Raw genomic sequence first — 56,642 nt, forward strand, 5'->3', positions numbered from 1 at the left:
AATCCACCCCGAAGGGCTTCATCGTTCGACTTGCATGTGTTAAGCACGCCGCCAGCGTTCGTCCTGAGCCAGGATCAAACTCTCCGTGAATGTTTTCCCGACTGCGTCTAATTAAAGACTGCGGGTGAAACACATCGGAAGAGCGGAACAGCCACCATCGGAATAAGACGGTGTGTTCCTGCGTCCTCGCTAGTGTTGCCTACCCGCCGCATGGGCCAGTAGGACTTCAAAGGAACCACCAACCACCGAAGTGGCCGGGGTATCAACATATTTGGCGTTGACTTTTGGCACGCTGTTGAGTTCTCAAGGAACGGACGCTTCCTTTGTACTCACCCTCGCGGGCTTTCCTCCGGACGTTTTCGTTCGGTGTTTCTGTTGTTCTTGCGTTTCCGACTCTATCAGACCGTTTCCGTTCCGATTCCCAGTCGAACCTGGGTTGTCTTTCCGGCCGTTGGGCCGTTCCGACGAGTGAGACATTAGCGGATTCCTGCGCCCCGAACCAAATCGGGGTTTCGGCTTCCTCATTCACAAAAAGTGCACGCAAAAGGAAAGCGACAGATGTCGCTCGTCAGTCTTGTGTCTTGATTGTTGAATGGTTGTCCTGGGCCAGCCGTAACCGGTGCTCACATCGGACAACCCGAAGAACTATACGCACCCCCGCAGCCAGCGTCAAACATCCCTCCCCCTCCCCCGCCATGGCGCCCCAGCGAATGAACTTGCATGGTCTGCATCTTTGCGTAGTCTGCAAGATGTGAAGAGCAAAGAGGGCGTTCCCGGGCTCCGTGAGCGCAAGAAGCAGGCCACCCGGGCCGCGCTGGCGGATGCCGCCGTGCGGCTGGCCGCCGAGCACGGGGCGGAGAACGTCACCGTGGAGGCCATCAGCAGTGCCGCGGGCGTCTCGCCCCGCACGTTCTTCAACTACTTCGACAGCCACGACGACGCCTTCCTCATGATCGACGCGGAGGTCGGCCAGCGCATTCGGCGTGCGGTGCGCGAGGCGCCGGCCGAGCACTCCGTACTCGACGTACTGCGCGATGCGTTCTCGGCAGAGCTGGTCGACGTGGCGGAGCGCCACGAGGTCTGGAGCCTGCGGGCCAAGGTCTTCCAGCGTTCCCCGCATCTCCTCGTCCGCGGCCTGGGGGCGCACATGGCCGAGGAGCTGGAGCTCGCGGAGGCAGTCGCGGAACGGCTGGGGGGTGTCGCGGGCGAGCCGGTCGGGCTCTACCCGCGGCTGGCCGCCGCCGTCGCCACGACCGCCATCCGCGTCTCGATCGAGGACTGGTGCAGGCAGGCGCAGGACGTCTCCTTCACCGATGTGTTCCGGCGCGCCTTCGACCATCTGGCCTCCGGGCTGACTGACCCCGGCGCGGCCCCCGGGCCGCCGCGTACCTGAGTTTTTCCTGCCCGATCTCCGGATCGACTTCTAAGAAGGACACCTTGACCGCAATCGAGGCGCCCGACCAGGCGCCCACCTCCATGAACCACAAGCAGATACTCCAGGCGATGTCCGGGCTGATGGCCGGAATGTTCGTCGCCATCCTGGCGGGCACGGTCGTGGCCAACGCCCTCCCCCGGATCATCGCCGACCTCGGTGCGAGCCAGTCCGCGTACACCTGGGTCGTCACCTCCGAGCTGCTCGCCATGACGGCGACCGTCCCGCTGTGGGGCAAGCTCTCGGACCTCTACAACAAGAAGCTGCTGCTTCAGCTCTCCCTCGGGATGTTCGTGGTCGGCTCGCTGCTGGCCGGGTTCTCGCACGAAGTCGGGCTGCTGATCTTCAGTCGTGTCGTGCAGGGCATCGGCGCCGGTGGTCTCACCGCGCTCGCGCAGGTCGTGATGGCCGCCATCATCCCGCCCCGTCAGCTCGGCAAGTACGCCGGTATCTTCGGCGCCGTCTTCGCCGTCGGCACGGTGGCCGGGCCGCTCATCGGCGGTGTGCTGGTGGACACCTCGTGGCTGGGCTGGCGCTGGTGCTTCTTCATCGGTGTCCCGTTCGCACTGCTCGGGATCGTGCTGTTGCAGCGCACGCTGAAGCTGCCGACCGTACGCCGTGATGTGAAGATCGACTTCCTGGGTGCGTTCCTGATCGTGGCGGGCGTCTGCTCGCTGCTGATCTGGACGTCGCTGGCAGGCCACCAGTTCGACTGGGCCTCGTGGCAGACAGCCGCGCTGACCGGTGGCGGTGTGCTGCTGCTCGTCGCGGCGGTGTTCGTCGAGGCGCGGGTGCCGGAGCCGATCATTCCGCTCACCATCTTCCGCAACCGGACCGTCACGCTGACGACCGTTGCGAGCCTGCTGGTGGGTGTGGCCATGTTCGGCGGCACCGTGTTCCTGTCGCAGTACTTCCAGATCGCACTCGGCAAGTCGCCGACGACAGCGGGGCTGATGAGCCTCCCGATGATCCTGGGTCTGCTGGTGTCGTCGACCGTCGCCGGCCAGATCATCAGCAAGACCGGCAAGTGGAAGGCGTACCTGGTCGCGGGCGCGGTCATCATGACCGCGGGCCTCGGTCTGCTGGCGACCATCGACGCGGACACCCACTTCGGGCTGCTCAGCCTGTACATGGCGATCCTCGGCATCGGCGTCGGCATGCTGATGCAGAACCTGGTGCTGGCCGCGCAGAACGACGTCCCCGCCACCGAGCTGGGAGCCGCCACCTCGGTGCTGTCCTTCTTCCGCAGCATGGGCGGCACGATCGGCACCAGCGCGCTGGGCGCGGTCCTGGCCAACCGGGTCGCGACCGAGATGACCAAGGGCATGAACTCCGCGGGCATTCCGGTTCCGCCGGGCGACAGCGGAGAGACCTCCGTGCCGGACATGACCAAGCTGCCCGCGCCGATCCGCGAGATCGTGGAGAACGCGTACGGTCTGGCCACCGCCGACCTCTTCCTGCTGGCGGCTCCGTTCGCGGCGCTGGCGCTGGTGGCGGTGGTCTTCATCAAGGAGAAGCCGCTGAAGACCACGAGCGGCATGGAGCGGCTCGCGGAGGAGAGTGCGGCTCAGGCGGACAGCGACGGAGGCAGCAAGGCTCCCTCGCCGACGTCCGTCGGCTGAATCGCGTGATTCGCCGAGTGGGTGAGTGACTGAGTGAGTGAGCGGCTCCGGTTGTCCCGTGTGGGGTGGCCGGAGCCGTTCGCATGTCCGGCGCCCGCTGCGGGGTTACGGAGTGCCGTGCGGTGGGCGGACCTCGACGAACCAGCGGCGGCGCGGGCCCCGGTAGAGCAGTGCGTCCCAGCCGAGTGCGGTCAGCACTTCGGCGCAGCGGGCGAGCCGGCTGCGTTCCTCGGCGGCGGCTCCGCTGCCGGGCGGGCCGAGCCAGTCGACGGCCGCGGTGTGCGGTTCCTCGCCTGGGCGCACCCGGTAGCCGGTGGCCGTGCGGTGGCCTTTGGTGTCGGTCGCCGAGGGGGTGAGGGGTGCGGCCTCCAGGGGGAGAGCGACCGCGTTGAGGAGTTGGCGGAGTTCCCAGGGGGCCGGCGCCGCTTCGGACCCCTGGGTGATACGGCGGATCTGCAGCAGGCCGTCGAACGCGGTGCGGACCGCGGCGGCGCGTTGCTCCGAGGGTTCCCCGTGCGGGGGGCCGTCGCCGGTCGCGGGCGCGAAGGGTTCCCGGGAGGACGGGGACGGGGACGGGGACGGGGACGGGGATGAGGATGAGGGCGGGTGGGCGGCCATGGGGCGAGTCTCCCCTTCTCCTGTCACCGGGTCTTCCCGTTCACGCGAACTCCCCCGGCGAGACGAGCCCCGTCTCGTACGCGAGGACAACCGCCTGAGCCCGGTCGCGCAGGGAGAGCTTTGCGAAGATCCGGGCGACGTGAGTCTTCACGGTCGCCTCGCTGAGGGTCAGTTCGCGTGCCAGCTCGGCGTTGGAGAACCCCCGGCCCATCAGGGCGAGCACTTCGCGCTCGCGCGGGGTGAGTGCGGCCAGATCCCTGTGGGGTGCGGGTTTCGAGTCGGTCGTGACGAGCTCGGGCCGGTCGGCGAAGCGTTCCACCAGGCGCCGCGTGATCGACGGCGCGAGCAGTGCGTCGCCGGTGCCGACCAGGCGGATCGCGGCTGCCAGGTGCGCGGAGGTGACGTCCTTGAGGAGGAAGCCGCTGGCACCGGCGGCGAGGGCCGCGTAGACGTAGTGGTCGAGGTCGAAAGTGGTCAGCATGATCACCCGGCAGCCCGAGGTTCCGGAGTGCGGGCTGCCGCCGCCGGCGTGCGTGCTGACGGCGTGCGGGCCGCTGGAGTCCGGGGTTCCGGCGAGGATGCGGCGGGTGGCCTCCAGCCCGTCCATGCCCGGCATCCGTATGTCCATCAGGATCACGTCGGGGTTCAGCTCGCGGGCCTTCTGCACCGCTTCGGCGCCGTCCGCCGCCTCTCCCACGACGTCGAGGCCACGGGCGGTGAGGATCATCCGGAAGCCGGTGCGGACCAGTTCCTGGTCGTCGGCGATCAGGACGCGGGGCGCGGGTTCGGTGGCCGGTGCGGGTACGGCAGGGGGCATTGAGGTCTCCGGTGTCGTCATGACGGGTCTGCGGCCGGCCGGTCCAGCGGGATGCGGGCCCGGACCCGGAAGCCGCCGCCGAGCCGTCGGCGGGCGTCGAGGTCGCCGCCGTACACAGCGACACGTTCGCGCAGTCCGAGCAGCCCGTGTCCGGCGCCGTCCGCCCGGCCGTCCCGGGTCCCGGAGCGCGACTCCTGCTGCGTGCCCGCGAGCACGCTGGGTCCGCTGTTGAGTACCTCCACCCGTACGAAACGGTCGGCGTACCGCACCGTCACCTCCGCCGCTGACCCCGGTGCGTGCTTGAGCGCGTTGGTCAGGGCCTCCTGGACGATCCGGTACGCGGTGACGTCGATCCCGGCGGGCAGCGGGCGCGGCTCGCCGGAGATCCGTACCTCCACGGGCAGTCCGGCGAAGGCGATCCGGTCGATCAGCGGGCTCAGTCTGCTCAGGCTGGGCTGCGGGGCCAGTTCCGGGGCGCGGTCCGCGGGGTCGTCGCCGTTCGGGGAAGGTGCCAGCAGGCCGAGCAGGTGGCGGAGTTCGGTCATCGCGTGACGGCCGGCCGTCTCGACGGCGGCCATCGCGGTGGCCGCCTCGTCGGGCATCGTGGCGAGCACTTCGCGTGCGGCGCCGGCCTGGACGACCATCAGGCTCACGTTGTGGCTGACGATGTCGTGCAACTCGCCCGCGATCCTTGCCCGTTCGGCGTCGACCGCGGCCCCGGCGGCGCTCTCCCGCTCGCGTTCGAGGAGCCAGCCGCGTTCCTCGACGTGTCGTCGGAGCGTCCTTCGCGCCCGTACGAGCGCCACTGACAGCACACCGACGGCGCCGCACGCCACAGCCAGCGCGGCCCCCCACCAACCCACCCCTGAATTCCACACGCCATGATCATCGCAGCCGGTGCGGTGCCCCGCGTCGTCCCCGGGGTGCAGCTCCGTACATCCCCGGGATGACGGGGCGGGGCGGATACCTCCGGGGTGGGATGCCGGGCCCGTGGCCCCGCTTCTAGGTTCATGCCATGACTCAAGATCACAACGATGCACGGCAGGTCGTCGTACGGCTCGACGACGTGCACAAGGAGTACGGCGACTCGAAGGCCCTGGACGGGCTGTCGCTGGAGGTACGGGCCGGGGACGCGGTCGCCGTGATGGGGCCTTCCGGCTGTGGGAAGTCGACGCTGCTCAACATGATCGCCGGTCTCGACCGGCCGACGTCGGGCGGAGTGCTGGTGCAGGGGCAGAACCTGTCCGAGCTCAGCGAGACGGGGCTGGCGCTGTTCCGGCGGCGGCACGTCGGGATGATCTTCCAGTTCTTCAACCTGATCGACGATCTGCCCGCGCTGGACAATGTGGCGTTGGCCGCCCAGTTGACGGGTACGTCGGCGAAGCAGGCGCGGCGGCGGGCGCTGGAGCTGCTCGAAGAGCTCGGCATCGCGGGCCGGCGGAACATCTATCCGGCCGCGCTCAGTGGCGGTGAGCGTCAACGGGTCGCGGTGGCCAGGGCGTTGATGAACCGGCCGGCGCTGCTACTGGCGGACGAGCCGACCGGCGCGCTGGACAGCAAGGCGGGCGAGCAGGTGATGGACCTGCTCATCGATCTGAATCAGATCGGGCAGACGCTGGTGATCGTGACGCACGACCCGGAGCTGGCGACCCGGTGCGCGAGCCGGCTGGTGCAGGTCGCGGACGGGCGGGTTTCCCGTACGAGCGCGCTGGAGGCAGGCGTATGAGCGCCGTGTGGCGGGCTTCGCGTGCGGCGGTGAAACGGCGCAGGCTGCAGACGGTCGTGATCGGCCTTGTGGTGTTCTGCTCCACCATGACGGTGATGCTGGCGCTGGGGCTGCTGCTCGCCACCGAGGGCCCCTTCGAGAAGTCCTTCGAGAAGCAGCGGGGGGCCCATGCGGTGACCACGCTCGACCGGTCGAAGGTGACGGACGCACAGGCCGCCGCATCGGGCCGGCGGCCGGGCGTGGCAGCCTCGGCCGGGCCGTTCGGGCTGGCCGTCCTGGACGTGCCGACGGATCTGGCGGGCAGCCCTCCGGGGCCGCTGGCGGTGGTGGGCCGGGCCGATCCGGCTGGTCCCGTGGACCGGGTCGAACTGCTCGTGGGCCGCTGGGCGACCCGGCCCGGGGAGATCGTCCTCGGTTCCGCGCACGGCGGCTACGACGACGGCTCGCTCGGGCTCAAGGTCGAAGCGCGCGGGGCGCCGCCGCTCACCGTCGTCGGTTTCGCCACCAGCATGAGCAAGTCGGCGGCCGCCTGGGTGGCGCCCGCGCAGATGGCGGCGCTGCACCCGAAGGCCGTGCAGATGCTCTACCGGTTCGACGTGGCCGACACCTCTGAGGACTTCGCCTCGTCGCTGGCCGGTGCCACGGCGGAGCTGCCCAGGGGTGCCGTGACGTCGTCCCAGTCGTACTTCACTCTCAAGCGGGCCTTCTCGTCGCTGGCCGACGCCTATCTCCCGTTCATGACGGTCTTCGGTGTGCTGGGGCTGCTGGTGTCGGTGCTGATCGTGGGGAACGTGGTCAGCGGGGCGGTGGTGTCCGGGTACCGGCACATCGGGGTGCTCAAGGCGTTGGGCTTCACGCCGAACCAGGTGGTCGCGGTCTATCTGGTGATGATCTCCGTGCCTGCGGTGGTGGGCTGTGCGCTCGGCACGCTGGCCGGTGGCCTGCTGACGGAGCCGGTGCTGAAGATCGCGTTCGGCGGGATCCAGACGGGAACCGCCGCCATCGGGCTCAGCCCCTGGGTCGTGGTGCTCTGCCTGCTGGGGATGCCCGCCCTGGTCGCCGTCACCGCGCTGGTTCCGGCGCTGCGGGCGCATCGGCTGTCGGCTGCCCGTGCGATCACCGCGGGCAGTTCCCCGCGGACCGGGCGGGGGCTGCGCGTACAGCGGGCGCTGGCCGGGACCCGGCTGCCGAGGGCGGTGAGTCTGGGACTCGGACAGCCGTTCACCCGGCCGGGCCGGGCCGGGCTGACCATGGCGGCGATCGTCCTCGGAGTCGTCACGGTGACCGTCACGGTCGGGCTGACCAGCACGATGCTCGCGTTCGGCAACGCGGGGAGAGGGGACGGGAAGGCGCGGGTCGCCGTGCAGGTGGGCCGTGCGGACCAGCAGCAGACCGCGCCGAAGCTGAACGACGCGGCGATCGAGAAGCTGCTGCGCACACTGCCAGGGGCGTCCGAGGTCACGGCTCGCGGGCTGCTCCAGGTGCGGCTGAGCGGGTACGCGCAGAACCGGTTCGGGAACTTCTACCGGGGGGATCCCGCGGTCGATGCCTCGTTGCTGGTGGCGGGGCGTCTGCCGAAGGGGCCCGGCGAGGTCCTGGCGTCGCCGGAGTTCCTGGCGCAGCACGGGCTGGCGCTCGGTGACCGGGTCACCCTGGAGGCGGGGGGACGCAAGGTCGCCGGGGCGATCGTGGGCAAGACCATGGAGGGCAATCCCCTCGCACTGGACACCAGTTGGGAGACCCTGGAGCGGCTCTCACCCGGCACGGAGGCCATCGAGTACGGGGTCCGACTGGCCCCCGGTGCGGACGCGCAGGCGTACGTCGACGCGGTCCAGGCGGCTGATCCGGGCCTCTACGCGACGGTGGCAAGCTCGGGCAACAACGTCACCACGACGGTGGTCGGCTTCTCCTCGGTGTTCACGATTCTACTGAGCACGGTCGCGGCGCTGGGCGTCTTCAACACCGTGCTGCTCAACGTACGGGAGCGGCGCCGTGACTTGGGGATGCTCAAGTCGATCGGAATGACGCCTCGTCAGGTCGTGGTGATGACGGTGACGTCGGTGGCCGGACTCGGCTTTGTCGGGGGGCTGTTGGGGATTCCGCTGGGAGTGGCGGGGCACCGGTGGATCGTGGACCACGTGGGGATCGTCGAGTTCCCCGCGGCGATGAAGGACGTGTGGGCCGCACCGCAGCTCCTGGGTCTTGGGCTGGCGGGCGTGGCGATCGCGGCGCTGGGGGCGGCGGTTCCGGCACGGTCGGCGGGGCGGATGAGGATCGCGAAGGTGCTGCACAACGAGTAGGGCGGGGTGGGACACGGGGAGGGGTGCAGAGAGGGGGTGCGGGGAGGGGCGTGCGCTGAGGCACGTCCCTCCCCGCACCTCTCAGGCTCCGCCGAGTTTGCGGAGCGGAGTGCCGTCGAGGTAGGCGCGGATGTCCTCGACCGCGTGGCCGTAGTACGTCGCGTAGTTGGCACGCGACACGTAGCCGAGGTGCGGGGTGGCGAGAAGGCGCGGGGCGGTGCGCATCGGGTGGTCGGCAGGGAGGGGTTCGGTGTCGAAGACGTCGACGGCCGCTCCGGCGATGCTGCCGGAGTGCAGGGCGGCGAGGAGGGCGTCCTGGTCGACGATCGCGGCCCGGGAGGTGTTCACCAGGTGGGCGGTGGGCCGCATGAGGGCGAGTTCGGGGGCGCCGAGCAGGCCGCGCGTACGGTCGGACAGGGCGAGGTGCACGGAGACGAAGTCGCTGGTGGCGAGGAGTTCTTCCTTGGAGGCGGCGAGGGTGGCGCCGACCTCGTCGGCGCGTTCCTTCGTGAGGTTCTGGCTCCAGGCGCTCACGTCCATGCCGAACGCGAGGCCGACCGCCGCGACCCTGCTGCCGATCTTGCCGAGGCCGAGCAGTCCGAGTCGGCGGCCGTGCAGGTCGGCGCCGACGGTGGACTGCCAAGGACCGCCTTCCCGAAGGGAGTTGGCCTCGGTGACCAGGCCGCGAGCGAGGCCGAGGAGCAGTGCCCAGGTGAGTTCGACGGGCGGCGTGGAGGAACTGGCGGTGCCGCAGACGGTGACTCCGTGCCGTTCGGCGGCGGCGTAGTCGATGACCGAGTTGCGCATCCCGGAGGCGATCAGAAGGCGCAGCCGGGGCAGCCGGGCGAGCAGGGTGGCGGGGAAGGGGACGCGTTCGCGGAGGGTGACGACGAGGTCGAAGTCGGCGAGGGCGACGGCGAGTTCGTCCTCGGAGGCGAAGTGCTCCGGGAAGGAGACCACTTCGACCTCGTCGGCGACGGGTGTCCAGTCGGCGGCGGCGGTCGCGGCGGACTGGAAGTCGTCGAGCACGGCACAGCGGAGCTTCATCTCGCGGTTCTCTCCCTGGTTCCCGAAGGGGTGCGGCAACATCGCCCTCACCCTAGAACGGGACTTCCGCAGAAGGCAGCGGACCCCCGTCGGTTCTCCCCCGGCGGCGGGCGGGTGCGGGCGTACTGGTGGCTGGAACGGGAAGCTCCCGCCCCCTCCCTCGCACCCGCCTTCGTCATGGACAGCGGGAGTGGCAGTGAGGCGCTGATGGCGTTCCCGCCGCGCGACGAACCATCCGCTTCGCGCGTCACGCACCCCGACGGTCCCGGCAGTGGCGGGGCCGTCCGGGCCCCGCTCGGCCGCCCGTACCCCGGCATGTGCCACCCTCGGCTCTTCGCAGACCGAAGAGGGGCGCACGCGCATGCTGCTGACACTGACGGGTGGTTCGGGGGCGGGGAAGACCACCCTCGCCGCCGCGCTGGCGGGCGGAGCCCCTGTGTCTCCCGTGCGGGTCCTGCACGGCGACGACTACTACTTCGATTCTCCGGAGCGCGGGGTGTGGGCGCCCGACGAGTCGGGCACGCTGCGGCTCAACGTCGGTGATCCCCGGTCGGTGGACCTGGGCCGGCTCGGCCGGGACGCCGAGAAGGCGTTGGCCTCGTCGGCGACCGTCGTCGTCGAGGGGCTGTTCGCGCGCGGGGTCGCGACGGTCGACCCGTACCCCCGCTTCGACGTCTTCGTCGACCTCGCGGCCGATCTCCGGCTGGCCCGGAAGATCCGCCGCAAGTGCCTGCGCGACGGCTTCCCCCTCGACGTGCTGCTGCAGAACTACCTGCTGCACCGGCGCGACGCCCACGAACGGCACGTCGAACCGGTGCGGCACGACTGTGACCTGGTCGTCGACGGGGGTACGGAGCCGGAGGCGCTGGCCGGACGGGTGTGGGCGGCGATCGCCGGGAGAGCGGTCGCGGCCGGTTCATGACGTACCGGCTCAGCGACGGGCACGGGTGCGTCGTACGAGGTCGGATGCCGCGTCCGGCCACTCGGCGTACTCGAAGGCGAAGCCCTCGTCGAGGAGCCGGCCGGGGACGACCCGGCGGCTCTTGAGGAGCAGTTCGGTGTCCGTGCGGAGCGCGAGCGCGCCGAGTTCGGCCATCCACTTCGTGGCGGGCAGCCCGACCGGGACGCCCGCCGCAGCCCGCAGTTCCCGCATGAACGCGCGGTGCGGGAGCGGGCCGGGGGCGGCCAGGTTCACCGCGCCCTCGATGTCGTCGCGGGCGATCAGGAACTCCACGGCGCGCACGAAGTCCTGGTCGTGGATCCAGGACAGGTACTGGGCGCCGCCCGCGACCGGTCCGCCGAGGCCGAATCTGACCATCCGCAGCAGGACGTCGAAGACGCCGCCCCGGTCGGGGCTCATCACCATGGCGGCGCGCAGGGCGACCTTCCGGGTGTGCGGGGTGGCGGCGTCCTGCTGGGCGCGCTCCCAGTTCTTGGCGATCTTGACGCTGTACTCCCAGTAGTCCGGAACATCTGGTTCCGTACCCCCGAAGACACCGGTGGCCTCGTCGTGGGGTGCGTCGTAGCGGTGTGCGTAGATCGTGGCGGTGCTCATCTGGAGCCAGAGGGCCGGGGGCCTCGCGGCGGCGGCGATCGCTTCGCCGACGGCCTCGGCGGAGTGGACCCGGGAGTCCATCATGGCGCGCAGGTTGGCGTCGGTGTAGCGGCAGCTCACACTGCGCCCGGCGAGGTTGACCACGACGTCGCTGCCGTCGATCTCGGCGGTCCAGGGGCCCGGTGTCCGTGCGTCCCAGGCGACCTGGCGCTCGCGCACCGGGTTGCGGGTCAGAACGACGACGTCGTGCCCGGCGGCGGTCATCGCACGGTCCAGGACGGCGCCGACCTGCCCGGTGCCTCCTGCCAGCACAATCTTCATCGGGGTTCCCCCTGCTCGTTGGGGACGAGAGTAGACCCGCCCCCACCAGCAGTTTCACCCGGCCTCCCGAAGCGTGCCCGCCGAACCTGCCGGGCGGGTGGCTGGCGCCCGGACGCGGCCGGCCGGCTCGTCCTGCACGGCGTGCGCTGGGCGACCCACGTCGCGTGCCACGGGGAGGCGCAGTTCGAGGGGCACGGGAATCTCACGCCGAGGGAGTGGCCGACGGGGGCGGAGGCGCATCTCGACGGTTCGGTGTACCGGCCGGTGGTCCTCACCGCCAGGACGGTGATGCCGGACGACGGGCGGTGGGCCCGGGTCTGGGACGCGATGCGTGAACTCGCCGTCCGCTACGGGGCGCAGAGTGTGCGTCTGGTCTGCTGGTTCGGCTGGGCCGACGCCGTTTCGGATGCGGCGGGCCTGGGGCACGAATGGATGTTCCTGCCGTAATTGTCGTCAGGGACCCGGGCCGGTGCTCGCGCGTCGTGTTCCGTGGCTAGCATGGCCACGTTCGAGGTAGCGGAAGGTGACACTCAACTTCCGCTCCTCGGCCCACTCTTCGTCCGGCGCGGGACGGGTTCCAGCCCCTTCCCGACACCGCACACACGCTTGAGGATCCGCGCTATGACATCGTCTGCCGCCCACCGTCCGCGCCCCGGACCGAGGAGGCGCCCGCCCTGGGTGGCGCCTGTGGTGAGCCTGGTCGTCGTCGCGGCGGCCGGGGGCGGTGCGGTCGCCGCGGCTCCGGAGGCCGCCCGGTCGTGGGTGCTGGGGGCGGCCGTCGTCGCCGGGATGTCCGTACTGGTGGCCGTCGTCGCGGCCGGGATGCTCACCCGCAGGTACGCGCGCGCCGCCGAACGGGCCCGGGGCGAGAGCGAACTGCTGCGCCAGGAATCCGTCCGGCGTGCGGGCGACACCGCACATCTGCTCAACGTGTCACTGCCCGAGGTCGCCAAGCGGCTGCACGACGGGGCGGGCGCGGACGGTGCGCTGCAGAGCGTGCAGCGGCCCGCGGAGCCGCAGTTGGCGCAGCTGCTGCACGCCGTGACCGCCCGGCTGGCAGACCTCCGGGATCGGGCCGCCGCCGCGGAAGCGGGGCGGATACGGGCCGAACGCACGGTCGGCGACATGGAGCAGCTCGCCGCCGGCGTGCTGCCGGACGCGGTCGCCCGACTGCGGGCCGGCTCCTCGGCGGACACCGTGCTGGCCGGCCTGGAGCTGCCCGCCGACCCCCGGCTGCGGGCCCTGCTGGAGCGGACGGTACGGGACTTCGCCGAGAGCGAGCGACGCGCGGTCGCCGCCCGCGCGGCCAGCGCCACGGGCCTGGGCCGGGTGCAGGCCAAGACCCTGCGGATACTCGCCGATCTGCGCGGCATGCAGGACAAGTACGGTGGCGAGGTCTTCGGCGACCTCCTCCAACTCGACCACACCACCTCACAGTTGGGCCTCCTGACGGACCGTCTGGCGCTCCTGATGGGCGGCCGGTCCAGCCGTGCGTGGAACAAGCCGATCGTGATGGAGTCCGTCCTGCGCGGCGCCGTGGGCCGGATCAGCGACTACCGGCGGGTGCGCCTGCACTCCACGTCCACCGCCGCGATCGCCGGATTCGCCGCCGAGGGCGTGATGCACCTGCTGGCCGAGCTGATGGACAACGCGACGAACTTCTCGCCGCCCGTCAACGAGGTCCATGTGTACGTCGAGGAAGGCACCTCGGGGCTCGTGGTGACCGTCGAGGACAGCGGGCTGTGCATGGCCCCGGCCGCGATGCGCCGTGCGGTCGCCTCGGTGTCCGGGCAGTCGACGGACCTGGCGTCCCTGCAGGGGACGCGGCTCGGGCTGGCTGTGGTGGGCGTGCTGGCGGCCAAGTACGGGATCTCGGTGAACTACCGGCCGTCCTCGCGCGGCGGCACCGGCGTCGTCGTACTTCTGCCGCCCCAGCTGCTGGCCCAGCAGCGGAACGCTGCCGCGGTGGCGCCCGGGGCGTGGGTCGCTCCGGCGGACGAAGCACCGGTGGGCAAGGCACCGGCAGTCACGACGGCCGCACCCACCGCGGCTTCCGCACCCGCCACGGCTTCCGTACCCACCGCAGCTTCCGCACCCGCCACGGCTGTTGACGGGCCGCGCGTCCCGGAGGCGCGGGATGCCGATTCCCCCGTGCCCGCCGCCAGTGACAGTTCCACCCTCAACGGTCTTCCGGTACGTCCTCGTGGCCGCACCATGGCAGCCGCCGACCAGAAACGGTTCGCCTCCGACGGCACCCCGGCGGCGGAACCGGCAGGACCCGCGCCGGACAGGCCCGCACCGGACGGACCCGCTCCGGCTCCGCGGAGCCCCCACAGGCCCGGCCGCCCCGACGCCGGAGCCCGCTTCGGTTCCTTCCACCGGTCCCAGCAGCGGCGCCAGGGCCGCGCCGGACAGGGCGACACCGACACCCCGTCCGCCTGACCTCTCGCGCCTGACCCCTCGCGCACTCCCCCGTGCGCACCTCTCCCCCCGCAACTCCTGATCCCCGGATTGGAGGCACGGGCCTCCCCGGCGCGGCAGCGCCCCGCCGGACGGCCCCTGACCACCGTGCAGACCACTGACAACAGCCTCACCTGGCTCCTGGACAACCTCCTGGAGCGCACCCCCGGCTCCCGGCACGCCCTCGTCCTCTCCCGCGACGGCCTGAAGCTCTGCCGCAGCAGCCACCTCACCCTCGATCAGGCGGACCAGCTGTCGGCCATCGCGTCCGGAATGCAGTCCCTCGCGCACGGTGCGTCGGTCGAGTTCGGCGACGGCAGCGGCGGCGTGATGCACCTGATGACGGAGTTCCCCGGCGGACTGCTGCTCATTGTCGAGGCGGGGCAGGGCGCCCATCTCGCGGTGGTGGCGGCAGCCGGTGCGGACCCCGGCATGATCGGGCACCACATGAGCGAACTGGTCGAGCAGATCGGCGACCACCTGCGGGCCGACCCGCGCGCATCGTCCCCTGACGGCAGCCTGTCATGACCCGCCGGCCCGTCGACACGGGCTCCCCGGACCGCCTCTACACCGTGACAGGCGGCCGTTCGGAGGCCGACGGCTTGGTCTTCGACCTGGTCACCCTCGTGGTCAGTGAGCGCGAGCCGGCGCCCGGCATGCCGTCGGAGCACGTCCGCATCCTCGAACTCTGCCGTCACCCCGCCGCCGTCGTCGAGATCGCCGCCCACTTAGGGCTGCCGATCACCGTCGTACGCATCCTGCTGGAGGATCTCCTGTCCGCCGGGTCGATCACCGCCCGCCGCCCCCGCGCGGCCGCCGCTGTTGCCGAACTGCCCGAGTCCGAGCTGTTGTTGGGGGTGCTCCATGGACTCCGTAACATCTGAAACCACGGAGGGCACTGCACCCCTTGAGGACCCTGCAACCCTTGAGGGCACTGCAACCTCTGAGGACACAGCGGCCCCGCCGGAGCGCACCCCGCTCGGCGACGCCGCCGACACCGGTCTGAAGATCGTCGTCGTCGGCGGGTTCGGCGTCGGCAAGACCACCCTGGTCAAGGCGGTCAGCGAGATCCGGCCGCTGAACACCGAGGAGCACATGACGCAGGCGGGGGTCGGCGTCGACGACCTCTCGCGCAACGCGGACAAGACCACCACCACGGTCGCCTTCGACTTCGGCCGGATCACCCTCAACGAGCAGATGGTGCTGTACCTGTTCGGGGCGCCGGGCCAGGAGCGGTTCTGGTTCCTGTGGGACCGGCTGTTCTCCGGAACGCTGGGGGCGGTCGTGCTGGTGGACACCCGGCGGATGGCGGACTCCTGGTACGCCATCGACCGCCTCGAACACCACCGGACGCCGTTCATCGTGGCGGTGAACCGGTTCGACGACGGCGCGCACTTCTCCCTCGACGAGATACGGCAGGCGCTCGCCCTGAACGAGAACGTGCCGATGATCTCCTGCGACGCGCGGGTACGGTCCTCGGGCAAGGCCGTCCTGACCACCCTCGTCGACCATCTCTACCGCCTCGCCCTGGCTCGGGAGCAGACCTGATGACCATCGACCACCCCTACGGCCCGGACACCGAGGTGCCGCCTCCCGGCTGTCCCGCGCATGCACAGGGCGTACGGCTGAGCGGGCTCGAGTACCAGCAGACCCCGGCCGAGATGTACCGGGATCTGCGCAGGGAGCACGGGGCGGTGGCTCCGGTGCTCCTGGACGGGGACGTTCCGGCGTGGCTGGTCCTCGGGTATCCGGAGGTCGGTTACGTCACCAGCCACGACGAGCTGTTCGCCCGGGACTCCCGGCGGTGGAACCAGTGGGGGAACATCCCGGCGGACTGGCCGCTGCTGCCGTTCGTCGGCTATCAGCCGTCGGTGCTGTTCACCGAGGGCGCCGAGCACGAGCGGCGGGCCGGGGTGATCAGTGAGGCGCTGGAGGCGGTGGACCAGTTCGAGCTGGGGCACGAGTGCAGGCGGCTCGCGGACGAGCTGATCGACGGCTTCGAGGGCAGCGGGCAGGCCGAGCTGATGAGCGCGTACGCGCACGCGCTGCCGATGCGGGCGGCGGTCCAGATGTGCGGGATGCCGGCCGGGGCCGCCGACACGGAGGATCTCGTACACGATCTGCGGGTGTCCCTGGACGCGGCGGAGGGCGACGATCCGGTGGCCGCGTACGTACGGGTGCAGGAGCGCATCCAGCAGTTGGTGAAGGACAAGCGGGCTGCCCCCGGTCCTGACGTGACGTCGCGGATGCTGCACCATCCGGCGGGGCTCGCGGACGAGGAGGTCGTACAGGACCTGATCTCGGTGATCGCGGCGGCGCAGCAGCCGACGGCGAACTGGATCTGCAACACGCTGCGGCTGCTGCTCACCGACGACCGGTTCGCGCTGAACGTGTCGGGCGGGCGCCTGAGCGTCGGCGAGGCGCTGACGGAGATCCTGTGGCGGGACACCCCGACGCAGAACTTCATCGGCCGGTGGGCGGTGCGCGACACCCAACTCGGCGGGCGGCGGATCCGGGCGGGCGACTGTCTGGTGCTCGGTCTCGCCGCGGCCAACACCGACCCGCAGATCTGGCCGCAGGGGTACGTGGGTGCCGAGGGCAACTCGGCGCACCTGTCCTTCAGCAACGGCGAGCACCGGTGCCCTTATCCGGCACCGCAGTTGGCGGACGTGATGGCGCGCACCGCGATCGAGACGCTCCTTGAGCGGCTGCCCGACGTGCTGCTGTCGGTGCCGGCCGAGTCGCTGACCTGGCGTCCGTCGATCTGGATGCGGGGGCTGACGGCGCTGCCGGTGTCGTTCACGCCGGTGGCGCGCTAGTCGCAGGCGCCGGTCGTACGTACTGTGCCCGGGGGCCCTCGCGGCTCCCGGGCACAGTGCTGTCAGGCGACCGGCGTGAAGACCACCGGGACGGAGTCCGGGCCGCGGGTGAACACGCCCTGCTCGCCGACGGTCGCGCCGTCCTTGAGACGGACGTCGGGCATGGCGTCCAGGAGCTGGCCCACCCCGATCTGGACCTCGGCGCGGGCCAGGAGCGCGCCGACGCAGAAGTGCCTGCCGAGCGCGAACGCCAGGTGGTCGGCGGCGGCGGAGAACGCGTTGGTGGCGGTGAGGTCCTCGCGGAAGATGTTGAAGGTGTCGGGGTCGGCGTACCGCTGTTCGTCGCGGTTGGCCGAGCCGATCAGACAGGTGACGGTGGCTCCGGCCGGGATGGTGCCGCCGCTGACCGTCACGTCGGCCGCCGTCTGACGCATGATCATGTGGACCGGCGGGGTGTACCTGAGGGTCTCGGCGAAGGCCCGGTCGATGAGGGTGCGGTCCTTCTGTACGGCCGCCAGCTGCTCGGGGTGGGCGAGGAGGTTGGCGAACAGGGCGGCTATCGCCTTGTCGGTGGTCTCGCCGCCCGCCGCGAGGAGCAGGCTGCAGAACGCCTTGATGTCCTCGTCGCTCATCCGCACGCCGTCGACCTCGGCCGCACACAGCGAGGACAGCAGGTCGTCGCCCGGGGCCAGGCGGCGCTCCTGGATGACCGGAAGCATGTACTCGGCGAACTCGACACGGGTGCGCTCGCCGGCCGCGGCGATGTCGGGGTCGCCCGCCAGGTTGCCGAGGAAGGCGATGACGGTGGTGTACCAGCCGTGGAACTTGGCGTGGTCGCTCTTGTCGAGGCCCAGCATGTCGGCGATGACGTTCACGGGGAAGCGGGTCGCGAAGGCGTCCACCAGGTCGACCTCGCCCGTTCCCCGGAACGTGTCGATGAGTTCACGGGCGTTGCGTTCGATGACCGGGACGAAGGTCTCCTGGAGCTCCTTGCCGCGGAAGGCGGGGGCGACCAGGGCGCGGCGCACCGAGTGCTCACGGCCGCTGAGCTGGAGGATCGTCTTTCCGTGTACGGGCTCGATCTGCCAGTCGTAGTTGTCGGTGGTGAACTCGGAGGCCTTGTCCTTGAAGACGCGCTCGACGTCCTCGTAGCGGGAGATGATCCAGCTGCGGGTCGCTTCGTGCCGGATCAGCGGGGCGTTCTCGCGCATCATCCGGTAGGCGGAGTAGGGGTCGGCGGCGAACTCGGGCGAGAGGATGTCGGGGACCTCGTCGACAGCGGACATGGTGACGCTCCTTCGGCGGCGCGGCAGCCGTACGGATTGATACAGCGGCACAACGGGCAGGTGGCCCAAGGTTATTGATCATCCAACAGAACCGGAAGCCCCCGTTCACCGCCCCCTTGACCCGTTCTTCACCCTTTCCCCTTCCCTTTTCCTGATCGCTCTTGCAACATTCCGTTTGCTTCTGTCCCCCACCAGTAGAGGTATTTCACCCATGCCTGATGTGCCCTCCTCCCCCGCGGTGAACCGCCGCCGCTTCCTTCAGATCGCCGGTGCCACCGCCGGATTCGCCGCCCTGTCGGGATCCATCGACCGGGCCGCCGCGATCCCCGCCGCCCGGCGCACCGGCAGCATGGAGGACATCGAGCACATCGTCGTGCTGATGCAGGAGAACCGGTCGTTCGACCACTACTTCGGTGCGATGAAGGGGGTACGGGGCTTCGGCGACCCGCGGCCCGTGGTGCCGCACGGGCTGAAGTCGGTCTTCCACCAGCCGGACGGCGCGAAGGAGGTGCTGCCGTACCACCCGGACGCGGACGACCTCGGCATGCAGTTCATCGCGGGCCTCAACCACGACTGGGCGGGCGGCCACCGGGCCTTCAACAACGGGTCGTACGACAAGTGGATCCCCGCGAAGTCGGCCGGCACGATGGCCCATCTGAACCGCGGGGACATCCCGTTCCACTACGCGCTCGCCGACGCGTTCACCGTGTGCGACGCCTACCACTGCTCGTTCATCGGGGCCACCGACCCCAACCGCTACTACATGTTCTCCGGGCACACCGGCAACGACGGCAAGGGCGGCGGCCCGGTCCTCGGCAACGAGGAGGCGGGCTACGACTGGACGACGTACCCGGAGCGGCTGGAGAAGGCCGGGGTGTCCTGGAAGGTCTACCAGGACATCGGCGACGGCCTCGACGCAGGCGGCCACTGGGGCTGGATCGAAGACGCCTACCGGGGCAACTACGGCGACAATTCGCTGCTGTACTTCAACGCCTACCGCAATGCCAAGCCAGGCGACCCGCTCTACGAGAAGGCGCGCACCGGCACCAACGCGAAGAAGGGCGACGGCTTCTTCGATCTCCTGACCGCCGACGTGAAGTCCGGGAGACTGCCGAAGATATCCTGGATCGCGGCTCCCGAGGCGTTCTCCGAACACCCCAACTGGCCCGCGAACTACGGCGCTTGGTACATCTCGAAGGTGCTCGACGCGCTCACTTCCAACCCGGACGTGTGGGCGAAGACCGCGCTGTTCATCACGTACGACGAGAACGACGGCTACTTCGACCACGTCGTGCCGCCGTACCCGCCGGCCTCCGCCGCGCAGGGCAAGTCCACCGTGGACACCTCGCGCGACCTCTTCGGCGGCAACGCGTCGTACGCGGCGGGTGCGTACGGGCTCGGGCAGCGGGTGCCGATGCTCGTGGTGTCGCCGTGGAGCACCGGCGGCTACGTCTGCTCCGAGACCTTCGACCACACCTCGATCATCCGGTTCATGGAGCGCCGCTTCGGGGTGTCCGAGCCGAACATCTCGCCCTGGCGCCGGACCGTCTGCGGCGATCTGACCTCGGCGTTCGACTTCCGGCTTCACGACACCGACCCCGCTTCGCTGCCGGACACCGACGGGTACCAGCCGCCGGACAAGCAGCGGCACGACAGCTATGTACCGAAGCCGCCGGCGGCGGGCGCGCTGCCCAAGCAGGAGCCAGGCTCCCGCCCCTCGCGGCCGCTGCGCTACGCACCGTACGTGGACGGGACGCTCACGCCGTCCACGGGGAGGTTCACGCTCGCGATGAGCGGGGGCACGACGGCCGGGGCGGGCTTCCAGGTGACGTCGGCGAACCGTACGGACGGACCGTGGACGTACACCGCCGAGGCGGCCAAGGAGGTCTCGGACACCTGGAACTCCGCGTACTCGAAGGGGAGTTACGACCTGACGGTGCATGGCCCGAACGGCTTCCTGCGCACCTTCAGGGGGACGGCCGCCACCGCGGGACCCGAGGTGAAGGTGCGCCACTCCACCGGCAACGGCGGCCAGCTCGTCCTCACCGCGACCAACGCGGGCAGCGCCGCATGCCGCCTCACCGTCGTCAACGGCTATGGGAACACGCGGAGTTCGTTCACGGTGCCCGCCGGCGGGAAGGTCGAGCGGACCGTGGACGTACGGGGCGGGAAGCGCTGGTACGACCTGACGGTGACGTCGGGGACGGACAGCGCGTTCCTGCGGCGGTTCGCCGGTCACGTGGAGACGGGCGTGGCGGGCGTGAGCGACCCGGCGATCGCGACCGGCTGAACCTCAACCAGCCTCTGTAGGGCTGTAGTTGTAGTTGTACGGAGTTGTGATGCTGAGCTGGGCGAAGCCGAGGCGCTGGAGGATCGGCCGGCTGGTGTCCAGCACGGCGTCCGTCTGGAGATAGCGGTAGCCCCGCGCGGCGGCGGTGCGGGCCCGGTGGGCGATCAGGGCGCGGTAGATGCCCCTGCCGCGCCACTCGGGCGCCGTGCCGCCGCCCCACAGGCTGGCGAACCGGGTGCCGGGCGGGAATTCGGCGCGGGCCGCGCTCACCGGTTCACCGCCGGCCAGGGCGACGACCACCGAGAGCGTCTGGGGTGCCTGGGCGAGCCGGGTGAGCACCTGCCGGCCGATCCTCGTGGAGTCCTTGCCGAAGGCCATCTCGTGGGCCCGGACCATCAGGTCGACGCCGGCCTTGTCGGTGACCTCCACGAGCCGTACACCGTCGGGCAGTTGGGGGTCGGCCGCGAAGTCCGCCGTCTCCCCGACCATCACGGCTTCCGGCCCTTCGGGCACGAAGCCCGCCGCGAGCAGCCGCTGTGCCAGGTCCTCGGGGAGGTCGTGGGAGTAGTGCTTCCACTCGAAGTCCAGGCCGCGGGCGCCGTAGTGGCGGACCTGTTCGGCGATCGCCGCGTCGGCGTCCTGCCCGGTGAGGCCGGACCAGAGGATGCCGTTCCAGTCGCCTTCCCCGCCGGTCTGGCGGACGACGCCGCCGGTGCGCTCCAGCTCCGCGCCGGGGTGGTCCGGTGCGACCTCCCGGCGCATCTCGGTGTCGAAGAGTTCCCGTACCGCTGCAAGATCCATGCGGTCACTGGACCACGCGCCCGGCCGCCGCGCCAGCGATTTCCCGCGCAGCCGGGTATTCATGCGCATGCCATGCATGCGTTGCTCATTGCGCCCCGGCGACTGGATCTTCACCTCTAGCCTCACCGCTGTTACGCCCGGAAGCCGGACAAGGGACGGCTTCACGTACACGAGCGCCCACCGCAACAAGGTCGCCCCGGCCTTCACCGACCGCCGCCCGCTGTCGGCCGGTGAAGACCGGGGCGAAGGCCGTCTCGCGGTCGACGCGTACGGCAACGCGTCGAAGGAGGTTTCGCTGAAGTTCCGCCGCCAGCAAGCGCGTTGGGGGGTAGGCGCGGGATCGTTGGGCGGCCCCCGACTGCCAAGGCCACTGCGGCACAAGGTAGTTATGGGGGCTGATCAACTCCGCTCCACTTCCGAAGGACCTCTGTGAAGACCTCTGCGCGGCTGCCCCGTTCCCCCTCCGGCTGGACCATGGCGGTCTTCGGCCTGCTTGCCGCGGCGCTCGGCGTGGTGGGACTCGTCGCCCCGGACGCCCAGCTCGCGCTGATGGGATTCCCACCGGTGCCGAGCGGGGCGCGGGCGGACGGCGACCACACCCTGATGTTCCTGACCGCCTCCTCGATGGCGGCGGTCAACATGGGCGTGTACTACGTGCTGGCCGCGCTCGCCGACTGGAGGGCGTTCTTCCGCTGGACCGTTCCGTTCCGGCTGGTCACCTTCACCGTCTTCACCCTCGCCGTGGTCACCGGCCGCGCTCCGGCCGGATTCCTCGGTGTGGGAATCTGGGAGGGCATCGGCGCGCTGGCCACCGCGATCGCACTGCGCAGGGAGTCGCGGCGCGGGGCGCGGGGGCACGGCGAATCGGGGCGCGGGGCGTCGGCGCGGCGAAACGTTCCCTCTGTGTGATGCACGTACCGCATCACACGGGGAGGAAGCACGACACCGAGGTGAGAAGGTAGGCGCAGCCGACACCCGCCCCCGCCACGGAAGAACGCACCATGCCGAGTGAGCCCACCGCACCGCCGGCCGACCGGAGCGGCCCACCGCCCGCTCCCGGCAGGGCGGCCCGCTACCGCACCGCCCTGCGGCGCACCCCCGTCTCGGTGTGGAACGACGACGTGTCCGACTGGGCGGCGGCGCTCACCTATTACGCGATCCTGGCCCTGGTGCCTGCGCTGCTCGTGACGGTCACCCTGATCGGGCTGGCGAACCCGGACGCGACCCAGTCGCTGATCCGGGACATCGCGTCGGTGGCTCCCGCCGAGTCGGGCGCGGCGCTGCGCGAGGCGCTGCAGAAGGCCGTGCAGGGCACGTCGGCGGTATGGATCCTGCTGGTCACCGGGACGGTGAGTTCGCTGTGGTCGGCGTCGAGCTATCTGGCGGTGTTCCGGCGGGCGATGCACGCCATGCACGGCGTACGGGACGCCCGGCCGGCACTGCGCAAGGCGCACGTCATCCTCGTGACCGCCGCCTGCCTGCTGCTCCTGCTGCTGACGAGCGCGTCGGCGCTGGTGATCACCGGGCCGATGGCGCGCTCTCTCGCCGACCGGCTGGGGATCGGTCAGTTGGGCGAGGCGGTGTGGTCGGGGCTGAAGTGGCCGCTGCTCGGCTGTCTGGTCACCCTGCTGATCATGATCCTGTTCCACACCGGTCCGGCCGTCGCCAAGGGGGTACGGCGCGCGCTGCCCGGCGGGGTGTTCGCGGCGTTCCTGTGGCTGGCGGCGTCGGCCGGATTCGCCTTCTACGCGACGCACATAGCCAGCTACAGCAGGCTTTACGGGTCGCTCGCCGGGATCATCGTGTTCCTCGTCTGGGTGTGGTTCGCGAACCTGTCGCTGCTGGCGGGGGCGCAGTTCAACGTGGAGCTGCGGAGGCTGGAGGGGCGGGGCCCCAAGCAGCGGCATCCGCGGACGGTGCGCGGGTCGTTGCCGGACTGACGGGCGGGCCGTTGCCGGACTGACGGGCGGGCCGTCTCCGGTCAGCGGTACCGGTCGGTGCCGATGACACCGTCCGCGGGGTCTGCGTCCGGAGGCAGCCGCAGTGCCGTGTCCACCTCCGGCGGCAGCGGTACGAATCCCAGCAGTCCGGCGGTGACCTTCGCGGTGAGCGTGTGCCAGGTCCTGGCCCGCCGCAGCATCGCGTGGTCACCGCCTTCTATGTTCACCACGCAGGTACGGGCGCCGGCCCGGCGGGCGCGGGCGGCCAGGTCCCGGGTGTCTCGCGGGCTGGTCGTACGGTCACGGTCGCCGTGCAGCAGGACGACGTCGCGGTCGGCGAGCTGTTCGACCGGCTCGCCGGGCGGGCACCACGGGGCGAGTCCGACGACGGCCAGGACCTGCGGGTGTCCGGCGATCCGCAGGGCGGCGCGGCCGCCCATCGAGTGCCCGAGCAGGGCCACCGGGACGGGGCCGAGTTCGGCGGACAGTTCGTCCAGGGCACGCAGGGCATCGGGCAGTGGGTCGGCGCGGGCGCCGTTCCAGCCCCGGTGGCGGTAGACGGCGGTGCGCACGGCGAGACGGCTGCCGCCGGCCGCGCGGGAGAGCGCGCGGGCGAAGGGGGTCAGGCGGCGGCCGGGGAGGTTCAGCGGGGACGGGGGCTCCAGGGCGTCGGCCCGGCCGCCGTGGAGGAGGAGGGCGGCGGCGGTGGGGTGGGGGTGGGGGAGCGGCGTCGGCTCCTTTGTCTCGTGGGGATGCATCGCTGGCTCCAGGGGGTGGGTCGGTCGGGCGGGGGCGAGCGCGGGCTGGAGCGAGAGGGACGGCTCCGCCGGGGGCCGCCCCATGCCCACCCGTTCCGCCCCATGGGGCGGCCCATGTGCCCATGGAACGGCGGGGCGGCCCATGGGCCCATGGAACGGTGGGGTGGGCTCGGGTTTAGAGGCCTGCGGAGAGGAGGTGGGACGGGGTGAGGGGGAGTTCGCGGAAGCGGATGCCTGTGGCGTGGTGGACGGCATTGCCGATCGCTGCCGCCGTGCCGACGATGCCGATCTCGCCGATTCCCTTGCTGCCCATCGGGTTGAGGTGCCCGTCCTCCTCGTCGACCCAGTGCGCCTCGATGTCCGGCACGTCCGCGTGGCACGGTACGTGATAGGAGGCCAGGTCGCGCTCCACGAAGTCCCCGAAGACGGGGTCCAGTTGGCTGCCCTCCGTGAGCGCCATGCCGATCCCCATCGTCATGCCGCCGATGAACTGCGCTTTCGCCGTACGGGCGTTGAGGATGCGCCCCGCCGCGTAGACCCCCAGCAGGCGGCTCACCCGGATCTCCCCACTGACCGTGTCGACCCGCACCTCGGCGAAGTGCGCGCCGAACGCGTGCCGGGCGTACGGGGATTCCGCGTCCGCCGTGCCGGCCGTGTCCGCCACCTCCTCCAGCCCCTCCGCGGGGACCGGGCCCCGGTGTGCGGCCAGCCGCCCCGCGAGCGCCGTGCACGCCTCGTGCACGGCCCAGCCCCACGAGGCCGTGCCGGACGAGCCGCCCGCAAGGGACGCCGGGGGCAGGTCGGTGCTGCCGATCTCGGTGCGTACCGAATCCAGCGGCACCGCCAGCGCGTCGGCGGCGACCTGCGCGAGGACGGTGCGTGCGCCGGTTCCGATGTCCGTGGCGTTGATCCGTACGAGATACGAGCCGTCCGGCAGCGCCCTGGCGGATGCCCGCGACGGCGAGACCATCACCGGGTAGGTCGCGGCGGCCACGCCCGTACCGACCAGCGCCCGGCCCTCGCGGCGGGCACGCACGCTCGGGTCGCGGTCCGCCCAGCCGAAGCGGCGGGCCCCTTCCCGCAGGCACTCCACCAGGTGGCGGCTGCTGAACGGTTTGCCACTGTCGGGCTCGTTCTCCGGTTCGTTGAGGATGCGCAGTTCCACCGGGTCCAGGCCGACGGCCTCGGCGAGTTCGTCCATGGCGGACTCCAGGACGTACATGCCGGGCGCCTCCCCCGGTGCGCGCATCCAGGAAGGGCTCGGTACGTCGAGGGGGACGACGCGGTGGGTGGTGCGGCTGTGCGCGGAGCCGTACATGACGCGGGCCGGCACGGCGGCCTGCTCGACGAACTCCTTGATGCGGGAGGTGTACGTGGTGACGTCGTGGTCGACGGAGACAAGCGTGCCGTCGGCCTCGGCGCCCAGCCTGATCCGGTGCAGGGTCGGCGCGCGATGTCCGACGACTGCCGCCAACTCCCTGCGGGACAGGGTGAGTTTGACCGGCCTGCCGACGTGCTTGGCGGCCATCGCGGCCAGGACGACCTGCGGGCGGGGCGTGCCCTTGGAGCCGAAGCCGCCGCCGACGTGCTCGGAGACGACGGTGACCTTCTCCTCCGGCAGGTCGAACAGTCCTGCCAGGACCTTACGGACCGTGCTCGCGCCCTGGCTGGAGTCGTGCACGGTCAGCCGGTCGCCGTCCCAGCGGGCGGTGGTGGCGTGCGGCTCCATCGGGTGGTTGTGCAGGGGCGCCACGGAGTACGAGGCGTCCACCTGCCGGGCCGAGCCCGCGAACGCCCCTTTCGCGTCGCCGCGTTCGCGGGTCCCCGGGTGGCCGCCGTTGGCCTCCTCGGGGGTGTAGGCGTCGGGGTGGTCGGCGCGGAGGGTGACGTCGTGCGGCTCGGTGGCGTACTCGATGCGCAGGGCCTGCGCTGCCTCGCGGGCGGCCTCCGGGGTGTCGGCGACGACGAGGGCGACGTACCAGCCGTGGTGCGGGACGTCGTCGTCCTGGAGGAGGTACAGGGTCGGGTCGTCGGCCTTGCACAGGGCGGGTGCGGAGCGCGGGCTGAGGACGGCGAGTACGCCGGGGACGGCCAGCGCGGCACTGTCGTCGACGGCGGTGATCCGGCCGCGTGCGACAGTCGCCGGCACCGCTCTGGCGTAGGCGCAGCCGGGCGGGGTGTGTTCGGCTGCGTAGCGGGCGGTGCCGGTGACCTTGTCCCGGCCCTCCCGGCGGGCGGCGGGGGCGCCGAGCGCGGACGGGGGGTTGCGCATCGCGGGGTGTCCTTCCAGAGGTGTGTGGACCGGAGGTGTGCGGGTGGTGGGGGCGGTTCACGCCCCTGCGGCGCGAGGGGGACGGGGGCGGTTCACGTCTGCCTCGCGGCCAGTTCCGTCAGTACCTCGTGGGCGATCCGGTGGGCCAGCGGGACCTTGTACGCGTTGTCGCGCAGCGGCTCGGCCTGCGCGAGTTCGGCGTCCAGCGCCCGGGTGAGGCGGTCCGCCGTGGGGGCCTCGCCCAGCAGTGCGGCCTCCGCGACGATCGCGCGCCAGGGCCGGTGCGCGAGCCCTCCGAAGGCCACCGCCACCTGTCGTACGACACCGTCCCGGACGTCGAGGACAGCGGCCACCGAGGCGAGCGCGAAGGCGTACGAGGCCCGGTCGCGGGCCTTGCGGTACGCGGACTCCACCCCTGCGTGGTCCGGCGGCAGGGCGACTGCGGTGATGAGTTCGCCGTGCCGCAGCACGGTGTCCCGGTCGGGCCTGTCCCCCGGCAGCCGGTGGAACTCGGTGACCGGCACGGTCCGTTCGCCGTCGGGGCCGTGCAGTTCGACCACCGCGTCCAGTGCGGCGAGTGCCACCGCCAGGTCGGAGGGGTGGGTGGCGATGCACTGTGCGGAGGCGCCGAGCACGGCGTGGTCGTGGTGCACGCCATCGCGGGCTGCGCAGCCGGTGCCGGGCTCCCGCTTGTTGCACGGCTTGGAGGGGTCCTGGAAATAGGTGCAGCGGGTGCGCTGGAGGAGGTTGCCGCCGGTGGTGGCGATGTTGCGCAGCTGGCCGGATGCTCCCGCGAGCAGGGACTGGGAGAGGACGGGGAAGCGGGTGCGGACCAGGGGGTGGGCCGCGAGGTCGCTGTTGCGGACGGTGGCGCCGAGGTGCAGGGAGCCGTCGGGGCGTTCGGTGACGGTGTCCAGGGGCAGCCTGCTGACGTCGACGAGGAGGTCGGGGGTCTCGACGCCGAGCTTCATCAGGTCGACGAGGTTGGTGCCGCCGCCGAGGTAGCGGGCGCCGGGGCGGCCCGCGTGGGCTTCGGCAGCCTCCTCGACGCTCTGCGGGCGTACGTAGCCGACGGGCTTCATCGCAGGGCCTCCCGAGCGGCTGTCGTACTGCCTGTCGTACCGGTGGCCGGACCTGCCGTCGTACCTGGGGCCGGACCTGCCGTCGTACCTGGGGCCGGGCCTGCCGTCGTACGGGCGGCCGCGTGGGCATCCTCGACGGCGGCGACGATCTGGGGGTAGGCACCGCAGCGGCAGAGGTTTCCGCTCAGCCGCTCGCGGATCTCGTCCCGGTCGAGGGCTGCGGGGCCGTTCGGGCGGCCGGCCGGCTCCCGCGACTGCTGTGGCGGGGTGACGGCGGACGGATGCCCCGCTCCGGCCTCGGCGAGCATGCCGACGGCCGAGCAGATCTGGCCCGGCGTGCAGTAGCCGCACTGGAAGGCGTCCCGCTCCAGGAACGCCTGCTGCACGGGGTGCAGATCCGCCCCTTCCTCCCCCGCGAGTCCTTCGACGGTGGTGACGGTCCGGTCGTCCTGGGCGACGGCGGGCAGCAGGCAGCTGTTGGCCCGCCTGCCGTCGACCAGGACGGTGCAGGCGCCGCACTGGCCGTGGTCGCAGCCCTTCTTGGCTCCGGTCAGGTCGAGGTCCTCGCGCAGTACGTCCAGGAGGGTGGACCGGTGGTCGACGGTCAGCGACCGGTCCGTGCCGTTGAGGTGGAGGGTGATCCGCGACCGGATGGCGACCGGGTCGTCGTCGGGCAGGGTGCCTGCGGGCGGGGCACCTTCGGGCTGGCGGTCGTCGGTTCCCATGGGTTCGTGTGCGCCCTTCGTCTCGTCCGGCATGCGGCCCGGCCTCTTCCCGTGTACGTACGGAGGCCGGCGGCTCTGCGGGTCATGGTCCCGCCTGTCCAGGCTGGGCCAGGTCATTCGCCACGGCATGTCGGCCGGCGCCGGGCGCGGTGAACCGGACCACCCCGTTCCCTCCACCGTCCCCGCATGGCATCGTGCATTGGTCCGGACCACTGCCGTACGCAGGACAGAGGAGAGCGGACCCGATGGAAACCGTGGAGAGCCCCGTCCCCCTGCACCGGCTCCAGGTGCCCGCACCCCAGCAACTCCCCTTCGCCATCGGCTCGTTCGATGCCGTGGGCCCGTTGTCCCGGGCCTCCTTCCCGCACCGGCACACGTTCTACGAGATCGTCTTCGTGACGGGCGGCCGTGGTGCGCACGTCATCGACCTCTCCCGGTGGGAGCTGCACCCGCCACACCTGTGCTTCGTGGTCCCCGGGCAGGTGCACTACTGGGAGAACGCCACCGATCTGCACGGTCGCGTCATTCTCTTCACCGAGGACTTCCTCCTGGACCATCCCGGCGACCGCGCCCTGCTGCGTGCGCTCGGCGAGCGGCCGTGGTTCAGTCCGGGCCCGAACGACGCACCTGCCTTCGCATACCTGATCGCCGACATGGAGCGCGAGTACCGCGGCCGACAGGCCGGTTTCGCCTCGGTGCTGCGGGCCTTTCTGCACGTGCTGATCGTGCGTGCCTCCCGGCTCGCGGGTCCGCCGCCCGCGAGGCCGGGGCCGGTGGGCAGGCCGGGGCTGGTGACGCAGGAGTTCGTCACTCTGCTGTCGCGCGCCGCGGGGGGCGAGAGGTCGGTGCGGTCCTGCGCGCGGCAGCTCGGCGTGACGGTCGGCTATCTCAACGAGGCGGTCAAGCAGAGCACCGGCCGCACCCCGGGCCAGTTGGTGCGCCAGGTCCGCACCCACGAGGCCAAACGGCTGCTCGCCCGCACCGATTTGACGGTACGTCAAGTGGCGTCGGCGGTCGGGTTCGCGGACGCCGCCTACTTCTGCCGCTTCTTCCGCCGGGAGACGGGCATCAGCCCCGGCGAGTTCCGGCGCGGCAGCGGTGCAATGCACCACGACCACCGGATCCCGTCCCTCGCGCACCCCACAGTTCCCGGCCTAGCTTCAAAGGGGAGCCCGGCCGCCCACCCGGACACCTCAACTCCCCCTCGTACAGCCTGACTTGGAGGCGTCCCCGCGATGGACCAGAACGACCCCGCAGAGCAGACCCCCGCTCCTGCCGCTCCCTCCCCCCGCTCCCCGTCCCGCAAGACTGTCCTGAGGGCCGCGCTCGCGGCCGGTGTGGCGCTGCCGTCCGTCCTCGCGGGCGTACCGGCGCTGGCCAGGAGCACCCGGGGCGGCGAGGCCCCGCCGGAGCTCACGCCGTCGTGCGACGACGGGGACGACCCGACCCCGCAGCAGACCGAGGGCCCGTACTTCAAGCCGAACTCGCCGCTGCGCACCTCGCTCCTCGACGGGAACCCGCCCGGCACCCGGCTGACCGTCACCGGTTACGTCTTCGGGCTGGCCTGCCGGCCGATCGCGAACGCCCTGCTCGACTTCTGGCAGGCGGACGTCAACGGGGCGTACGACAACACCGCATACCGCTTCCGGGGCCATCAATTCACCAATGCCCAGGGCGCGTTCACCCTGACGACGATCGTTCCCGGCCTCTACCCCGGCCGCACCCGGCACATCCACGTCAAGGTCCAGGCCCCGGGCCGCTCCGTCCTGACGACCCAGCTGTACTTCCCCGGCGAGCCGCGCAACAACACCGACAGCATCTTCGATCCCCGGCTGCTGATGACCATGCGCACCAACGGGCCTGCGAAGGAGGGGAGTTACGACTTCGTGCTGAACGTGCCGCAGGAGCCGGGGCCCACCGACCCGCCGACCACTCCGCCGCCGTCCGGCACCTGGAAGGCGGGCACCACCTACCGGGCTAACGACCGGGTGACGTACAACGGCCGTTCCTACACCTGTCTGCAGGCGCACACGGCGGGGCCCGGCTGGGAGCCGCCGAACGTACCGGCACTCTGGCGCGCCGCCTAGCGAACCGCCCCCTCCTTTGGCCCCTTCCGCGCTCCGGACGTCACTCGCCGCCGGGGCGCGGAGGTGGCTGCGGGGCCCCGGCGGGCGGGGCGATGCGGGCGTACGTTCCGGTGGGCGCGGCGGCGCCGTCCGGGGCGGTGGCCGTGACCCGGGCGTGGACTCCGAGCGCGGCGTCGCGCTTGGCGCCCGGGTCCCAGCCCGTCTCCACGACCCGCTTCTGCATCACGATCGCACCGACCAGCAGGACCGCCCCGACCAGCAGCATCAGCACGATCGCGCCCCCGCCGCCGACCTTGGCGACGTTCCCGACGATCGAGCCGAACCAGCCGAAGTCCGCGTCGCCGAAGGTGGTGTTCTCCTCGCCGAAGGCGCCCAGCACCTTGAGCAGCAGTGCGGGCAGGAAGGTGATCAGGACGCCGTTGAGGAACGCGCCGACGACGGCTCCGCGCCGCCCGCCCGTCGCGTTGCCGTAGACGCCGGCCGCGCCGCCGGTGAAGAAGTGCGGGACAAGGCCCGGCAGGACGAGGGCGAGGCCGAAGGCCGGGTGGAAGATCCAGGTGAGCAGTCCGAGGCTGATCAGGCCGCCGATGAAGCTGGAGATGAAGCCGATGAGTACGGCGTTCTGGGCGTACGGGAAGACGATCGGCGCATCCAGCGAGGGGACCGCGCCGGGGACGATCTTGTTGGCGATGCCCTGGAAAGCAGGGACCAGCTCGCCCAGGATCGTACGGACGCCGAAGAGGATGACGGCGACGGCGATGCCGAACTGGAGGCCCTGCATCACGGACTTCATCAGGTAGTTGCCGAGACTTTCGGCGCCGGCGCCGTCGCCGAAGGCCTTGAAGGCGACATCCTCGCCGACCTTCATCAGGAAGACGATCGCCATGATCATGTAGATGAGGACCATGGACAGCGCGGTGGCGACCATCGAGTCGCGCAGGAAGCGCAGGCCCTCGGGGAGGTTCATTTCCTCGGTGCTGCGGCTGCGCCTGCCGACGAGCTGGCCGGCCGCGCCCGCGGTGATGTATCCGGCGGTGCCGAAGTGGCCGATGGCGACGCTGTTGTTGCCGGTGACGCGTTTGGTCCAGGGGTGCGCGAAGGCGGGCATGGCGACCAGGAGGATGCCGAGCAGGACGCCGCCGACGATCACCACGGCGACCGATCCCTGTCCCGCGGTGGCGAGGACCATGGTCAACAGGGTTGCCATGAACAGCATGTGATGCCCGGTCAGGAACACGTACCGCAGGGGCGTGAAGCGGGCGAGCAGCAGGCTGACCGCGAAGCCCACGATCATCAGCCACGCCACTCTGGCGCCGAACTGGGCCTGTGCGATGCCGACGATGGCCTCGTTGGTCGGGATGACGCCGTGTGCGCCGGTCGATCCCTGGATCATCTCGCCGAGCGGGGCGAGGGAGCTGACGACGAGACCTGCGCCGGCCCCGATCAGCAGGAAGCCCAGCGTCGCCTTGATGGCTCCGCCCACGACTTGGCCCGCGGACTTGCGCAGGGCGATCAGGCCGACAGCGGTGATGATGCCGATGAGGTAGGCGGGTTGGCTGAGAATCTCGTTGACGAGGAATTTCGCGAAGGAAACGAGCCAGTCCATGTGCGGGGCCTCCGGGAGCAGTGGTCCGTGATCAGACGTCGTAGGTGTCGCGGAGCACGCCGTCGACCTCGGCGGTGGAGGTGAAGTCCTCGACGACCTTCACCGGCACGCCGACGTCGCCGAGCGTCCTGGCGATCTCGCGCGAGGTGAGGATGGCGACCGCCTCGGACGCCTTTCCCTTCGCGGAGATGGTGTCGGTCGCCTCGACACTCACGTACTTCGACCACTTCCAGCGGTCCAGGACCTGTTCCAGGGTGTTCTTGAGGAAGAGACTGGTACCGACGCCGTTGCCGCAGACCGTGAGGATCTTGTGCACCGCTGGCCCCGCGGGGGCCTTCTTCGCCGGGGTGCGTACGTCCCTCTGCCCGGCGAGCACGGCGTGCAGCGCCTGTGGCGTAGGCGCTTCGTGCAGGGCGCGTGAGGTTTCGGGATCCGCGAGCAGCCGGGCGAGGGAGGCCATCGCGGCGGTGTGCGCGGCGGCGTCCTCGGCGGCCAGGGCGACCACCAGGTTCACCGGGTCGTTGCTCTCGTGCCCGAACTCCACCGGTTCGGCGAGCCGCAGCCAGGACATTCCGGTTCGCAGTACGGCAGGCGACGGGCGGGCGTGCGCGAAGGCGAAACCGGGCGCGACGACGATATACGGACCGTTCTCCTCCACATTCCGGATCATCTCCGCGGTGTAGTCCGCGGTGGTGACTCCGGTGGCGACGAGGAGTTCGCCCGCATCGCGGACGGCTTCCTTCCAGTCCGCCACGAGGACGTCGAGTCGTACCGCTTCCGACGGAAGTAGATCACTCAGTGCCGACATGGATCCGATATTTGCACAGTCGTGAACGTGCGGCGCGGCCGGAGCACCTGGGTAGAGAAAGAGGGCACCCGTGCCGCCACTGCCAGGATCGCCCGATTTCCGAATGATCGAGAAGGGCCACCGCATGCGAAGTGTGGGAGTGGAAGAAGAGCTTCTGCTGGTCGACAGCGACGGGACCCCGAGGGCGGTGTCCGGGGTCGTCCTGGCCGCACTGCCCGACGGATCCACGCTGGAGAAGGAACTGCACCGGGAACAACTGGAGATCGCCACCCGGCCGAGGACCACCATCGAAGGACTGGCCGCCGAGGTGCGCCGCTGGCGCGGGGAGGCCGCAGCCGGAGCGCGGCGGGCCGGCACCGAACTCGCGGCCCTGGCCACGTCCCCGCTGCCGGTCGACCCGTCCATCAACTCCGGAGACCGCTACCGCAGGCTGGAGGAGGAATTCGGGCTGACCGCGCTGGAGCAACTGACCTGCGGCTGCCACGTGCACGTCTCGGTCGACTCCGACGACGAGGGCGTGGCGGTGCTCGACCGGATTCAGCCGTGGCTCCCCGCGCTGCTCGCCCTGAGCGCCAACTCACCGTTCTGGCAGGGGCGGGACACCCGGTACGGCTCGTACCGCAGCCGGGTGTGGGGGCGGTGGCCGTCCACCGGGGCCACCGAGCAGTTCGGGTCCGCCGAGAACTACCACCGGCAGGTGCAGGGCATGCTCGCGACCGGGACCCTGCTCGACGAGGGGATGATCTACTTCGACGCCCGTCTGTCGCGCCACTACCCCACCGTCGAGGTGCGGGTGCCGGACGTGTGCCTGGAGGCGGACGACACCGTGCTGATCGCGGCGCTGGTACGCGCCCTGGTCGAGACGGCCGCCCGGGACTGGGCCACGGGCGGCCCGCCCGACAGTACGGGGGTGGGCTTATTACGCCTGGCCTCCTGGCGCGCCGCCCGCTCCGGCCTCTGCGGCGAACTGGTCGACCCGCTGACCCTGACGCCGGCCCCGGCCGAGACGGTCGTACGGGCGCTGCTCGCGCACGTGGCGGAGGCGCTGCGGGACAGCGGGGACATGGATCTCGTCAAGGAACACCTGGAAGTGCTGCTGGCCCGGGGCAACGGGGCGCATGTGCAGCGCGAACTGCTGAGGAGGACGGGGAACCTGCGCGCGGTGGTGGAGGAGTGCGCGCGCAGGACGGCGGGGTGAGCAGTGCTCACCCCGGGCACGGCCTCCGGACATGCGCCCCCGAACTCCGGAGGGGTCGAGGTCAGTCCGTCGGCTCCTCCGGTGTCTCCTGCTGCGGCTCCGGATCCACCCGCCCCGGGTCGTCCGTCGCCGCCGACGGGTCCTCCCCGGGGTCCGCCTGCTGGTCGGGAAGGTCGCGGGGGATCCCCGGAGGCTGTTCCTCGGGGCCGTCCTGGCGTCGGTCCATCGCCGGTCTCCTTCTCTCGCGGTGTTTCTGCCGTCGTGTTTCGTTCGTCGTGCTTCTTCCGTCACGCTTCTTTCGTCGCGCTTCTTTCGTCACGTCCCATCGTCGTACGGAACGGACACCGCCGCAGGTACCCGACCGGCCGCCCCGCATGCACCGCCGCCTGACCTGGTGTTCTTCGGCACACCCGGGACTCGTAGAGTGCGGGGATGCCCAGCAGCACCAGCAGCACCCGCGCCCCCGCCGGGCCCCGCGCGGGATCCCCCGCCCGCACCGGCATCCGCAGCCGTCTCGGCAACGCCCCCTGGGCCGTGCTCGTCGTCTGGGTGCTGACCCGGCTGTGGGTGGTACCCGCCGCGCTCAAGCTCCCGCCGCTCGACGGCGACGGGACGCTCGATCCCTCGGTGGACAAGGTGTACCGGGGCTGGTTCGACGTCCTGGCCTCGGGGACGTTCCCCGCGCACGACGTGAGCTGGCAGTATCCGCCGGGCGCCGCCCTGCCGATCCTTGCGCCCGGAGTACTGCCCTCGCTGGACTACGGGACCGCGTTCATCGTGACGGCCGCGCTGGCCGACGCCCTGGTGACGGCGGGGCTGCTGTGGCTCGCGCTGCGGCGCGGGCGTTCACTGGCCGGGGCGTGGCTGTGGACCGTGGCGCTGGCGGTGCTGTCGACGCTGCCGTGGAACCGGTTCGACCTCCAGGTGACGGCGGTGGCGATGGCCGCGCTGGCCGTCGCCGCTTCGCAGCGGGCCTGGGCGGACCGGGTGTTCGGCGCCCTGGTGGGGCTCGGAGCGCTGATCAAGGTGTGGCCCGTGCTGCTCCTCGCGGGCACCGAGCGGGGCCGACGCACCCGTACGGCCTGGCTGTCGGCGGCCGTCGCCGCGGTCGTTCTCCTCGGCGTGTTCGCGCTGGCCATGCCGCACGCGCTCTCCTTCCTCACCGCCCAGAAGTCGCGCGGCATCCAGATCGAGTCGGTGGGTGCGCTGCCGTTCCACGTGGCACGCCACCTCGGCTGGAGCGGGACGTGGAAGGCGAAGGACGGGTCGCACGAGTTCGTCGGCCCCGGCGTGGAGGCCGTGTCGCTGGTGATGCAGTGCCTGACCGTGCTGGCGCTCGGCTGGCTGTTGTACTGGCGGCTGAAGTCGCGGCGCAGCGCACCGTGGCTGCTGCCGGACGCCGCGCTGACGGCCGTGCTGCTGTTCGTGGTGACCAGCCGGGTGATCAGCCCGCAGTATCTGGTGTGGCTGGTGGGGCTGGCCGCCGTCTGTCTGCTGCGGCGGGAGACCTCGCAGCGGCCGGTGGCTGTGCTGATTCTCGTGGCCTGTCTCTTCACCACGCTCGGATTCCCTTTGCTGTACCGGGAGTTGAGGGACGACGCCGATCCGCTGGCGATCGCCAATCTCTTCGTACGGGATCTGCTGCTCGTCGCGGCGGCAGCGCTGTCCGCCGTACGGCTGTGGCGTGCGGGACGGGTGGAACAGGTGGGGCGCTAGCCCGGTACCGGTCCCACACTGCTCCACGAGGGCCTTTGGCATATGCCGGGTGCACCACCGGATCGAGTGTTGCCAAACGCCTTACGGGCCCCCACTCCCTGTGCCAGAGTCTTAACGGTCGACTTCCACCGTCCGCGCACCCAGCAGCACCCTTCAGCACCCAGCGGTGCGCACGCATCACGGACCACCGGACCCGCCGCACCGAAGACCGACAGACAGTCCCGGCCGCGCCTGCAAACGGAGTACGCCATGCCGTCCCCCCTGTTCGCGGACCGCCCCGCGCCGCAGCCTCCCGAGCGGGGCATGGTCGACGCACTGATCACGCAGACCCGCCGGCTGCGCGGCGACATGGACGCGGTCCGCCGGGACGCGCCGCTCGACGAGATGGACGACGCCCAGGTGCGCTGGGAGCGCGCGCTGTGCGACCTGGCGGTTCATCAACTCGACGATCTGGGCGCCCACTTGGGGCAGCTGAAGGACGGACTGCCGTCCGCTCCGGTCGAATCGGCCGCCGCCCCGCCCTCACCTGCGGTCATCCCCGGCACCGGCCGGGGCTCGCTGCTCACCCGGGTAGGCAGCGCGGAATGGAATCTGCTCACCGACGAGGTCAGCTGGTCCGACGAGCTGTATGAGATCTTCGGACGCTCCCCGGGCAGCGGCCCGCTCTCCCTGGACGAACTGCCGTCCATGCTGCTCGCCGACGACCAGTGCCTGCTCACCGCGATGGTGACCGACTGCCTGGTGGACGGGAAGCCCATCGACGGCGAGTTCCGGATCGTACGAGCCGGCGACGGCGCGGTGCGCACCCTGCACATGATGGGCGAGCCCGTCCTCGACGCCGACGGCTGCACCGCCTCGATGTGGGCCGTACTGCGCGACATCAGCGCACTGCGCCGCACCCAGCGCGCCGTCCGGGAGAAGCAGGACTCGCTGGAGCTGCACCGCCATCTCGCCAGGACCGAACGGAAGATGGCGGTGCAGCTCCAGGAGGCCGTCCTGCCCTCGTGGCGCGGCGCGGCGCCCCTTCCGGCGGGCGGCGCGCTCGATCTCGCCGCGTACTACCTGCCCTCCGCCAGCGGCGAGCTGGTCGGCGGGGACTGGTACGACGCGATGGAACTGGCCGACGGCCAGTCACTGCTGACCGTCGGCGGGCTGACCGGTCACGGGGTGAGTGCCACCTCCTCCATGGCGATGCTGCTCGGCGCACTGCGCGGCATGGCCCTCGCGGGCGTGCGCCCCGGCGTGCTGATGGGCCACCTCAACCAGCTGCTCGGCACGTCCTCCGCGCACCCCTCCCTGGGCAGCGCGGTCTGCTGCCAGTACGACCCGGAAACCCGCCTCCTCACCTGGGCGCAGGCCGGACACCCGGCCCCGCTGCTGTTCCGCGACGGCAGGGGCCGCGCGCTGACCCCGCCGCAGGGCGTGCTGCTCGGCGCGACGACAGGCACTGCGTACGAGCAGGCCGAAGTGACCCTCCGCGAGGGCGATTTGCTGCTCCTGCACACCGACGGACTGTCGCGGCGCAGCACCACGGACGTGGAGAGCCGGAACAGGCTGCTGGCCCTTGCCCCTCGGTTCGCCGACACCCGCAGCGCACGCGAATGCGTACGGCTGGTGCTGGAGGAGTTCGGAGAGACGGAGCGCGAGGACGACGCCTGCGTACTGATCGCCCGGATCGACGAGCGTCCCGGCCGCTAGGGCCTGCTGGACCGGCGCCGCCAGGGCTGTTGGACCGGCCGCTAGACGGCCGCCCCCCTGGCTCCGCCCACCTTCTTCGGCATCACCCGCTCCAGCTCCCGGCGCAGGTCCTCGATCATCGGGTAGTTCGCGTACTGCGCCGTGAGCCGGTACATGCTGCGCAGCCGGTCCCAGGTGCGGTGCGAGGAGGTCTCCCCCATGGAGCTGAGGGCCAGCCGCGCGTACCGGGCGGCCTGGTCGGGGTCGTTGCCGATGAAGCAGGCCGAGGCCATCGAGATGTGGTCGAAGAGCTTGGAGCGCTGACGCCCGTCGGGCCGCAGTTCCAGGGCGAGCCTGGCGTGCCGCTGGGCGGTCACCGCTGCGGACGGCTCGTGCTCGGCGAGCGTACGGAACGCGAGGGCCTGCATGCCGTGCAGGTCCGCCTCGTCGAACATCTGCATCCAACTCGGCGGCGGTACGTCGCCGTTGTCCGAGACGAACAGCTCCTCGGCCTCGCCGAGGGTGCGCCGCATCGCCTGCCCATGGCCCATGGAGGCCTGCGCCCAGGCCTCAATGGTGTGCAGCATGGCCCGGGTGCGCGGCAGGGTCTGTTCGCCGGAGCCGGACTTGGCGAGCTTCATCAGGTCCAGTGCGTCGTCGGGCTTGCCGAGGTGCACCATCTGCCGGGCCGCCCGGGAGAGCGCTTCGCCGGCACGCGGCCGGTCGCCGCCCTCGCGGGCCGCGTGGGCGGCGATGACGAAGTACTTCTGGGCGGTGGGTTCCAGGCCGACGTCGTGCGACATCCAGCCGGCCAGGACCGCCAGGTTGGCGGCGACCCCCCACAACCGCCTTTGCAGATGGGCGGGTTGACGGTAGGAGAGCATGCCGCCCACCTCGTTGAGCTGGCCAACGACCGCCTTGCGCTGGAGGCCGCCGCCACGTGAGGCGTCCCAGGCGCGGAAGACGTCGACCGAGCGCTCAAGTGCGTCGATCTCCTGCGACCCGACGGGGGCCGCTTCGTAGAGGTCGTACCCTGCGCGTTCCATGTGCAGGGGTTCGTTGATGCGCGGCCCGTCGGCCGCGAGAGTCGGATCGGAGTGCAGCCAGTCGTGCATGGCGCTGGTCAGTGCGGAGCCGGCGGCGAGCGCGGCGCCCGCGCCCACCAGGCCGCGTCGGTTGAGCATGAGGTCCATTCCCGTGAATTCGGAGAGGATCTCGGCCAGTTGCTCGGACGTCCACGGCACGCCGTCGGGGTGGTCGGTTTTGCCCGGAGCCCGGCGTCGTCCCGTGCGGCCAGTGCGAGTGAACCCGAGGTCCTCGATGGTCACGACACGGCCGAGCCGCTCGGTGAACAGAGCCTCCAGCACCTTGGGCACCGGATCTCGGGGGGACTCCCCCATGTCGATCCAGCGTCGTACCCGCGAAGTGTCGGTGGCCAGTTGCGGATGGCCCATGGCCGCCGCCTTCCGGTTCACCATTCTCGCGAGTTCCCCCTTGGACCACCCGGTGAGGCCGAACAGGTCGTTCAGGCGGGTGTTGGGTTCTCCGGTCACGTCAAGCCCCCAGGTTCTCGGCTGACTTGACACTAACCCGCTGCGATATGCGTCGCGACTATTCGCCAGGGTTCGCCAGGGTGCGCCAGATGGTGTGCCACCCGCGGCCGGGTGTCAGGTAGGAAAGCGCCACCCCGGCCCGGCAGCCGGCACGTACTCCCCAGGGTGCGGACCGTCTGCCGGGACGGGCGGCGCACGCAACTCGTCGGCGCACGAAGGGACCTGTACCGCCCATGTACACAGCATCTTCCTCCGTGACCGCCCCGCCCCGGCCGCACCGCCCGCTGGCGGGGGGCGGTGGACCGTATCTCGACCCGCACCACGCCGCAGCGGCGGGCACCGGTCGGGCGCGGCGTGCGGCGGGGCTCGGAACCCAACCGCTCAGCGGGAGACTCGACTTGTCCGGCCCCCAGGGTGCGCAGCTGCGGTCCGCTCTCGCATCGGTGCACCGGATCTGCCCGGAGTTCAACCCGGTGCAGGTACTGCGCCGCAGCGGACGTTCCGTGCTGCTCGTCGGCACAGTCGGACGTACGACCGCGGTGGCGAAGTGTTTACTCGACCACTCCGACCAGTGGACCGAGCGGTTCAGGCACGAGATAGCTGTTTACCGCGCCTTCGTCCGGCACCGCCCACCGGTGCGGGTCCCGCGGCTGATCGCCGCGGATCCCGACAACTGCACACTGGTGATCGAGCGGATGCCGGGCCGGGCGGCGGCCCTGACGCGACACCCGGCCGAAGCTCCGCCCCGTGCCGACGTCCGGGCCGCCCTCGGCGCGGTCGACAAGCTGAACCACTGGCGCCCGCCGGCCGAGATGTTCGGTCAGCCCCTCAACTACGGCAAGCGGCTCACCGACTTCCACGCACTGGGCCTGTTCACCGACCGTGACCTGGGTGACCTGCAGAAGCTGCTGCACGGCATCTCCCGGTCCTCGCTCCCCTGGCAGTTCTGCCACGGCGATGCCCTGCTCTCCAACGTTCTCCTGTCGCCGGCCGGTCCAGTGCTGGTCGACTGGGAACACGCGGGCTGGTATCTGCCGGGGTACGACCTGGCGACCCTGTGGATGATCCTCGGCGACGCCTCTCCGGTGGCCCGCCGTCAGATCAGCCAGCTCGCCCAGGCGGCGGGCACCGCGGCCCGCGATGCCTTCCTGGTCAACCTGATGCTCGTCACGACGCGCGAAGTCCGTTCGTACGAGGCGAAGGTGCAGCGCACCATGCGGGAGTCCCCGCCGGCCGGCACGCTGGGCAGCTCCGGGATCTCTCCCGGCGAGGAGCAGCGGCTGCTGCTGCGGCGGCTGCACGACGACTGCGGGCTGGTCCGCCGGGCGGTGCGTGCGGCGGTCGGTACCCGCTGAGGCGGAGTGCGGACCGCGGGCCACGGCGGGTGGAGGGGAAGGGCGGAGGGCAGTGCCTGGGCGCGGGCACTGCCCTTCGCCCTGTCGTGCGCTCGCTCTGTCGCGTTGTCGGTCTGTCGGCCTGTCGCCTTGTCGGCCTATCGGCCTGTCGGTCTTTCGCCCGAACAGGTGGTGCGCCCGCAACGGCTGCCGCCTTCCACCGGTGACCCCAACTCTCTTGCGCGAAGCGGCAGTTCCGCTGTAGTGGCAGCCCCATTCGCGGGACGCCACGCGACGCGGCCGGCCGGCCCTGCGCGGTCCGGGCGGTCCGGATGGGCATCATGAGCGGCTCTGCCGACCCGGCCCGGCCCGTTCGTTTCCCGGAGGACGCCTTGCACCTTCCCGCGTGCCTTTCCGCCACCAGGACGGGGGGCGTCGCGGCGTCCGCCGCACTCCTGCTGTCCTCTCTCGTCCCCCTCGCCACGTCGGCCCATGCCGCCCACACCCCGGCCGCCACCGTCCAGGATCCGCAGCCCGGCACCCTGCAGCGGGATTTCGCCGCCGCGGCCGCCCGGTACCGGGTGCCGCCGAGCGTGCTGCTGGGGGTCTCCTACCTCCAGTCCCGGTGGGACGCGCACGAGGGAGCGCCGAGCGTGACCGGCGGATACGGTCCGATGCACCTCACCGACGGGACAGGGACGCTGGCGCGGGCCGCCGCGCTCACCGGGCTGCCCGCCGAGAAGCTGCGCAGCGATCCGGCGGCCAACGTGCTGGGCGGCGCCGCCCTGCTCGCCGCCGCCCAGCAGCAGCTCGGCCGGGCTCCGGGCACGGCCCCGGCCGACTGGTACGGGGCGGTGCAGCGCTACTCCGGCTCCGACGACCCGGGAGCCGCGCGGGCGTACGCCGACGAGGTGTACGCGGTGATCCGGGCGGGGCAGCACCGCACCACGGACAGCGGCCAGTCGGTCACCCTGCCCGCCACACCCGCGCCCGCGCCCGCCGCCGCTGGCAACGCCGCTGCTGCCCCGGCTCGTACCCCTGCGCCCACCGACCCCGTCGAGTGTCCCGCCGCCGTGTCCTGCGAGTGGATTCCCGCCCCGTACAAGAAGCTTGAAGGCACCGACTACGGCAACCACGACCTGGGCGACCGGGACCGTGACAGCAGCATCGACTACCTCGTCATCCACGACACCGAGGGCTCCTGGAAGACCAGTGTCGGCCTCGTCCAGAGGCCGGACTACGTGTCCTGGCAGTACACGCTGCGCTCCTCGGACGGGCACATCGCGCAGCACGTGCCGCTGAAGGACGTGGCCTGGCACGCGGGCAACTGGTACACCAACGCCAAGTCGGTCGGCCTGGAGCACGAGGGCTTCCTGACCGCGCCGAACGCCTGGTACACGGAGGCGATGTACCGGGCGTCGGCCCGTCTCGTACGTCATCTCGCCGCGAAGTACGACATCCCGCTGGACCGACTGCACGTCATCGGTCACGACAACGTGCCCGGCGCGCTCCCGGACGCGGTGCGCGGCATGCACACCGACCCGGGCCCCTACTGGGACTGGGCGCACTACTTCGAGCTGCTGGGCAGGCCGTTCGAGGCGACGGCCGGCCCCCGCAGCGCGGCGGTCACCGTACGCCCGGAGTACGAGGCGTACCGGCCGCCGTACACCGGCTGCGGCAAGAAGCCGGCCGAGCCGTGCCCCGAGCACGCATCCGGCGCGGTCCGACTGCACACCGCTCCGGACCCGGCCGCCCCGCTGGTCAAGGACATCGGCCGGCGTCCGGGCGGCGAGGACTCGACGACCGGCGTCAATGACACGGGGGCGCGGGCCTCGACCGGCCAGAGCTATGCGGTGGCGGAGCGGCGCGGGGACTGGACGGCGATCTGGTACCTCGGCCAGAAGGCCTGGTTCCTCAATCCGGCCGCCGAGCCGACCGCGGTGAACGTACGGGCCCGGCTGCTCACCCCGCGCGACGGCCTCCGCGACATCCCGGTCTACGGCAGGGCCTACCCGGAGGCGTCCGCGTACCCGGCGGGCGTGCCCGTACAGCCGGTCGTCCCGCTGGCGTACCGGATTCTGGCGGGACAGCGGTACGTCGTCGGGCAGCGGACGGCGGGTGAGTACTTCTACGCGTCGGAGTACGGGAAGCCGGGACGCGTGGTCCGGGGCAAGGAGATCTACTACGAGATCCAGTACGGCCACCGGATCGGATACGTGAAGGCGTCGGACGTTTCCTTGGTGGGACGGGCCGCCGACAGCAGGGATTAGCCCTGGAACATCTCCGCGGGGAGCGGCTTCAGCAGCGCGTACAGGTCGTCGGTGATCGGCCGGTCCCAACTGGCGATCGTGACAAGGACGTTGTCGCTGCGGTCGAACTGCACGCAGGAGATCCGGCTCTCGGAGAGCTTGAGGCGGCGCACGATCAGCAGGTTGTCGCCCTGCATGACGGGCATGTCCTCGGTGCTGACGACCTCGACCTCTTCGTCGTTCTCCAGGGCGAGGAGGAGCTGGGCCACCTCGAAGGGGACCTGGCCCTCGGCGAGCTCACGGGCCGGGGACCCTTCGGGCAGGTTCCCGATGATCATTGCGGGGCCGCGCCCGCCGAACAGGTCGTACCGGAGGAAGACGCCCTGGCAACTGCCGTCGGGAGCGGGCAGCAGCCCGGCCCCGAGGTCGCCCGGCCAGTCGCCCGGGTCCATCGCGAGGACGTCGAATTCCGGGCCCGCGGGCGTGGCGGAGGGGCGGCGGCGGAGGAAGGACATGCGGACATGGTACGTGGCCGGGAAGGGCGGTGGAAAAGCGGCCGGACCCTTTGCCCGACCCTTTGCCGGCCCGTTACTGCCGCGGTGGTCCTGGCTGGATCCGGTGCCCCTCACCGGCTGCCGCGCGAACGAGTACGCCGGGCGAGCTCCTGCGGGCACGAGAGCATCGGATAGTGGCCGGTGTCGAGGTCGAAGAAGGTGACGTCGGGTCCGGCCAGCTCCTGGAAGCGGGGGTCACCGGTGGCGACGAGGGCTTCGACGCCGGCGATCGAGGCGCGGCCGTCGCGGGTGCAGAGGATGCCGGTGACGGGAGGGCGCGAGCCGTCCGCCGACAGCCGGATCGGCCGGGTGAGGGTGGCGTACGGCTGGGGTGCGGCGAGCTGCTCGATGCGCTTGCGGGCGTCGTCGGGAACGCCGTCCAGCGAACCCCAGAGGAGCGCCTCCGACAGGGGCGGTGGCGGCAGCCGCCACCCGTCGAAGTCCGCCGCCCGCTGGGCCACGGACTCGCGCCAGGCGGGATCGGGGATGCCGTCGAGGACGGATTCGCCGTCGACGGGGAGCGGGGCGTCGATACAGACCACCCGGGCGATCCGTCCGGCCCGCCGGACGGCGGCGCCGACGGCGGGGTGGACGCCGTAGCTGTGGCCGACGAGGACGAGAGGACCGCCGTCGTCGACGAGATGGTCCATGGTCTGGGTGACGTCTTCGATGTGGGTTTCCAAGTCCGTTGCGGGAGTGGCGAGATGACGGCGGTCGCCGAGGCCGGTGAGGGTGAGGGGGTGAGCCTCGTGGCCCAGGCGGCGGAGAGCGGCGACGGTGTCGCGCCAGATCCAGCCGCCGGTGTAGCCGCCGTGGACGAGGAGGAAGTGGGTCATGGGGTCTCCTTTGCGGGTGCGGGTGCGGGTGCGGGTGCGGGTCGGGGACGAGGGCGGGCGGGCGTGCGGGCGTGGGCATGCGGGCGTGGATGTGCGGGTGGATTTGCCGCTGCGCGGGGCTTGGTCCCCCACCCACCCCTTCCCTAAACCGCTGCCGCGGGGCTGGGGGCATCAGGGCTGGCGCCGGTGGGGGCGGGCGTCCCGGGCTGCGCCCGGTGCACGGCTGCGCCGCGCGTCCTCAAACGCCGGACGGGCTGAAGTGCCCCTTCAGGGGCGCGGGGAACTGCGCGACCAGCCACGACGCACCCGCACGAAAACTCCCCAGCCCCGCGGCCGGCGGTTTAGGGAAGGGGCGGGTGGGGACCAAGCGCCGCAGGCAAGCTCGGCCACCCACCGCCCGCAAGACTCAGCCACACCCCTCCCTTCACTTTTCCCTCACAGAGCCGCTTTCGCCGCGCCGCGCGACCGCCCCTGACCGGCCATCTCCGCGACAGCGGCAGAACTCCCCTTTGTGCACCGCCCCCACCCGCCCCGTGCGGACGCCGCACATTCGGGGTGATCCCCTCCGTCTCGGACGGATGTCGGACTCCGCAGGTCCGCTTAACTTTCACCGCCTGTCCGGATTGCCTGCCTTTTCGGTCCGGCGCCACGCTCCGCCCCGCGCCCACCCGCGCAGAGTTCCGGCCATTAGCGTGCAGGCCCCCCAGGGGCCGTTCGGCAGTGCGGCATGACCGGAAGCGATCATGCGCGCACGCTCCGTACAGCACATTGCTCTCCCCGCCGACCCCGGACAGCGCGGTTCCGGAGGTGGAAGGATCCAGCCGCACGGGTCGCACCCCGGAGCGGCGGGGGAAGACGGCGAGACCACCCCGCTTCTAGTCTCCGGCCCCATGCGCATCACAGATCTGAGACGTTTCGGTCTCGCGACAGTCCTCGCACTCGCCCTCGCCCTGCTCGGCCTGGGGCAGCCCGCCGGCGCCGACACCCCCGATCTGACGTTCAGTTCGGATCAGGCCTCGGTGACGCCGGGCTCCACGGTCAACCTGACGATGACCCTCACCAACAACCAGGCCACCGACATCTGGTTCGTCTACCAGTCGGTCCAGCCGACCTGGCCCACCACCCAGCGCACCGACCTCAAGTACGCCTTCACCTCCTGCACTTCGGAGGGCGTCAGCTGTACCGGGACCGGGACCGGCAGCCTCGGTGTGAACTACGCGATTCCGCTCGCCCCCGGCGCTTCCCGCACCGTGACGCTCGCCGTGCAGATAGCCGCCGACTCCGGCTGCAACGGCACCATCGGTTTCTACTCGTACCTCTACTACGAGTACAACAACGGCCAGACCGTGAAGGACGGCATCTTCAACACCCCCGGTACCACGATCGCCTGCGCCACCCCCGCACAGAGCTGACCCCGCCCCCACCGCAGGGCGCTTCCCCTGACGACCGGCCGATCTCCCTCCCCCGAGGTCGGCCGGTCTTGTGCGTGGCCGGAAGAAGCGCACTGGATCAACCGGAATTGGACTACTCCAGTGGATGTTCACGAAGAGTGTCCCCGGGATCACGGAAAGCGTTTGCCGCCTTCTCCCACCTGCCCCGGGCACCCTTCGAAGCCCTCGGAGGGGCTCCCCCGCAGCGACCCCGCGGACCCCCTTCTCCTTGCCTCAATCTTTCGGACGACACCTGCATTTTTTCGTCAACTTTCACATCAGACACACAAGTTGGGCACTTAGGCAGGAATATGTGTCGCATCAGAACACGGCGGCACCACCCATATCCCAGGGGTGTCGCCGCGTGGGGGTGGGGGGCCGCCCGGCGACAGTGCCGCACGGCCCCGTTCGGGAGGGAATCACACCGCATGAAGCGGATCAGACGTCACGGCGTGCTCGGCGCCGGAGTGCTCGTACTGGCGCTCGGCTTACCCGCAGCGCCCGCGTTCGGCCTACCGGCGGCGGCCTCATCCGGATCTCCGGCGGCCGGGGCACCCGCAGCCGCGGCGGGCGAACAGGTGCCGCGCATCGACCTGCGCGTCCTGGTGGTCAGCGACGGCGGTCCCGCGACCGCCGCCATCGCCGCCGAACTGAGCGCCGCAGGAACGCCGTTCACCCTCGTCGACCTCACCAGGGCGGGGCGGCAGGTGATCGACGCCGCCTTCCTCGCCGACACCGTGGACGGGCGGCCCCGGGCCAAGTACCAGGCGGTCGTACTGCCGAACGACAACCCGTTCCCGGCGGGTTCGGGCGAACTGGCCGCGCTCGTCAGGTACGAGACGCTCTACGCGGTGCCCCAGGTCAACGCGTACACCTATGCCCGCCCCCAAGTGGGTCTCCAGGTGCCCGCCTACAGCGGTTCCGTGGACGGCCTGCGGGCCGAGGTGACGGCCGCCGGTCGCGGCGGGCCCTTCGGGTATCTCGAAGGGGAGGTCCCGTTCGAGAACAACTCCCCGACCGTGGGCGAGAGTTACGCGTTCCTCGCCAAGCCCGCCCCCGGGGCCGACTTCACCGCCTACGTCGAGGCGCCGATCCCCGGCGGGACCGGCACGGGCAGTCTCGTCGGCGAGTACCGGCACGACGGCCGCCGCGAGCTGGTCGTCACCTTCGCGTACAACCAGTACCAGCAGCAGTTCCGGCTCCTGGCGCGCGGCATCGTCGACTGGATGACGCAGAACGTCCGCCTCGGCGCGGCCCGCAACTACTTCTCCGTGCACATCGACGACGTCTTCGCCGCCGACGACCGCTGGGACTCCCGGCTCAACTGCACCCCGGGCGACGTGGACTGCCCGCCGGGGCAGGGGCAGCCGAACCCGATCCGGATGACCCCGGACGACGTCCAGCACGCCGCCGACTGGTCGAAGTCCCGGGGCTTCACCCTGGACCTCGCGTACAACGGCGGCGGCAGCGTCGAGCACCGCGAGAACAACAACGGTGCGGACCCCCTCGCCGACTCCTTCGGCGCGAAGCGCGACGAGTTCCGCTGGGTCAACCACACCTACGACCACCCCTACCTCGGGTGCGAGCAGGACATCTCCAGCGTCCCGTGGAAGTGTGCGAAGAACCCGGACGGCTCGGTGAAGTACGTCAGCCAGGCCGAGATATCCCGGCAGATAGCCGACAACCGGCAGTGGGCCGCAACCCAGCAACTCCCGGTGTTCAACGACGAGTTGGTGACCGGTGAGCACTCCGGGCTGAAGATCTCGCCGCAGCAGCCCGAGGACAACCCGAACCTCGCCTTGGCCCTCGCCGCGAACGGCATCGGCTGGCTCGGCTCGGACAGTTCCCGCGAACCGCAGCAGCGCCTGGTCGGCCAGGCCCGTACAGTCTCCCGCCACCCGATCAACATCTTCTACAACGCGGGCCGGGTCGCCGAGCAGGTCGACGAGTACAACTGGATCTACACCAGCCGCGCCCAGGGCGGCAGCGGCCTCTGCGAGGATCTGCCCTCGACCACCTGCCTGCCGGGCCCGCTCGACGCGGCCACCGGGTACGCGCAGCACATCGTGCCGCAGGAGATCAGCACCGCGATGAGCCATGTGCTGGGCAACGATCCGCGCCCGCACTTCATCCACCAGTCCAACCTCGCCGAGGACCGCATCGCCTACCCCGTCCTGGACGGCACGATCCAGGGGTACGACGCCCTGTACACGGCGTCCGCGCCTCTGGTGAACCTGCGGATGCGCGACATCGGCGCGGAGCTGCGCGACCGGGCGGCATGGACGGCCGCCCTGGACGCCGGACAGGTCACCGCGTACCGCATCGGCAGCGCCGTGACCGTGCAGGCCCCGGCCGGTGTGCGGGCCACCGCCACCATGCCCGACGGCACCCGCAGAGTCCTCACCTCCGGCACCGATACCTTCGGGCAGGCGTACGCCGGGACGGTGTCCGGGTGGGTGGCACCCGACACCGCACAGAGTGAGGTGACCCTCGCGCTGACCCCGGCCGAGGTGCCACCGCTCGCCACCGCGAAGGACATCGCCAAGGGCATCGCCAAGGGCAGAGCGACCCCCGCGCCGCAGCAGACCGCACCGCGCGCCCCGGTTCCGCCGGGCGTCGCACGGCCGGTGCCGTACCGCAGTCAGCGCTGATCCCGGCCACGCACCACCGAGGGGCACGAGGGGCCGGCCGCGACGCGGCGGCCGGCCCGCTCCCCTCGCTTCTTCCGCACCCTCTTGCCGTGGAGCGCATCGATGCTCGATCCACACCGCGCACCGCACTCCGGTGCTGTGCGGGTCACCCTCCTCACCGAAGGCACCTATCCGCACAGTCACGGCGGAGTGAGTGTCTGGTGCGACCAGCTGGTCACCGGAATGCCGGACCTCGCATTCGACGTCATCGCGGTCACCGGAACCGGCCGCGAGCCCCTCGCCTGGGACCTTCCCGCACATGTCCGGGAGCCCGTCTCGGTCCCCATGTGGGGCCCCGCGCCCGCCGGTTCACCGCCGCGAGGCCGTCGGCTGCGACGGGTCCTGGCGGCGTACGACCGGTTCCTCACCGCACTGCTCGACCCGGGCGCCGAGGACGGGTTCGCGCCCGCCCTGTACGAGCTGGCGCACGCGGCCCGGGACGGGGTGCTCAGCCCCTTGCTGCGCGCGGACGCCGCGATCCGGGTGCTCACCGACGTCTGGAACCGTCCGGGGCTGCCGGTCCGGGAGGCCGGGCCCACCGTGCACGACGCGGTGACCGCCACCATGCTCCTGGAGCACGCGCTCAGGCCCCTGGCCGCCCGGCCCCCCGAGAGGGGGGTGTCGCACGCGGTGAGCGGCGGAGTCGCGGTGCTGCCGGGACTCGCGGGGCTCCAACTGCACGGCGTACCCCTGCTGTTGACCGAGCACGGGGTGTACCTGCGCGAGCGCTATCTCGGTTACCGGACGGCCCCGTACCGGTGGCCGGTGAAGGCGGTGCTGCTCGGCTTCTTCCGGCTGCTCGCGGAGGAGACGTACCGCCGGGCCGCCCTGATCACCCCGGGCAACCGGTACAACCGGCTGTGGGAGGAACAGGGCGGCGCCGACCCGGAGTTGATCCGTACCGTCTACAACGGCGTCGATCCGGCGGCCTTCCCGCACGCCGGACCCGAGCCGGCCGGGCCGACGCTCAGCTGGGCGGGCCGGGTCGACCCGATCAAGGACCTGGAGACGCTGATCCGGGCGTTCGCCGAGGTGCGCGCCCAGCTTCCGGCGGCCAGACTGCGGCTGTTCGGGGGTACGCCGCGCGGCGGCGAGGCGTACCGGGAGCGCTGCGAGGAGCTGGCGGCGTCCCTCGGGCACGGTGACGCGGTCACCTTCGAGGGCCGCGTCGAGGACATCAAGGACGCCTACGCGGCGGGCAACGTGGTGATGCTGTCCAGCATCAGCGAGGGCTTCCCGTTCACCCTGATCGAGGCCATGTCGTGCGGGCGGGCCACGGTCTCCACCGATGTGGGCGGGGTCCGTGAGGCGGTCGGCGACGCGGGGCTCGTGGTGCCGCCGCGCGACCCGTCCGCGATGGCCGCCGCCGCGCTGGAGCTGCTGCGCGATCCGCGGCGGCGGGCGGGCATGGGCGAGGCGGCGCGGCTGCGGGTGATCGAGCAGTTCACGCTGCGGCAGACCGTGGACACCTTCCGGGCGATCTACGTCGATCTGGCCTCGGGAGTCGATCTGGCGTCGGGACAGGACACTGCATCCGCAGTGCAGGCCAACGACCTTGCCCAGACTGTGCAGTTGAGGCAGGTGGCCGGATGAGCGGCCCGATGTACCTGGAGCCCGGCCGGGGCAAGGAGGACACCCTCATGCTGAGGCTGGCCTCCGTCTCCTCGGAGACGATGGCGCTGCGGCTGCCGCGCATCGGTGCCGGGCGGCGGGTGCGCAGCGACGACGAGGTGGACTCTCTCGCGGCGCAGCTCGCCGACCGGATCGGGCCCGCCGTGCACCCGTACGAGGTGGCCGCCCTGCTGGAGTCCGAGGGCCTGACGGCGGACGCGATCAAGGAGAAGTACGGGCACCGGAACCTGTTCTCGCTGGCCGAGGACCTGTACACCCGAGTGCCGCGCAGCTTCCCCGAGCCGGCGTCCGCCGCCGACCCGTGGGCACCCGACCATGTGCGGTGCGCGCTGCGCGGGGCGCTGTTCGGGCTGCCCGGACTCGCCTACCCGCTGACCTCCGGGCTCTGGTACGCGGACGGGGCGGTGCTCGCGCTGATCGTGGCGGGTCTGCTGTCGTGGGCGTGGAGCCAGGGGCTTGCCCACCGGGCCTACCTGCGGCTCGCTTCGGGGCGGCACGAGGCCGGGCGGACCCTGCTGTACGGGGCTCCGGCGGGGGCGCTGCTGGCGGCGGGGGCGGGTACGGCACTCGTGGGTCCCGGGCCTGCCGCCCTGTTCACCGTGTGGCAGTCGGTCTATCTCGCGGCGGCGAGCGTGCTGCTCGTGTTCGCCCGTGAGCGGCTGCTGCTCGGTGCGCTCGTGCCGCTGATCGTGGGGGCCTCGCTGCTGCCGTGGATGGATCCCGGGCCGTGGCTGCGGGCCGGACTGCCGTTGCTGACAGGGCTGTTGGTGGTGGCCGCCGCCTGGTACGCGATCCGTACGGCGCTCAAGGAGGCCCCTGCGGCGGGCGCGGTCCGGCCGGGTGTGCTCGCCTCGCTGCCGTACGGGCTGTTCGGCCTGAGCGCGGGGGTGCTGGTGATGTTCGCCGGGCTGCGGCATCCGTACGCCGTCGTGGCGCTCACCCTCAGCATGGGCCCCGCCGAGTGGCTGCTCTACCGCTACCGGGGTCTGAACGTGGCGGCGCTGCGGGGGACGGCGACGCCTGCCGGGTTCCGGCTGCGGTCCGCCGCGGTGCTGGGCGGGTGCCTGCTCGGCTATCTGCTGCCGCTGGTTCCGGCGGCGCTGCTGACCGGGGCCGAGCCGGCGCCGCTGCTCGCCCTGGGGGCGGTGCTGTGGACGGCGCTGCTGCTCCAGGCGTTCGGCATCGCCTGGCTGCCCGCCGCGATCTGTGCGGCGGCCGCGGCCGGGGTTTCGGCGGCGGGCGTGGTCGCGGAAGCGGCAGGGGGCGCGGCCGGGATCTCGGCCGCGGCGCTGCCGGGCCCGCCGCCCGGCCCACTCGTACCTCTGCTGTGTTGCGGCACGGCCGCCGTGGCCCTGCTGGTCTGTTGTGTCTCTCTGCTCGGCCGGCCGACGGCGCACGCCTGAGCCGGCACGCTCTTCGGTCCCCTTTACCCGCCCCACCAACCTCCTTAAAGGAACCCCAAGTTGACCACCTCACCGCTCGCCGCAGTCACCGGCGCCGAGGGCTTCATCGGCTCCCATCTGACCGAGGCCCTGGTCGCCGCCGGTTTCCGGGTGCGCGCCATGGCGCAGTACAACTCCTTCTCCTCGTACGGCTGGCTGGAGACGCTGTCCGCAGACGTCCTCGACCAGGTGGAGATCGTCCTGGGCGATGTCCGCGACCCGGGTTCGGTCCGGACGCTGGTCGAAGGGGCGGACGCCGTGTACCACCTGGCGGCGCTCATCGCGATCCCGTACTCCTACCAGGCGCCGCACAGTTACGTGGACACCAACGTCACCGGCACCCTCAACGTCCTCGAAGCGGTGCGGGCGTTCGACACCCCGCGCCTGGTGCACACCTCGACCAGCGAGACGTATGGCACCGCACAGACCGTGCCGATCACCGAGGACCACCCCATCAACACCCAGTCCCCGTACGCCGCTTCGAAGGCGGGCGGCGACCGGCTGGCCGACAGCTACTACGCGAGCTTCGCCACCCCGGTGGTCACCCTGCGCCCGTTCAACACCTTCGGCCCCCGGCAGTCGATGCGGGCGGTCATTCCGACCGTGATCGGGCAGGTCGCGGCGGGCTCGCGCACGATCACCCTCGGCGATCTGCGTCCGACCCGCGACTTCACGTTCGTACGGGACACCGCGCAGGCGTTCCTCGCGGTCGGCACGGCACCCGCCTACGACGTCGTCGGCCGCACCTTCAACGCCGGTACGGGCGGGGAGATTTCGATCGGCGACCTGGTGCGGCTCATCGGCAAGGTGATGGCGGCGGACCTGGACGTCCGAGAGGACGAGCAGCGCATCCGCCCGGCCAACTCCGAAGTGATGCGGCTGGTCGCGGACGCGTCCCGGCTGACCGCCGCCACCGGCTGGACCCCGGCCCACGACTTGGAGCAGGGGCTGGCCGCGACCGTGGAATTCTTCCGCGACCCGGCGAACCTGGCCCGCTACAAGACCGACATCTACAACATCTGACGCTCCCTCAAACCTGCGCGGATTCCCCCATGGACAGCCGCCGTCTCCTCCACGCACAGCCATCGACTCCCCCACGCACAGCACGACTTACCCCACTCGCCGTACCAAGGGAGGCTCCCATGCACGCTGTGATACTCGCCGGAGGCAAGGGCGTCCGGCTCCGGCCGTACACCACCACACTTCCCAAGCCGCTGGTACCGATCGGCGACCAGCACGCCATTCTGGAGATCGTGCTCCGGCAGCTGTCGGCCGCCGGATTCACCAGCTGCACCCTGGCGATCGGCCATCTCGGCCAGATCATCCGGGCCTACGTCGGCGACGGCGAACGCTGGGGCCTGGAGATCGACTACGCCATCGAGGAGAGCCCGCTGGGCACCATCGGACCGCTGCTCAACCTGCGCGACCGGCTGCCGGAGACGTTCCTGGTGATGAACGGCGACGTCCTCACCGACCTCGACTACGCCGACGTACTGAAGACACACCGTGCCTCCAACGCCCCGCTCACCATTGCCACTTACGCCCGCCAGGTGCGCATCGACTTCGGGGTGCTGACCACCGACGCCACCAAGGTCGTCGCGTTCACCGAGAAGCCGAGCGTGGACTACCGGGTGTCGATGGGGGTGTACGGGCTGTCCCGCGCCACCCTGGACGGGTACACGCCGGGCCTGCCGCTGGGCTTCGACGAGCTGGTCCTGGATCTCCTCAAGACCCGCAATCCGCCGCACGCCTACGCGTTCGACGGCTACTGGCTCGACATCGGGCGGCCCGACGACTACGACCGGGCGAACGCGGAGTTCACCACGCACCGTTCGCTGCTGCTCAAGGGAGCCTGAGAGCCGATGCGCATTCTCGTCCTGGGTTCCACCGGTTACCTGGGCGCTCACACCGCCGGGCAGTTGGGCGCCCTCACGGGCGTCCGGCTGCTCGGCGGCGGCCGGGGCCCCGGCGCCGGACTGCAGGTGGATCTCGCCACCGTCTCACTGCGTGAACTCGCCGACGCGCTACGGGAGTTCGACCCCGAGGTGGTGGTCAACTGCGCCGGGTACGTCGGCGGCGACCCGATCACCCTCGCCGAGGTCAACGCCCGCGGCCCGGCCGTCCTGGCCGCCGCCCTGCACCGGTCCGCGCCCCGGGCCCGGCTCGTCCACCTGGGTTCGGCGGCCGAGTACGGGACCACCTCGCACGGCGTGCGGGTCGCCGAGTCCGCCGCGACCCGCCCCGCCGGACCGTACGGCGCCACCAAGCTCGCCGGGACCCTGGCCGTCACCACGTCCGGCCTCGACGCGGTCGTCCTGCGGGTCGGCAATCCGGTGGGGCCCGGCGCCCCGGCGGCCGGGCTGCCGGGACGCCTCGCCCGGGAGCTGTACGAGGCGGGCGACGACCCGGACGCGGTGGTGCGGCTCGGCGACCTGTCCGCCTTCCGGGACTTCGTCGACGCCCGTGACGTGGCACGCGCCGTGGTCCTGGCGACGACGGCCACGGGCCCGCTGCCACCGGTGGTGAACGTGTCCGGCGGCCGGGCGGTCCCGGTCCGCGACCTGGTGACCGCCCTGATCCGGGTCTCGGGCTTCCGGGGCCGCGTCGAGGAGAGCACCTCGGAGGGGTCGACGCGGTCGGCCGCCGTCTCCTGGCAGTGCTCCGACATCGATGCGGCGGGCAGCGCACTGGGCTGGCGCCCCGAGTACGCGCTGGAGGACTCGGTGCGGGCGCTGTGGGAGTCGGTACGGGACGCGGGGCACGCGCACGGACCCGTACAGCACCGGCAGGCACCCGGTGCCGGTCCGGGGCGGGGGGAGCGGGCGCCCGACTCCGTACGGGGGCAGCGGGCACCCGACCCGGGACCCGGACCCGTACGAGCACAGCGGGCACCCGACCCGGGACCCGGACCCGTACGAGCACAGCGGGCACCCGACCCCGTACGGGGGCAGCAGACAGCCGACCCCGGGCCCGTACGGCGGCAGCGGACGCCCGGCTCTGGACCGGTGCCTTCGAACGGCCCGGCCACCCCGGGGCAGCGGGCCTCGCACCACCCGGACCGCCCGGACCGACTGGGCCACACCGGCCACACGGGTCACACGGGCCACCCGGAGAGGCCGACTGCCGACGGGCCCCGCCCGTTCCCCGCGCAGGGCAGCCCCGGCCCCGTACCCCCACTCGGCCGACCGGCCTCCGGGCCGGTGCGTCCACCACACCCGCAGCACCCACCGCGCTCACAGCCCCCGACGGACGTCGCGCGGTGAGCGTACTGCTGCCGCTCTACTCGCACCCGTCCGTGGACCCGGACTCCTGGCGGCTGGCCGCCAAGGCTGCCGGCCGGGTCCACGGCGTCGTGCTGAACGCCGCCGACGGGCCGGGCGAGCGGCCGGACCCCGCGTTCGCCGCCGCATCAAGTGCCTTGCGCGCGGCAGGAGTTCCGGTGCTCGGATACGTCGACCTGGACTACGGGGACCGCCCGGACGCCGAGGTGGCGGTCGAGCTGGAGCGGCACCGTGCCTGGTTCGCCGTGGACGGGTGGTTCTTCGACCGGGCCCCGGCCGAACGGTCCGCGCTGGCGCACTGCCGCCGGACCGTCCGGTCCGCACGCCGGACCGGCGCACGGACCGTGGTCCTCAACCCGGGCGTCCACCCGGCGCCCGGCTACGCCCGCCTCGCCGACCTGATCGTCACGTTCGAGGGCCACTGGACGAGCTACGTCACCGCCTTCGACCGGCCCCGCTGGACCACCCGGCATCCCCCGGAACGCTTCTGCCACCTGGTGTACGGCGTCCCGCACGCAATGTCGGGCGTCGCCGTGCGGACCGCCCGCAGCCGGGGCGCGGCGGTGTGCTGCGCGGTCGGCGGCGAACTCCCCAACCCCTGGTCGGCCCTGCCGGCCGAACTCCAGGAGTCCACCCCATGACCGCCGCCCCGCGTCCGCCGCTGCCCGCGGCTGCCCTGGCAGCACTGCCCCTGCTCCTGCCTCTGCTCCTTCTCCTGCTCCTGCTCGCGGGCTGTGCGTCGCCGGATCCCGCACCACCGCGCGCCGCCCCGACACCGGGGCGGGCGTCCGGCCCGGACACGGCCGCGCCCCGGCCTTCCCCGGCGGTCGGCCCGACCCGCTCGGCCCGACCCGCCCCCACCTCTCCCCCCACTACGGCCCCGCCCAGCAAGCCGGCCGCCACTCGACCGCCGCCCCTGCGGCGCATCTGGCAGCCGCGCCCCGGCACCGCCTGGCAGTGGCAGCTCGACGGCCGGGTCGATCCCCGTACCGATGTGCCGGTGTACGACATCGACGGTTTCGAGAACAGCGCGGCCGACGTGGCCCGGCTGCACGCGGCAGGCCGCAAGGTGATCTGCTACATCAACGCGGGCGCCTGGGAGAACTTCCGGCCGGACCGCGGCGACTTCCCCGCATCGCTCCTGGGCGAGCAGAACGGCTGGGACGGCGAACGCTGGCTGGACATCCGCAGGCTCGACGTCCTGCGCCCGCTGATGGAGCGGCGCTTCGACATGTGCAGGAGCAAGGGCTTCGACGCGGTCGAGCCGGACCTGATGGACGCCTACCTCAACAAGACCGGCTTCCCGCTCTCGGCCGCCCACCAGCTCGCGTACAACAGGATGCTGTCCTCGCTCGCCCACGCGCGCGGCCTGGCGGTCGGCCTCAAGAACGACCTTCCCCAAATCCCGGAACTGGTAAGGAACTTCGACTTCGCGGTCAACGAGCAGTGCGCGGAGTTCGACGAGTGCGCGGCGCTGCGGCCGTTCGTCACCGCGGGCAAGGCGGTCTTCCACGTGGAGTACGAGCTGCCCAACGGCGAGTTCTGCGCGCAGAGCAGGCGCCTCGGCCTCTCGTCCATGCGCAAGAACCTGGAGCTCGACCCGTGGCGCAGACCGTGCTGAGCAGGCCGTGCAGAGCAGAGGCGGGATCAGCCCGCCTCCTCAGCCGTCGCGCAGCGATCCCCGTACGAAAGCGGCCTGGCCCGCGTGCTGGAGGTCGTCGGCGAGGACGCTGATCAGGCGTACGCCCACGGTCACGGGCGGGTTCCACGCCTTGTCGACCACCCGGTCGATGTCGTCTTCGCCGATCCTCTCCAGGTAGGCGAGGGTCCGCCCGTGCACGGCGTCGTAGTAGCCGAGGAGGTCGGCGACGGACGCCACCCGCACGGAAGCCATCTGCTCCGCCGTGTGCCCGTACCCGGTGTCGGCGGTGTCCAGGGGCAGGCCGAACCGGTCGGCCCAGCCGTCCTCGGTCCACGCCTGCTCGCGGCCGGCGACCTCGCTGACGTGGTCGTCCTGCACCCGGGTGAGGTGCCAGACCAGCCACCCCACGGTATTCGCCCCCTCCGGCACCTGCCGGGACAGCTCCTGGGCCGACAGCCCGTCGACGGCCTCGTGGACCGCTTCCTTGATCCGTCCGAATCCCTCGACGAGTACGTCACTGGTGCGCATGGGTCGCCTCCGGCTGTGCTTGCGGTTTCTCTCCCCACCCATCATGGGACAAACGGGGCATCAGGCAAGCACGGCGCCAGGCGACCACAGCGCCAGGTCGGAGCGGCCTCGGGCAGGAGCGGCCTCGGGCAGGAGCGGCCTCAGGTCAGGTCGAAGGCCCCGTCCCTGGCGTTGACCACGAAGGCGCGCCACTCCGCCGGGTTGAAGATCAGGGAAGGGCTGCCGGGCGTGCCCCCGTTGCGCATCGCGATGAACCCTTCGACGAAGGCGATCTGCACGTCGCCCGCCCCCTTGCTGCCGGACTGCCAGTCGGCCCCACTCAGGTCGAGTTCCGGCTTGGCCGAGCCCACCAGCCCATGCTGCGTGCTTGTCGCCACGTCGCGCTCCTCCCGGTTCGTCGTCGTTCGTGAGCCACAGTAGCGATCGCACCGGGTGACCGACAGGCCACGGAGGGAGTCATCCGGCAGGGCCTCCGGCCACGATGGCCCCGGCTGGGCGTACCCCGGTC

At 71.5% G+C, this 56,642-nt stretch carries 49 protein-coding genes, 1 rRNA gene and 1 pseudogene (1 of these 51 running past the window's edge); 30 read left to right on the forward strand and 21 right to left on the reverse strand.

Annotation, left to right across the window (positions count from 1 at the left end; genetic code table 11):
- Positions 1-90, reverse strand: a 16S ribosomal RNA gene (locus AB0D18_RS11165); the annotation flags it as partial.
- Between the two features lie 661 nt (positions 91-751).
- On the opposite strand from AB0D18_RS11165, the gene AB0D18_RS11170 reads away from it, so the two are divergent.
- Together AB0D18_RS11170 and AB0D18_RS11175 are read left to right on the forward strand one after the other, a co-directional pair.
- Positions 752-1,393, forward strand: a complete 642-nt coding sequence (locus AB0D18_RS11170; protein WP_362415348.1) for a TetR family transcriptional regulator — start codon at positions 752-754, stop codon at positions 1,391-1,393.
- Positions 1,394-1,437: 44 nt separating this feature from the next.
- Positions 1,438-3,054 carry an MDR family MFS transporter gene (locus AB0D18_RS11175; protein WP_362415350.1) on the forward strand — a complete coding sequence of 539 codons (1,617 nt, stop codon included), beginning with the start codon at positions 1,438-1,440 and terminating at the stop codon, positions 3,052-3,054.
- 105 nt (positions 3,055-3,159) lie between these two features.
- Here the strand turns inward: AB0D18_RS11175 and AB0D18_RS11180 are convergent, their stop codons facing one another.
- Genes AB0D18_RS11180 through AB0D18_RS11190 form a run of 3 tightly spaced genes read right to left on the reverse strand, consistent with a single transcriptional unit; the run spans position 3,160 to position 5,367 of the window.
- The gene (locus AB0D18_RS11180) at positions 3,160-3,672 is read right to left on the reverse strand and encodes a hypothetical protein (RefSeq protein ID WP_362415352.1); all 513 of its coding nucleotides are present in this window, start codon (positions 3,670-3,672) and stop codon (positions 3,160-3,162) included.
- Between the two features lie 40 nt (positions 3,673-3,712).
- Positions 3,713-4,489, reverse strand: coding sequence for a response regulator transcription factor (locus AB0D18_RS11185; RefSeq protein ID WP_362415354.1), 777 nt, complete (start codon positions 4,487-4,489; stop codon positions 3,713-3,715).
- A 17-nt stretch (positions 4,490-4,506) separates the two neighbouring features.
- Positions 4,507-5,367, reverse strand: coding sequence for a histidine kinase (locus tag AB0D18_RS11190; RefSeq protein WP_362415356.1), 861 nt, complete (start codon positions 5,365-5,367; stop codon positions 4,507-4,509).
- Between the two features lie 137 nt (positions 5,368-5,504).
- Here AB0D18_RS11190 and AB0D18_RS11195 point away from each other — a divergent pair, with 137 nt between their 5' ends.
- The gene (locus AB0D18_RS11195) at positions 5,505-6,215 is read left to right on the forward strand and encodes an ABC transporter ATP-binding protein (RefSeq protein WP_362415358.1); all 711 of its coding nucleotides are present in this window, start codon (positions 5,505-5,507) and stop codon (positions 6,213-6,215) included.
- Positions 6,212-8,515, forward strand: coding sequence for an ABC transporter permease (locus AB0D18_RS11200; protein ID WP_362415360.1), 2,304 nt, complete (start codon positions 6,212-6,214; stop codon positions 8,513-8,515). The genes AB0D18_RS11195 and AB0D18_RS11200 overlap by 4 nt, the downstream gene beginning before the upstream one ends.
- A gap of 81 nt (positions 8,516-8,596) precedes the next feature.
- On the opposite strand, the gene AB0D18_RS11205 is transcribed toward AB0D18_RS11200, so the two are convergent.
- Entirely contained in the window at positions 8,597-9,562 is a 966-nt protein-coding gene (locus AB0D18_RS11205) for a D-2-hydroxyacid dehydrogenase family protein (RefSeq protein WP_362415926.1), read from the reverse strand.
- A gap of 361 nt (positions 9,563-9,923) precedes the next feature.
- Here AB0D18_RS11205 and AB0D18_RS11210 point away from each other — a divergent pair, with 361 nt between their 5' ends.
- Positions 9,924-10,484, forward strand: a complete 561-nt coding sequence (locus AB0D18_RS11210; RefSeq protein ID WP_362415362.1) for a hypothetical protein — start codon at positions 9,924-9,926, stop codon at positions 10,482-10,484.
- 9 nt (positions 10,485-10,493) lie between these two features.
- On the opposite strand, the gene AB0D18_RS11215 is transcribed toward AB0D18_RS11210, so the two are convergent.
- Positions 10,494-11,438 carry a TIGR01777 family oxidoreductase gene (locus tag AB0D18_RS11215; RefSeq protein WP_362415364.1) on the reverse strand — a complete coding sequence of 315 codons (945 nt, stop codon included), beginning with the start codon at positions 11,436-11,438 and terminating at the stop codon, positions 10,494-10,496.
- A 141-nt stretch (positions 11,439-11,579) separates the two neighbouring features.
- Here AB0D18_RS11215 and AB0D18_RS11220 point away from each other — a divergent pair, with 141 nt between their 5' ends.
- From AB0D18_RS11220 to AB0D18_RS11245, 6 genes are all read left to right on the forward strand, one after another.
- Positions 11,580-11,885 carry a hypothetical protein gene (locus AB0D18_RS11220; RefSeq protein WP_362415366.1) on the forward strand — a complete coding sequence of 102 codons (306 nt, stop codon included), beginning with the start codon at positions 11,580-11,582 and terminating at the stop codon, positions 11,883-11,885.
- A 231-nt stretch (positions 11,886-12,116) separates the two neighbouring features.
- Positions 12,117-13,880 (forward strand): ATP-binding protein, encoded by a 1,764-nt coding sequence (locus AB0D18_RS11225; RefSeq protein WP_362415368.1) that lies wholly within the window; start codon positions 12,117-12,119, stop codon positions 13,878-13,880.
- 126 nt (positions 13,881-14,006) lie between these two features.
- Positions 14,007-14,426, forward strand: coding sequence for a roadblock/LC7 domain-containing protein (locus AB0D18_RS11230; RefSeq protein ID WP_362415370.1), 420 nt, complete (start codon positions 14,007-14,009; stop codon positions 14,424-14,426).
- Positions 14,423-14,782 carry a DUF742 domain-containing protein gene (locus AB0D18_RS11235; RefSeq protein ID WP_362415371.1) on the forward strand — a complete coding sequence of 120 codons (360 nt, stop codon included), beginning with the start codon at positions 14,423-14,425 and terminating at the stop codon, positions 14,780-14,782. The genes AB0D18_RS11230 and AB0D18_RS11235 overlap by 4 nt, the downstream gene beginning before the upstream one ends.
- Positions 14,763-15,446 (forward strand): ATP/GTP-binding protein, encoded by a 684-nt coding sequence (locus tag AB0D18_RS11240; RefSeq protein ID WP_362415373.1) that lies wholly within the window; start codon positions 14,763-14,765, stop codon positions 15,444-15,446. Before AB0D18_RS11235 ends, AB0D18_RS11240 begins: the two co-directional genes overlap by 20 nt.
- Positions 15,446-16,717 carry a cytochrome P450 gene (locus AB0D18_RS11245; protein ID WP_362415375.1) on the forward strand — a complete coding sequence of 424 codons (1,272 nt, stop codon included), beginning with the start codon at positions 15,446-15,448 and terminating at the stop codon, positions 16,715-16,717. Before AB0D18_RS11240 ends, AB0D18_RS11245 begins: the two co-directional genes overlap by 1 nt.
- A 62-nt stretch (positions 16,718-16,779) precedes the next feature.
- Here AB0D18_RS11245 and AB0D18_RS11250 read toward each other — a convergent pair whose 3' ends face one another.
- Complete coding sequence (locus AB0D18_RS11250) at positions 16,780-18,003, reverse strand: cytochrome P450 (protein WP_362415377.1); 1,224 nt, start codon at positions 18,001-18,003, stop codon at positions 16,780-16,782.
- Between the two features lie 211 nt (positions 18,004-18,214).
- On the opposite strand from AB0D18_RS11250, the gene AB0D18_RS11255 reads away from it, so the two are divergent.
- On the forward strand, positions 18,215-20,293 hold the full coding sequence (locus tag AB0D18_RS11255; protein ID WP_362415379.1) for a phosphocholine-specific phospholipase C: 2,079 nt from the start codon (positions 18,215-18,217) through the stop codon (positions 20,291-20,293).
- A gap of 3 nt (positions 20,294-20,296) precedes the next feature.
- On the opposite strand, the gene AB0D18_RS11260 is transcribed toward AB0D18_RS11255, so the two are convergent.
- A complete protein-coding gene (locus AB0D18_RS11260) occupies positions 20,297-21,094 on the reverse strand; it encodes a GNAT family N-acetyltransferase (protein WP_362415381.1) in 798 nt (265 codons plus the stop codon).
- 474 nt (positions 21,095-21,568) lie between these two features.
- On the opposite strand from AB0D18_RS11260, the gene AB0D18_RS11265 reads away from it, so the two are divergent.
- A complete protein-coding gene (locus AB0D18_RS11265) occupies positions 21,569-22,003 on the forward strand; it encodes a hypothetical protein (RefSeq protein WP_362415928.1) in 435 nt (144 codons plus the stop codon).
- Between the two features lie 92 nt (positions 22,004-22,095).
- Positions 22,096-23,034: a YihY/virulence factor BrkB family protein gene (locus AB0D18_RS11270; RefSeq protein ID WP_362415383.1), complete on the forward strand. Its 939-nt coding sequence runs from the start codon at positions 22,096-22,098 to the stop codon at positions 23,032-23,034.
- A 41-nt stretch (positions 23,035-23,075) separates the two neighbouring features.
- Here the strand turns inward: AB0D18_RS11270 and AB0D18_RS11275 are convergent, their stop codons facing one another.
- The 4 genes from AB0D18_RS11275 to AB0D18_RS11290 form a co-directional block, all read right to left on the reverse strand.
- Positions 23,076-23,792, reverse strand: coding sequence for an alpha/beta fold hydrolase (locus AB0D18_RS11275; protein WP_362415384.1), 717 nt, complete (start codon positions 23,790-23,792; stop codon positions 23,076-23,078).
- A gap of 175 nt (positions 23,793-23,967) precedes the next feature.
- The gene (locus tag AB0D18_RS11280; protein ID WP_362415386.1) at positions 23,968-26,064 is read right to left on the reverse strand and encodes a xanthine dehydrogenase family protein molybdopterin-binding subunit; all 2,097 of its coding nucleotides are present in this window, start codon (positions 26,062-26,064) and stop codon (positions 23,968-23,970) included.
- Positions 26,065-26,156: 92 nt separating this feature from the next.
- Positions 26,157-27,146, reverse strand: coding sequence for a xanthine dehydrogenase family protein subunit M (locus tag AB0D18_RS11285; protein ID WP_362415388.1), 990 nt, complete (start codon positions 27,144-27,146; stop codon positions 26,157-26,159).
- The gene (locus AB0D18_RS11290) at positions 27,143-27,871 is read right to left on the reverse strand and encodes a 2Fe-2S iron-sulfur cluster-binding protein (protein WP_362415930.1); all 729 of its coding nucleotides are present in this window, start codon (positions 27,869-27,871) and stop codon (positions 27,143-27,145) included. Before AB0D18_RS11290 ends, AB0D18_RS11285 begins: the two co-directional genes overlap by 4 nt.
- A gap of 245 nt (positions 27,872-28,116) precedes the next feature.
- Here AB0D18_RS11290 and AB0D18_RS11295 point away from each other — a divergent pair, with 245 nt between their 5' ends.
- Positions 28,117-29,088: an AraC family transcriptional regulator gene (locus tag AB0D18_RS11295; RefSeq protein WP_362415390.1), complete on the forward strand. Its 972-nt coding sequence runs from the start codon at positions 28,117-28,119 to the stop codon at positions 29,086-29,088.
- Positions 29,089-29,106: 18 nt separating this feature from the next.
- A complete protein-coding gene (locus tag AB0D18_RS11300; protein ID WP_362415392.1) occupies positions 29,107-29,958 on the forward strand; it encodes a carbohydrate-binding protein in 852 nt (283 codons plus the stop codon).
- Between the two features lie 40 nt (positions 29,959-29,998).
- Here AB0D18_RS11300 and AB0D18_RS11305 read toward each other — a convergent pair whose 3' ends face one another.
- Positions 29,999-31,564 carry a PTS ascorbate transporter subunit IIC gene (locus AB0D18_RS11305; protein WP_362415394.1) on the reverse strand — a complete coding sequence of 522 codons (1,566 nt, stop codon included), beginning with the start codon at positions 31,562-31,564 and terminating at the stop codon, positions 29,999-30,001.
- A 31-nt stretch (positions 31,565-31,595) separates the two neighbouring features.
- Entirely contained in the window at positions 31,596-32,372 is a 777-nt protein-coding gene (locus AB0D18_RS11310; protein ID WP_362415396.1) for a PTS sugar transporter subunit IIA, read from the reverse strand.
- 124 nt (positions 32,373-32,496) lie between these two features.
- Between AB0D18_RS11310 and AB0D18_RS11315 the strand changes: the two genes are divergently transcribed.
- Positions 32,497-33,570, forward strand: a complete 1,074-nt coding sequence (locus AB0D18_RS11315; protein WP_362415398.1) for a glutamate--cysteine ligase — start codon at positions 32,497-32,499, stop codon at positions 33,568-33,570.
- Between the two features lie 61 nt (positions 33,571-33,631).
- Here AB0D18_RS11315 and AB0D18_RS11320 read toward each other — a convergent pair whose 3' ends face one another.
- Positions 33,632-33,796 carry a hypothetical protein gene (locus AB0D18_RS11320; protein ID WP_362415400.1) on the reverse strand — a complete coding sequence of 55 codons (165 nt, stop codon included), beginning with the start codon at positions 33,794-33,796 and terminating at the stop codon, positions 33,632-33,634.
- Positions 33,797-34,002: 206 nt separating this feature from the next.
- On the opposite strand from AB0D18_RS11320, the gene AB0D18_RS11325 reads away from it, so the two are divergent.
- Positions 34,003-35,286 (forward strand): glycosyltransferase family 87 protein, encoded by a 1,284-nt coding sequence (locus AB0D18_RS11325; protein ID WP_362415401.1) that lies wholly within the window; start codon positions 34,003-34,005, stop codon positions 35,284-35,286.
- Between the two features lie 249 nt (positions 35,287-35,535).
- On the forward strand, positions 35,536-36,984 hold the full coding sequence (locus AB0D18_RS11330) for a SpoIIE family protein phosphatase (RefSeq protein WP_362415403.1): 1,449 nt from the start codon (positions 35,536-35,538) through the stop codon (positions 36,982-36,984).
- 41 nt (positions 36,985-37,025) lie between these two features.
- Here AB0D18_RS11330 and AB0D18_RS11335 read toward each other — a convergent pair whose 3' ends face one another.
- Entirely contained in the window at positions 37,026-38,516 is a 1,491-nt protein-coding gene (locus AB0D18_RS11335; protein ID WP_362415404.1) for a hypothetical protein, read from the reverse strand.
- A 233-nt stretch (positions 38,517-38,749) separates the two neighbouring features.
- On the opposite strand from AB0D18_RS11335, the gene AB0D18_RS11340 reads away from it, so the two are divergent.
- Positions 38,750-39,871 carry an aminoglycoside phosphotransferase family protein gene (locus AB0D18_RS11340; RefSeq protein WP_362415406.1) on the forward strand — a complete coding sequence of 374 codons (1,122 nt, stop codon included), beginning with the start codon at positions 38,750-38,752 and terminating at the stop codon, positions 39,869-39,871.
- 320 nt (positions 39,872-40,191) lie between these two features.
- The gene (locus AB0D18_RS11345) at positions 40,192-42,120 is read left to right on the forward strand and encodes an N-acetylmuramoyl-L-alanine amidase (RefSeq protein WP_362415408.1); all 1,929 of its coding nucleotides are present in this window, start codon (positions 40,192-40,194) and stop codon (positions 42,118-42,120) included.
- On the opposite strand, the gene AB0D18_RS11350 is transcribed toward AB0D18_RS11345, so the two are convergent.
- Positions 42,117-42,614: a hypothetical protein gene (locus AB0D18_RS11350; protein WP_362415409.1), complete on the reverse strand. Its 498-nt coding sequence runs from the start codon at positions 42,612-42,614 to the stop codon at positions 42,117-42,119. The two genes, AB0D18_RS11345 and AB0D18_RS11350, sit on opposite strands and share 4 nt — an antisense overlap.
- Before the next feature lie 110 nt (positions 42,615-42,724).
- Positions 42,725-43,489, reverse strand: coding sequence for an alpha/beta fold hydrolase (locus tag AB0D18_RS11355; protein WP_362415411.1), 765 nt, complete (start codon positions 43,487-43,489; stop codon positions 42,725-42,727).
- Positions 43,490-44,379: 890 nt separating this feature from the next.
- Here AB0D18_RS11355 and AB0D18_RS11360 point away from each other — a divergent pair.
- From AB0D18_RS11360 to AB0D18_RS11400, 9 genes and pseudogenes are all read left to right on the forward strand, one after another.
- Positions 44,380-44,901 carry a hypothetical protein gene (locus tag AB0D18_RS11360; RefSeq protein ID WP_362415413.1) on the forward strand — a complete coding sequence of 174 codons (522 nt, stop codon included), beginning with the start codon at positions 44,380-44,382 and terminating at the stop codon, positions 44,899-44,901.
- 446 nt (positions 44,902-45,347) lie between these two features.
- Positions 45,348-47,570 carry a hypothetical protein gene (locus tag AB0D18_RS11365; protein ID WP_362415415.1) on the forward strand — a complete coding sequence of 741 codons (2,223 nt, stop codon included), beginning with the start codon at positions 45,348-45,350 and terminating at the stop codon, positions 47,568-47,570.
- A 102-nt stretch (positions 47,571-47,672) separates the two neighbouring features.
- On the forward strand, positions 47,673-49,202 hold the full coding sequence (gene pelF, locus AB0D18_RS11370) for a GT4 family glycosyltransferase PelF (RefSeq protein WP_362415417.1): 1,530 nt from the start codon (positions 47,673-47,675) through the stop codon (positions 49,200-49,202).
- Positions 49,199-50,644, forward strand: coding sequence for a hypothetical protein (locus tag AB0D18_RS11375; protein ID WP_362415419.1), 1,446 nt, complete (start codon positions 49,199-49,201; stop codon positions 50,642-50,644). The genes pelF and AB0D18_RS11375 overlap by 4 nt, the downstream gene beginning before the upstream one ends.
- Before the next feature lie 60 nt (positions 50,645-50,704).
- Complete coding sequence (locus AB0D18_RS11380; protein ID WP_362415421.1) at positions 50,705-51,706, forward strand: SDR family NAD(P)-dependent oxidoreductase; 1,002 nt, start codon at positions 50,705-50,707, stop codon at positions 51,704-51,706.
- Positions 51,707-51,825: 119 nt separating this feature from the next.
- Positions 51,826-52,539 carry a sugar phosphate nucleotidyltransferase gene (locus AB0D18_RS11385; RefSeq protein WP_362415423.1) on the forward strand — a complete coding sequence of 238 codons (714 nt, stop codon included), beginning with the start codon at positions 51,826-51,828 and terminating at the stop codon, positions 52,537-52,539.
- Between the two features lie 6 nt (positions 52,540-52,545).
- Positions 52,546-53,424: pseudogene (locus AB0D18_RS11390) on the forward strand (NAD(P)-dependent oxidoreductase); the annotation flags it as partial.
- A gap of 518 nt (positions 53,425-53,942) precedes the next feature.
- Positions 53,943-54,605, forward strand: a complete 663-nt coding sequence (locus AB0D18_RS11395) for a spherulation-specific family 4 protein (RefSeq protein ID WP_362415425.1) — start codon at positions 53,943-53,945, stop codon at positions 54,603-54,605.
- Positions 54,602-55,585, forward strand: a complete 984-nt coding sequence (locus AB0D18_RS11400; RefSeq protein WP_362415427.1) for an endo alpha-1,4 polygalactosaminidase — start codon at positions 54,602-54,604, stop codon at positions 55,583-55,585. Before AB0D18_RS11395 ends, AB0D18_RS11400 begins: the two co-directional genes overlap by 4 nt.
- Positions 55,586-55,624: 39 nt before the next feature.
- On the opposite strand, the gene AB0D18_RS11405 is transcribed toward AB0D18_RS11400, so the two are convergent.
- The 3 genes from AB0D18_RS11405 to AB0D18_RS11415 all read right to left on the reverse strand — a co-directional run.
- Complete coding sequence (locus AB0D18_RS11405; protein WP_362415429.1) at positions 55,625-56,134, reverse strand: DUF664 domain-containing protein; 510 nt, start codon at positions 56,132-56,134, stop codon at positions 55,625-55,627.
- Positions 56,135-56,274: 140 nt separating this feature from the next.
- Entirely contained in the window at positions 56,275-56,511 is a 237-nt protein-coding gene (locus AB0D18_RS11410; protein ID WP_362415430.1) for a DUF397 domain-containing protein, read from the reverse strand.
- 79 nt (positions 56,512-56,590) lie between these two features.
- Positions 56,591-56,642 carry the 3' end of a helix-turn-helix domain-containing protein gene (locus tag AB0D18_RS11415; RefSeq protein WP_362415932.1) on the reverse strand. 749 nt of this gene lie beyond the right edge of the window, so only the last 52 of its 801 coding nucleotides appear in the window; its start codon lies off the right edge, out of view; its stop codon occupies positions 56,591-56,593.

This window comes from Streptomyces sp. NPDC048442 (genome assembly GCF_040651475.1).
Taxonomy (GTDB): Bacteria; Actinomycetota; Actinomycetes; order Streptomycetales; family Streptomycetaceae; genus Streptomyces.

Bases quoted from the DNA above. Each gene is read 5' to 3' on its own strand.
- AB0D18_RS11180 (WP_362415352.1), bottom strand. From the start codon at position 3,672: ATGGCCGCCCACCCGCCCTCATCCTCATCCCCGTCCCCGTCCCCGTCC.
- AB0D18_RS11185 (WP_362415354.1), bottom strand. From the start codon at position 4,489: ATGCCCCCTGCCGTACCCGCACCGGCCACCGAACCCGCGCCCCGCGTC.
- AB0D18_RS11195 (WP_362415358.1), top strand. From the start codon at position 5,505: ATGACTCAAGATCACAACGATGCACGGCAGGTCGTCGTACGGCTCGAC.
- AB0D18_RS11200 (WP_362415360.1), top strand. From the start codon at position 6,212: ATGAGCGCCGTGTGGCGGGCTTCGCGTGCGGCGGTGAAACGGCGCAGG.
- AB0D18_RS11205 (WP_362415926.1), bottom strand. From the start codon at position 9,562: ATGAAGCTCCGCTGTGCCGTGCTCGACGACTTCCAGTCCGCCGCGACC.
- AB0D18_RS11210 (WP_362415362.1), top strand. From the start codon at position 9,924: ATGCTGCTGACACTGACGGGTGGTTCGGGGGCGGGGAAGACCACCCTC.
- AB0D18_RS11215 (WP_362415364.1), bottom strand. From the start codon at position 11,438: ATGAAGATTGTGCTGGCAGGAGGCACCGGGCAGGTCGGCGCCGTCCTG.
- AB0D18_RS11235 (WP_362415371.1), top strand. From the start codon at position 14,423: ATGACCCGCCGGCCCGTCGACACGGGCTCCCCGGACCGCCTCTACACC.
- AB0D18_RS11240 (WP_362415373.1), top strand. From the start codon at position 14,763: ATGGACTCCGTAACATCTGAAACCACGGAGGGCACTGCACCCCTTGAG.
- AB0D18_RS11245 (WP_362415375.1), top strand. From the start codon at position 15,446: ATGACCATCGACCACCCCTACGGCCCGGACACCGAGGTGCCGCCTCCC.
- AB0D18_RS11250 (WP_362415377.1), bottom strand. From the start codon at position 18,003: ATGTCCGCTGTCGACGAGGTCCCCGACATCCTCTCGCCCGAGTTCGCC.
- AB0D18_RS11255 (WP_362415379.1), top strand. From the start codon at position 18,215: ATGCCTGATGTGCCCTCCTCCCCCGCGGTGAACCGCCGCCGCTTCCTT.
- AB0D18_RS11260 (WP_362415381.1), bottom strand. From the start codon at position 21,094: ATGGATCTTGCAGCGGTACGGGAACTCTTCGACACCGAGATGCGCCGG.
- AB0D18_RS11265 (WP_362415928.1), top strand. From the start codon at position 21,569: ATGGCGGTCTTCGGCCTGCTTGCCGCGGCGCTCGGCGTGGTGGGACTC.
- AB0D18_RS11270 (WP_362415383.1), top strand. From the start codon at position 22,096: ATGCCGAGTGAGCCCACCGCACCGCCGGCCGACCGGAGCGGCCCACCG.
- AB0D18_RS11275 (WP_362415384.1), bottom strand. From the start codon at position 23,792: ATGCATCCCCACGAGACAAAGGAGCCGACGCCGCTCCCCCACCCCCAC.
- AB0D18_RS11280 (WP_362415386.1), bottom strand. From the start codon at position 26,064: ATGCGCAACCCCCCGTCCGCGCTCGGCGCCCCCGCCGCCCGCCGGGAG.
- AB0D18_RS11285 (WP_362415388.1), bottom strand. From the start codon at position 27,146: ATGAAGCCCGTCGGCTACGTACGCCCGCAGAGCGTCGAGGAGGCTGCC.
- AB0D18_RS11290 (WP_362415930.1), bottom strand. From the start codon at position 27,871: ATGGGAACCGACGACCGCCAGCCCGAAGGTGCCCCGCCCGCAGGCACC.
- AB0D18_RS11295 (WP_362415390.1), top strand. From the start codon at position 28,117: ATGGAAACCGTGGAGAGCCCCGTCCCCCTGCACCGGCTCCAGGTGCCC.
- AB0D18_RS11300 (WP_362415392.1), top strand. From the start codon at position 29,107: ATGGACCAGAACGACCCCGCAGAGCAGACCCCCGCTCCTGCCGCTCCC.
- AB0D18_RS11305 (WP_362415394.1), bottom strand. From the start codon at position 31,564: ATGGACTGGCTCGTTTCCTTCGCGAAATTCCTCGTCAACGAGATTCTC.
- AB0D18_RS11310 (WP_362415396.1), bottom strand. From the start codon at position 32,372: ATGTCGGCACTGAGTGATCTACTTCCGTCGGAAGCGGTACGACTCGAC.
- AB0D18_RS11315 (WP_362415398.1), top strand. From the start codon at position 32,497: ATGCGAAGTGTGGGAGTGGAAGAAGAGCTTCTGCTGGTCGACAGCGAC.
- AB0D18_RS11320 (WP_362415400.1), bottom strand. From the start codon at position 33,796: ATGGACCGACGCCAGGACGGCCCCGAGGAACAGCCTCCGGGGATCCCC.
- AB0D18_RS11325 (WP_362415401.1), top strand. From the start codon at position 34,003: ATGCCCAGCAGCACCAGCAGCACCCGCGCCCCCGCCGGGCCCCGCGCG.
- AB0D18_RS11330 (WP_362415403.1), top strand. From the start codon at position 35,536: ATGCCGTCCCCCCTGTTCGCGGACCGCCCCGCGCCGCAGCCTCCCGAG.
- AB0D18_RS11340 (WP_362415406.1), top strand. From the start codon at position 38,750: ATGTACACAGCATCTTCCTCCGTGACCGCCCCGCCCCGGCCGCACCGC.
- AB0D18_RS11345 (WP_362415408.1), top strand. From the start codon at position 40,192: ATGAGCGGCTCTGCCGACCCGGCCCGGCCCGTTCGTTTCCCGGAGGAC.
- AB0D18_RS11350 (WP_362415409.1), bottom strand. From the start codon at position 42,614: ATGTCCTTCCTCCGCCGCCGCCCCTCCGCCACGCCCGCGGGCCCGGAA.
- AB0D18_RS11355 (WP_362415411.1), bottom strand. From the start codon at position 43,489: ATGACCCACTTCCTCCTCGTCCACGGCGGCTACACCGGCGGCTGGATC.
- AB0D18_RS11360 (WP_362415413.1), top strand. From the start codon at position 44,380: ATGCGCATCACAGATCTGAGACGTTTCGGTCTCGCGACAGTCCTCGCA.
- AB0D18_RS11365 (WP_362415415.1), top strand. From the start codon at position 45,348: ATGAAGCGGATCAGACGTCACGGCGTGCTCGGCGCCGGAGTGCTCGTA.
- pelF (WP_362415417.1), top strand. From the start codon at position 47,673: ATGCTCGATCCACACCGCGCACCGCACTCCGGTGCTGTGCGGGTCACC.
- AB0D18_RS11375 (WP_362415419.1), top strand. From the start codon at position 49,199: ATGAGCGGCCCGATGTACCTGGAGCCCGGCCGGGGCAAGGAGGACACC.
- AB0D18_RS11385 (WP_362415423.1), top strand. From the start codon at position 51,826: ATGCACGCTGTGATACTCGCCGGAGGCAAGGGCGTCCGGCTCCGGCCG.
- AB0D18_RS11400 (WP_362415427.1), top strand. From the start codon at position 54,602: ATGACCGCCGCCCCGCGTCCGCCGCTGCCCGCGGCTGCCCTGGCAGCA.
- AB0D18_RS11405 (WP_362415429.1), bottom strand. From the start codon at position 56,134: ATGCGCACCAGTGACGTACTCGTCGAGGGATTCGGACGGATCAAGGAA.